The sequence below is a fragment of the Leptospira weilii serovar Ranarum str. ICFT genome, assembly GCF_000332415.1.
In the GTDB taxonomy this organism is placed as follows: Bacteria; Spirochaetota; Leptospiria; order Leptospirales; family Leptospiraceae; genus Leptospira; species Leptospira weilii_A.
In genome coordinates this window covers 1-57671 of sequence record NZ_AOHC02000013.1, presented here as the reverse complement: position 1 = coordinate 57671, position 57671 = coordinate 1, and the positions used below count along the sequence as shown (strand labels likewise).

Annotated in this window: 50 protein-coding genes and 6 pseudogenes (1 of these 56 running past the window's edge); 25 read left to right on the top strand and 31 right to left on the bottom strand. The window is 42.4% G+C overall.

All coding sequences use genetic code 11. The features are described 5' to 3' along the window. Positions 1–927: the 5' portion of a 3-isopropylmalate dehydratase large subunit gene (gene leuC / locus LEP1GSC060_RS02945; RefSeq protein WP_002995773.1), read on the bottom strand. Its footprint begins 486 nt before the window's first position; 927 of the gene's 1413 nt are visible here — the first part of the coding sequence; its start codon is at positions 925–927; its stop codon lies off the left edge, out of view. 99 nt (positions 928–1026) lie between these two features. Between leuC and LEP1GSC060_RS02940 the strand changes: the two genes are divergently transcribed. Beyond that, a complete protein-coding gene (locus LEP1GSC060_RS02940; protein ID WP_002995816.1) occupies positions 1027–1920 on the top strand; it encodes a LysR family transcriptional regulator in 894 nt (297 codons plus the stop codon). 139 nt (positions 1921–2059) lie between these two features. Here the strand turns inward: LEP1GSC060_RS02940 and LEP1GSC060_RS02935 are convergent, their stop codons facing one another. The 3 genes from LEP1GSC060_RS02935 to LEP1GSC060_RS02925 all read right to left on the bottom strand — a co-directional run bounded on the left by LEP1GSC060_RS02935 (position 2060) and on the right by LEP1GSC060_RS02925 (position 4858). Then, a complete protein-coding gene (locus LEP1GSC060_RS02935) occupies positions 2060–2923 on the bottom strand; it encodes an LIC13305 family lipoprotein (protein ID WP_002995747.1) in 864 nt (287 codons plus the stop codon). 99 nt (positions 2924–3022) lie between these two features. Continuing rightward, complete coding sequence (locus tag LEP1GSC060_RS02930; protein WP_002995778.1) at positions 3023–4027, bottom strand: hypothetical protein; 1005 nt, start codon at positions 4025–4027, stop codon at positions 3023–3025. A gap of 141 nt (positions 4028–4168) precedes the next feature. After that, entirely contained in the window at positions 4169–4858 is a 690-nt protein-coding gene (locus LEP1GSC060_RS02925) for an HAD-IA family hydrolase (RefSeq protein ID WP_036095245.1), read from the bottom strand. A gap of 99 nt (positions 4859–4957) precedes the next feature. Between LEP1GSC060_RS02925 and LEP1GSC060_RS02920 the strand changes: the two genes are divergently transcribed. Further along, positions 4958–5650, top strand: a complete 693-nt coding sequence (locus LEP1GSC060_RS02920; protein WP_036095244.1) for a DJ-1/PfpI family protein — start codon at positions 4958–4960, stop codon at positions 5648–5650. Positions 5651–5736: 86 nt separating this feature from the next. Here LEP1GSC060_RS02920 and LEP1GSC060_RS02915 read toward each other — a convergent pair. Next, a pseudogene (locus LEP1GSC060_RS02915) lies at positions 5737–6991 on the bottom strand (serine hydrolase domain-containing protein). A 132-nt stretch (positions 6992–7123) separates the two neighbouring features. Here LEP1GSC060_RS02915 and LEP1GSC060_RS02910 point away from each other — a divergent pair. Next, positions 7124–7606 carry an LIC_10730 family protein gene (locus LEP1GSC060_RS02910; protein ID WP_002995758.1) on the top strand — a complete coding sequence of 161 codons (483 nt, stop codon included), beginning with the start codon at positions 7124–7126 and terminating at the stop codon, positions 7604–7606. A gap of 129 nt (positions 7607–7735) precedes the next feature. On the opposite strand, the gene LEP1GSC060_RS02905 is transcribed toward LEP1GSC060_RS02910, so the two are convergent. The 6 genes from LEP1GSC060_RS02905 to LEP1GSC060_RS02880 are packed head-to-tail and all read right to left on the bottom strand — an operon-like array spanning position 7736 to position 14075. After that, positions 7736–8329: a rhomboid family intramembrane serine protease gene (locus LEP1GSC060_RS02905; RefSeq protein WP_002995711.1), complete on the bottom strand. Its 594-nt coding sequence runs from the start codon at positions 8327–8329 to the stop codon at positions 7736–7738. A 17-nt stretch (positions 8330–8346) separates the two neighbouring features. Continuing rightward, positions 8347–10347: an excinuclease ABC subunit UvrB gene (gene uvrB / locus LEP1GSC060_RS02900; RefSeq protein ID WP_002995793.1), complete on the bottom strand. Its 2001-nt coding sequence runs from the start codon at positions 10345–10347 to the stop codon at positions 8347–8349. Positions 10348–10352: 5 nt separating this feature from the next. Beyond that, on the bottom strand, positions 10353–11021 hold the full coding sequence (locus tag LEP1GSC060_RS02895) for an ATP-binding protein (RefSeq protein ID WP_002995661.1): 669 nt from the start codon (positions 11019–11021) through the stop codon (positions 10353–10355). A 45-nt stretch (positions 11022–11066) separates the two neighbouring features. Continuing rightward, positions 11067–11528 (bottom strand): tRNA (cytidine(34)-2'-O)-methyltransferase, encoded by a 462-nt coding sequence (locus LEP1GSC060_RS02890; RefSeq protein WP_002995837.1) that lies wholly within the window; start codon positions 11526–11528, stop codon positions 11067–11069. Between the two features lie 4 nt (positions 11529–11532). Next, positions 11533–12681, bottom strand: a complete 1149-nt coding sequence (locus LEP1GSC060_RS02885) for a S1 RNA-binding domain-containing protein (protein ID WP_002995841.1) — start codon at positions 12679–12681, stop codon at positions 11533–11535. Then, a complete protein-coding gene (locus LEP1GSC060_RS02880; RefSeq protein ID WP_036095241.1) occupies positions 12678–14075 on the bottom strand; it encodes a hypothetical protein in 1398 nt (465 codons plus the stop codon). Before LEP1GSC060_RS02880 ends, LEP1GSC060_RS02885 begins: the two co-directional genes overlap by 4 nt. A gap of 2 nt (positions 14076–14077) precedes the next feature. Here LEP1GSC060_RS02880 and LEP1GSC060_RS02875 point away from each other — a divergent pair, with 2 nt between their 5' ends. Next, the gene (locus LEP1GSC060_RS02875; protein ID WP_002995743.1) at positions 14078–14770 is read left to right on the top strand and encodes a hypothetical protein; all 693 of its coding nucleotides are present in this window, start codon (positions 14078–14080) and stop codon (positions 14768–14770) included. Further along, positions 14771–15538: a glycosyltransferase family 2 protein gene (locus LEP1GSC060_RS02870; protein ID WP_002995679.1), complete on the top strand. Its 768-nt coding sequence runs from the start codon at positions 14771–14773 to the stop codon at positions 15536–15538. A gap of 814 nt (positions 15539–16352) precedes the next feature. Here the strand turns inward: LEP1GSC060_RS02870 and LEP1GSC060_RS02865 are convergent. Next, a complete protein-coding gene (locus tag LEP1GSC060_RS02865) occupies positions 16353–16745 on the bottom strand; it encodes a hypothetical protein (protein WP_155119612.1) in 393 nt (130 codons plus the stop codon). Continuing rightward, positions 16732–16930, bottom strand: a pseudogene (locus LEP1GSC060_RS20795) (hypothetical protein). The gene LEP1GSC060_RS02865 and the pseudogene LEP1GSC060_RS20795 overlap by 14 nt, the downstream one beginning before the upstream one ends. A 20-nt stretch (positions 16931–16950) precedes the next feature. Between LEP1GSC060_RS20795 and aroE the strand changes: the two are divergent. Next, positions 16951–17823 carry a shikimate dehydrogenase gene (gene aroE, locus LEP1GSC060_RS02860; RefSeq protein WP_002995795.1) on the top strand — a complete coding sequence of 291 codons (873 nt, stop codon included), beginning with the start codon at positions 16951–16953 and terminating at the stop codon, positions 17821–17823. Further along, positions 17820–19139, top strand: coding sequence for a folylpolyglutamate synthase/dihydrofolate synthase family protein (locus tag LEP1GSC060_RS02855; RefSeq protein ID WP_002995672.1), 1320 nt, complete (start codon positions 17820–17822; stop codon positions 19137–19139). The genes aroE and LEP1GSC060_RS02855 overlap by 4 nt, the downstream gene beginning before the upstream one ends. Before the next feature lie 313 nt (positions 19140–19452). On the opposite strand, the gene LEP1GSC060_RS02850 is transcribed toward LEP1GSC060_RS02855, so the two are convergent. The 8 genes from LEP1GSC060_RS02850 to LEP1GSC060_RS02815 all read right to left on the bottom strand — a co-directional run bounded on the left by LEP1GSC060_RS02850 (position 19453) and on the right by LEP1GSC060_RS02815 (position 27189). Further along, a complete protein-coding gene (locus tag LEP1GSC060_RS02850; RefSeq protein ID WP_002995665.1) occupies positions 19453–21036 on the bottom strand; it encodes a PEGA domain-containing protein in 1584 nt (527 codons plus the stop codon). Continuing rightward, entirely contained in the window at positions 21033–21794 is a 762-nt protein-coding gene (locus tag LEP1GSC060_RS02845; protein WP_036095239.1) for an ABC transporter permease, read from the bottom strand. The genes LEP1GSC060_RS02850 and LEP1GSC060_RS02845 overlap by 4 nt, the downstream gene beginning before the upstream one ends. Then, complete coding sequence (locus tag LEP1GSC060_RS02840; protein WP_002995754.1) at positions 21791–22684, bottom strand: ABC transporter permease subunit; 894 nt, start codon at positions 22682–22684, stop codon at positions 21791–21793. Before LEP1GSC060_RS02840 ends, LEP1GSC060_RS02845 begins: the two co-directional genes overlap by 4 nt. 2 nt (positions 22685–22686) lie before the next feature. After that, complete coding sequence (locus tag LEP1GSC060_RS02835; protein ID WP_002995715.1) at positions 22687–23148, bottom strand: PTS sugar transporter subunit IIA; 462 nt, start codon at positions 23146–23148, stop codon at positions 22687–22689. Between the two features lie 73 nt (positions 23149–23221). Then, complete coding sequence (locus tag LEP1GSC060_RS02830; RefSeq protein WP_002995733.1) at positions 23222–24127, bottom strand: hypothetical protein; 906 nt, start codon at positions 24125–24127, stop codon at positions 23222–23224. Continuing rightward, complete coding sequence (locus tag LEP1GSC060_RS02825; RefSeq protein WP_002995682.1) at positions 24120–25280, bottom strand: hypothetical protein; 1161 nt, start codon at positions 25278–25280, stop codon at positions 24120–24122. The genes LEP1GSC060_RS02830 and LEP1GSC060_RS02825 overlap by 8 nt, the downstream gene beginning before the upstream one ends. A 6-nt stretch (positions 25281–25286) precedes the next feature. Beyond that, positions 25287–25568: a hypothetical protein gene (locus LEP1GSC060_RS02820; RefSeq protein WP_004459036.1), complete on the bottom strand. Its 282-nt coding sequence runs from the start codon at positions 25566–25568 to the stop codon at positions 25287–25289. A gap of 118 nt (positions 25569–25686) precedes the next feature. After that, positions 25687–27189 (bottom strand): cellulose synthase family protein, encoded by a 1503-nt coding sequence (locus tag LEP1GSC060_RS02815; protein WP_338041942.1) that lies wholly within the window; start codon positions 27187–27189, stop codon positions 25687–25689. Between LEP1GSC060_RS02815 and LEP1GSC060_RS20475 the strand changes: the two genes are divergently transcribed. The 4 genes from LEP1GSC060_RS20475 (at position 27124) to LEP1GSC060_RS02790 (ending at position 29945) form a co-directional block, all read left to right on the top strand. Beyond that, entirely contained in the window at positions 27124–27309 is a 186-nt protein-coding gene (locus tag LEP1GSC060_RS20475; RefSeq protein ID WP_002995659.1) for a hypothetical protein, read from the top strand. The genes LEP1GSC060_RS02815 and LEP1GSC060_RS20475 overlap by 66 nt on opposite strands. 517 nt (positions 27310–27826) lie before the next feature. Next, positions 27827–28348 (top strand): ImmA/IrrE family metallo-endopeptidase, encoded by a 522-nt coding sequence (locus tag LEP1GSC060_RS02805; RefSeq protein WP_002995717.1) that lies wholly within the window; start codon positions 27827–27829, stop codon positions 28346–28348. Beyond that, on the top strand, positions 28317–29183 hold the full coding sequence (locus tag LEP1GSC060_RS02800) for a hypothetical protein (protein ID WP_002995704.1): 867 nt from the start codon (positions 28317–28319) through the stop codon (positions 29181–29183). Before LEP1GSC060_RS02805 ends, LEP1GSC060_RS02800 begins: the two co-directional genes overlap by 32 nt. Before the next feature lie 429 nt (positions 29184–29612). Continuing rightward, a complete protein-coding gene (locus tag LEP1GSC060_RS02790) occupies positions 29613–29945 on the top strand; it encodes a leucine-rich repeat domain-containing protein (protein ID WP_002995642.1) in 333 nt (110 codons plus the stop codon). A 154-nt stretch (positions 29946–30099) separates the two neighbouring features. On the opposite strand, the gene dusA is transcribed toward LEP1GSC060_RS02790, so the two are convergent. Beyond that, on the bottom strand, positions 30100–31122 hold the full coding sequence (gene dusA / locus LEP1GSC060_RS02785) for a tRNA dihydrouridine(20/20a) synthase DusA (protein WP_002995640.1): 1023 nt from the start codon (positions 31120–31122) through the stop codon (positions 30100–30102). Positions 31123–31231: 109 nt separating this feature from the next. Here dusA and LEP1GSC060_RS02780 point away from each other — a divergent pair, with 109 nt between their 5' ends. The 7 genes from LEP1GSC060_RS02780 (at position 31232) to LEP1GSC060_RS02750 (ending at position 41491) form a co-directional block, all read left to right on the top strand. Then, positions 31232–32248, top strand: a complete 1017-nt coding sequence (locus tag LEP1GSC060_RS02780) for an LIC10647 family lipoprotein (RefSeq protein ID WP_002995666.1) — start codon at positions 31232–31234, stop codon at positions 32246–32248. After that, complete coding sequence (mnmC, locus tag LEP1GSC060_RS02775; protein ID WP_002995804.1) at positions 32248–34218, top strand: bifunctional tRNA (5-methylaminomethyl-2-thiouridine)(34)-methyltransferase MnmC2/FAD-dependent 5-carboxymethylaminomethyl-2-thiouridine(34) oxidoreductase MnmC1; 1971 nt, start codon at positions 32248–32250, stop codon at positions 34216–34218. Before LEP1GSC060_RS02780 ends, mnmC begins: the two co-directional genes overlap by 1 nt. A gap of 223 nt (positions 34219–34441) precedes the next feature. Then, positions 34442–36319 carry a RecQ family ATP-dependent DNA helicase gene (locus tag LEP1GSC060_RS02770; RefSeq protein ID WP_036095237.1) on the top strand — a complete coding sequence of 626 codons (1878 nt, stop codon included), beginning with the start codon at positions 34442–34444 and terminating at the stop codon, positions 36317–36319. A gap of 368 nt (positions 36320–36687) precedes the next feature. Further along, on the top strand, positions 36688–37962 hold the full coding sequence (gene srpA / locus LEP1GSC060_RS02765; RefSeq protein ID WP_002995831.1) for a sigma factor sigX-regulated lipoprotein SrpA: 1275 nt from the start codon (positions 36688–36690) through the stop codon (positions 37960–37962). Between the two features lie 687 nt (positions 37963–38649). Further along, the gene (locus LEP1GSC060_RS02760; protein ID WP_002995688.1) at positions 38650–39174 is read left to right on the top strand and encodes an RNA polymerase sigma factor; all 525 of its coding nucleotides are present in this window, start codon (positions 38650–38652) and stop codon (positions 39172–39174) included. A 2-nt stretch (positions 39175–39176) separates the two neighbouring features. After that, on the top strand, positions 39177–40517 hold the full coding sequence (locus LEP1GSC060_RS02755; RefSeq protein WP_002995701.1) for a FecR domain-containing protein: 1341 nt from the start codon (positions 39177–39179) through the stop codon (positions 40515–40517). A 17-nt stretch (positions 40518–40534) separates the two neighbouring features. Next, complete coding sequence (locus tag LEP1GSC060_RS02750) at positions 40535–41491, top strand: hypothetical protein (protein ID WP_002995784.1); 957 nt, start codon at positions 40535–40537, stop codon at positions 41489–41491. Positions 41492–41629: 138 nt separating this feature from the next. Here LEP1GSC060_RS02750 and dinB read toward each other — a convergent pair whose 3' ends face one another. The 3 genes from dinB to ompL47 all read right to left on the bottom strand — a co-directional run bounded on the left by dinB (position 41630) and on the right by ompL47 (position 44689). After that, a complete protein-coding gene (dinB, locus tag LEP1GSC060_RS02745; RefSeq protein ID WP_002995799.1) occupies positions 41630–42718 on the bottom strand; it encodes a DNA polymerase IV in 1089 nt (362 codons plus the stop codon). A gap of 27 nt (positions 42719–42745) precedes the next feature. Further along, positions 42746–43501 carry a ComF family protein gene (locus LEP1GSC060_RS02740; protein ID WP_002995707.1) on the bottom strand — a complete coding sequence of 252 codons (756 nt, stop codon included), beginning with the start codon at positions 43499–43501 and terminating at the stop codon, positions 42746–42748. A gap of 90 nt (positions 43502–43591) precedes the next feature. After that, complete coding sequence (ompL47, locus tag LEP1GSC060_RS02735) at positions 43592–44689, bottom strand: multi-beta-barrel domain surface protein OmpL47 (protein WP_002995645.1); 1098 nt, start codon at positions 44687–44689, stop codon at positions 43592–43594. Positions 44690–44774: 85 nt separating this feature from the next. Here ompL47 and LEP1GSC060_RS02730 point away from each other — a divergent pair, with 85 nt between their 5' ends. From LEP1GSC060_RS02730 to LEP1GSC060_RS19195, 3 genes and pseudogenes are all read left to right on the top strand, one after another. Continuing rightward, the gene (locus LEP1GSC060_RS02730) at positions 44775–45452 is read left to right on the top strand and encodes a flagellar filament outer layer protein FlaA (protein ID WP_002995728.1); all 678 of its coding nucleotides are present in this window, start codon (positions 44775–44777) and stop codon (positions 45450–45452) included. Between the two features lie 248 nt (positions 45453–45700). Continuing rightward, on the top strand, positions 45701–46981 hold the full coding sequence (locus LEP1GSC060_RS02725; RefSeq protein WP_002995814.1) for a citrate/2-methylcitrate synthase: 1281 nt from the start codon (positions 45701–45703) through the stop codon (positions 46979–46981). A 3-nt stretch (positions 46982–46984) separates the two neighbouring features. Next, positions 46985–47370, top strand: a pseudogene (locus tag LEP1GSC060_RS19195) (HEPN domain-containing protein). Positions 47371–47613: 243 nt separating this feature from the next. Here LEP1GSC060_RS19195 and LEP1GSC060_RS02715 read toward each other — a convergent pair. Continuing rightward, a pseudogene (locus tag LEP1GSC060_RS02715) lies at positions 47614–47847 on the bottom strand (hypothetical protein); the annotation flags it as partial. Positions 47848–48158: 311 nt separating this feature from the next. Between LEP1GSC060_RS02715 and LEP1GSC060_RS02710 the strand changes: the two are divergent. Both LEP1GSC060_RS02710 and LEP1GSC060_RS02705 read left to right on the top strand, forming a co-directional pair. Further along, positions 48159–48779: an LBL_2463 family protein gene (locus LEP1GSC060_RS02710; RefSeq protein ID WP_036095235.1), complete on the top strand. Its 621-nt coding sequence runs from the start codon at positions 48159–48161 to the stop codon at positions 48777–48779. Between the two features lie 22 nt (positions 48780–48801). Further along, positions 48802–49701: an LIC10906 family membrane protein gene (locus LEP1GSC060_RS02705; protein WP_002995764.1), complete on the top strand. Its 900-nt coding sequence runs from the start codon at positions 48802–48804 to the stop codon at positions 49699–49701. 7 nt (positions 49702–49708) lie between these two features. Here the strand turns inward: LEP1GSC060_RS02705 and LEP1GSC060_RS02700 are convergent, their stop codons facing one another. Then, positions 49709–50107, bottom strand: coding sequence for a hypothetical protein (locus LEP1GSC060_RS02700; protein ID WP_002995726.1), 399 nt, complete (start codon positions 50105–50107; stop codon positions 49709–49711). A gap of 296 nt (positions 50108–50403) precedes the next feature. On the opposite strand from LEP1GSC060_RS02700, the gene LEP1GSC060_RS20470 reads away from it, so the two are divergent. Continuing rightward, a complete protein-coding gene (locus LEP1GSC060_RS20470; RefSeq protein ID WP_002995761.1) occupies positions 50404–50631 on the top strand; it encodes an LIMLP_19325 family protein in 228 nt (75 codons plus the stop codon). Positions 50632–50860: 229 nt separating this feature from the next. On the opposite strand, the gene LEP1GSC060_RS02690 is transcribed toward LEP1GSC060_RS20470, so the two are convergent. From LEP1GSC060_RS02690 to LEP1GSC060_RS02675, 4 genes and pseudogenes are all read right to left on the bottom strand, one after another. Continuing rightward, positions 50861–51094: a hypothetical protein gene (locus tag LEP1GSC060_RS02690; RefSeq protein WP_002995724.1), complete on the bottom strand. Its 234-nt coding sequence runs from the start codon at positions 51092–51094 to the stop codon at positions 50861–50863. Positions 51095–51344: 250 nt separating this feature from the next. Further along, positions 51345–52148 carry a hypothetical protein gene (locus LEP1GSC060_RS02685; RefSeq protein ID WP_230458295.1) on the bottom strand — a complete coding sequence of 268 codons (804 nt, stop codon included), beginning with the start codon at positions 52146–52148 and terminating at the stop codon, positions 51345–51347. A 92-nt stretch (positions 52149–52240) separates the two neighbouring features. Then, positions 52241–54889: pseudogene (locus LEP1GSC060_RS02680) on the bottom strand (polymorphic toxin-type HINT domain-containing protein); the annotation flags it as partial. A 383-nt stretch (positions 54890–55272) separates the two neighbouring features. Beyond that, a complete protein-coding gene (locus LEP1GSC060_RS02675; protein ID WP_036095234.1) occupies positions 55273–56223 on the bottom strand; it encodes an Rpn family recombination-promoting nuclease/putative transposase in 951 nt (316 codons plus the stop codon). A 315-nt stretch (positions 56224–56538) separates the two neighbouring features. Between LEP1GSC060_RS02675 and LEP1GSC060_RS20935 the strand changes: the two are divergent. Next, positions 56539–57671, top strand: a pseudogene (locus LEP1GSC060_RS20935) (hypothetical protein); the annotation flags it as partial.

Here is a 57671-nt window from a genome sequence, read left to right as displayed (position 1 = left end):
AGAATCCGGATCGGGAACCTGAGAAACAACGGGAACCACTTGACCCGGATTGGTTCCCCAGGTAACCATCGGTGAAACTTCCGCAGCGTCCAAAACGATTACCTTATCGAATAAAGCGTCTTCATCGGACTTTAAGGTTTTCCAATATTCCACTTTTTTGATAAATTCCTCCGCCTTTGGGCTGTAATCTCTTCCAGCAAGATAGTCAAAGGTAGTTCGATCGGGAGCGATCAAACCGGCTCTCGCTCCCGCCTCGACACATAGATTGCAAAGAGTCATTCTTTCTTCCATCGAGAATCTTTCGATCACCTCTCCCGAATATTCAATAACGGCTCCCTGCCCTCCGTCGGTTCCGATTTTTCCGATCAGATATAAGGCGAGGTCCTTGGCCGTTACATCCGAAGAAAGTTTTCCCGTAATTTTTACCAAAAGATTTTTCGATTTTTTAAGACGAATCGTCTGCGTTGCCAAGACGTGTTCTATCTCACTCGTCCCGATCCCCAAAGCAAAAGCGCCGAATGCTCCGTGTGTGGAGGTATGTGAATCGCCGCAAACGATTACGGTTCCGGGTAACGTGAGTCCCAACTCCGGACCGACTACATGAACGACTCCCTGATCCGGATGGTTGATATCCAAAAGATCAATTCCGAACTCCGCACAATTCAGAGAAAGTTGTTCCATTTGTTTTTTGGAAACTTCTCCCGTTCCGCCCCAATCCCTGTTTCTCGTGGAAACGTTATGATCCATGATCGCAAGAGTTTTATCTTTTCTGCGAACGGATCTTCCCCTCTCTTTCAAAGCGGTAAAAGCCTGAGGAGAAGTCACTTCGTGAAGAAGATGTCTATCCACGTATAAAATATCCTCTTCTCCGTCCGCCGCGACTACTCTGGATTCCCAAATTTTATCGTATAACGTTTTACCGGCCATATCCCCTCCCTATAAAAAGAAGGTAGCAGAAAAAACCATATAATGCAAATAAATAGGATTGATTGACACTATAACTAAAAGTTATAGATTAAGGACACGATGGAATTCAGACAGATCCGATACTTCCTCGAAATCAGGGACGCGGGAACGTTTCAGAAGGCTGCGGGAAAATTGGGACTCACACAACCCGCTCTTTCGCGTCAGATTTTTCTTTTGGAAAAAGAATTGGGAGCCACTCTTTTTGAAAGAGGTCCTAGACAAATACGGCTCACATACGAAGGGGAAATATTCTCAAGTTACGCGATCAGAATGCGGGAACTCTGGGAAGAATTAAAATCCGGAATGAAAGAACCGGGCAATGAACTTTCGGGAGAATTTTCCATCTCGGCGGGAGGAACCGTATCCGCTTGGATTCTTCCGGAAATTTTAAAGAAAATTCGAAAGGATCACTCGGATCTCGTCCTCTCCGTAAGAGAAGGAGATTCCTTGGAGACAAAGGAAGCGATTTTGTTAAACGAAGTCGACTTGGGAATTCTAACCGGACCGGTCAACGAACCGGGGCTCATTTCCAGAGAATTTCTTTCGGACAAAATCGTTCCGGTTGCGTCAAAGGCGCATAAAATTTTTCAGAAAAAAAAGCCGACCCTCAAAGTTATCCAAGAAGAACCGTTCGTATTCTTTCATTCTGCTTCTGCGATTCGAAAGGCCGTTGAAAAGAAAATCCGCTCGCTCAGAAAAACGTTTCGTCCGAAAATCGCAATGGAACTGAGAAGTGTGGAGTCCGTGATCAAAAGCATCGAAGCCGATCTGGGAATCGGATTTTTATCGGAATACAGCCTAACTTCCAAACTCAAAGTGATTCCGATTCCGGAATTGTTCGTAGAAAGAAAATTCTACCTTTGTCACAAGAAAACGATTCGTCCGAGTTTATCAAAACTCGCGGAAACCTTGGTTCGTGAGACCAAAAGCCGATTTGATTCTTATCATTCTTAAACAAACATAACCCTCAGAATGTGATACCGCAGAACCGAAAGTTGAATTCTAAGATTCATTCAATAAATGGAATATTTTCGAAATGTTTCGTATAAACCCGTTCGTTTCACTGTATTACAATTCTAAATTCAAGATAATATTATTTACAACCATTCTCAATTTCGGTGATTCTCGTTTTCCAAAACGTTCCATCCGCTCCCGGAAAAGGCCAAAATCGATTCATATTGGATATAAGTTTTATAGTCTTTGCCGCGACAATCGGATCGGCTTGGCAAAAGTTGATTACGGTGTCGGATTGAAACTGTTGTAAACCGCCAAGAATGGCCGCCGCAAAAATAGCGCGATCTTCCAACTTATTCGTCGTTCCATAATAGCTTAAAAAACCCGAAAGCGGATGGATGATATGAGTCCAAACATTCGCGGCGGCGCCTGAATTGGAAACACTTCCGTATTGAAATCCGACCGGATTCAAACCGTTCCAATCGTCCGTCGTTAGGTAATAGGAAGGACCGAATTGCGAATAATCCACATTATGCATCAACTCATGATGGATCGTTGAAGAATAATCCTCTTCGCAGCCGTTGCAGGAAGCGATCCCTACCCCGACTGAAAGATAAATTCCGTTTTCAGAACCGAGAGAAAGACCTCTGGCGCCGCCGCCATTAACGCCGTTTATATACTTGACTAAATAAATTTTTTCCGCCTTCGCCTTGATCCAATATCCTCTCGGATATTTTGCAATTTGTGCGCGTAGAAGCGTAACATAAACGTCGAGGTCCTCTTCCGAATAACTCAAATCGAACGTATACCAAGGAGAAGCGGGAGGCATCGTATGTGTAATGATCTGCACGTCCCGATCGTAATTTTCGACACGGTCCGGATCAGCGGGTTGTGCGGATTGCAACAAAAGCAAGGACAGAACGGAGTTGTCCACTTTGTCGTCTTTACGCGAACACGTAGCGACAACCGAAAAGATCATGACGGAGAGAAAAAAGTTTTTCATCATATATCTTATTATACAGATCCATACTCTTCAATTTGATTCGAATGATAATATGATTGATTAAAACCTTTCTTTTTGAGCAATGGCTCGTTTCCGATATTAAACTTCCGGTTTCATTCCGTGAGAAAAATCGTCGGTAAGAATTTCAAAAGCCGTTTTGCGGTTCGAAGTCAGTTTCAAAAATGTGAGGTCCTGTTTTCTCTTCACGAAGAGTTCCGTACTTGCGATCTTACTGTTCAGACAATGTTTCCAACCGCCGGGCGGATTCCAGTATTGAAGGCAGGCGAAGTCCCGAGGTTCCGCATAAATTCTTCCTTTCAGTTGAATCTCGCCGGAACTCGCCGAAAAATTCCAATCGAAGTAACGATACTTCGCTCTCGCAAAACTCGAAAGAGGATGATTGAGTTTATAATCCTTTCCTCGAAACCGAAATACGATCGGAGTGATCGCAGGCGTCCAAATCGGTCCGATCTTTAACTTTGCAGTGGCAAGTTCCAAAAAAGAATCCGCTTCTTCTTCGAAGCCGACGACTTGCCCCCAAGCATATTGATCGGTATGTTTGGACCCCCAGTTATGATTGTGGCTTCCGATCCAATCTCGAACTTGAATTTTTTTCGAATCGAGTTTGAGACTTCCGGAAATTTTCACTCCCGGATTTCCGACCAACACTTTCGCTTTTGGGAAATTTCCTTCATACAAATTCTCGGGAAAAAGAAAAAGCGGAGGACTACCGCCGGAAATTTTCAGATCCCAGGAAAAATTTTCGGGACCTTTTTTATTTCCGGCCTTTCCTTTGAGATGTGAATCGGTGAGTTCCGAATTTCCGATTTTTATCGATAAGGGCGTGGATTGAAATTTACATTTTTCGATCGGAAACTCGGACTTGGAAACGAAACGGGTATTTTTTTCTCCGTCGAAATAGATCGCCCAGAGTTCTCCGATCGCCCTTTCGGGATGATTTTTCGGCGAAAAGATCGTATAACGAATCCATACCGCCTGACACGCGTTAGGGTTATTGGCTCGTACAAACCAACTTTCATAGTGCCCTGTCTTATCGTTCGTTTTAAATTTTGGGTGATTGAAATTGGATAGGATCGCGCTCATAATTTTCCTTAAATCGAACTCTTCGTAAAGGATCGTCGCTCTTTCTCAAGTAAAATTCTTTCTTCGAAACGGAATTTTTCTCCTTTCTATATCTCGGAACGTTCTAGGGGTTGGTTATCGAAGCGCGCGCTTCGAGGTTTATTATAAAAATTGAATCAATTCCGAGAGGGACCGTAAATCGCCTTTTTCTTTTTTTAAGTAGGATCTCCAACCTAAGGATTTCGGAACCACGATATCCAATTCGTATTTATCTCCGCAATAAACCAAACTTTCCCCCGGAAGTCCGACCAAACGCATCGCCTCTTCGAAAATTTTCGGAGAAGGTTTTTCGTATCCGAATTCCGCGCTTACGATCAAAGGATTCAAATATTCTAATATTCCTTTCGCTTCCAAAAGATCCCTGAGCCTGTGATCCCAATTCGAAATCGCCCCGAGTCCCCAATTTTTATTCTCGCAATAATCTTTGAGTTCCCAAAAACCCGGGTCCACGTTCCAAAGTTCCGGGTCCGCAAATCTAGGATAGATGATCGGAAACGCTTTTTCAATCGGGACACGATCCGGAATCCTTTCCAAAAAATCTTCGAGCAATTCCTTCCACCAACCGGGGGTTCCTCCCGGATGGAATTGATATTTATCCCTATGTTCGGGCGGCGCGTTCTCGTGCATCTTATGCCAAGATTCCAAAAATGTTTTTCTGTAAAACTCTCCCGCGTTTGTTTCCTTTTTCAATCCCGCATCCTGGAGGATTTCAAGATAAGTTTCGCCCGCGGATTTTTTCAGATGAAGGATCGTGTCTCCCACATCCAGGAATAGGTATTTATCATAACGCACGGACTTACTTTTATTCACCCCGGCCTTTTTGCATCTCCGAATGAATTGCGATATCAAAAATGGCTTGTAAGTCGCATTAAAATTTTACTTTCTGGGTTTATGTCTGTTTCCAATTTTTCCATCGGAATTTTTATCTTTCCGGGAGTCACACAACTCGATTTTACGGGACCGTATGAAGTTTTTTCAAGAATTCCGAACGTCAAAGTATTCCTCTTTGCTCAAACGAAAAGTCCGATCACTGCCGAGTCGGGAATGAAATTGATTCCCGACTATGATTTTTCGGATTGTCCCGATCTTGATATTCTGCTCGTGCCGGGAGGTTCCGGAACAACCCCTCTTATGGAAGAATTCGAAGTCTTGAATTTTCTCAAAACAAAAGCGGAAAATTCTAAATTCATCACTTCGGTTTGCACCGGTTCTTTGGTCCTCGCTGCGGCCGGTCTTCTCGACGGTTATAAGGCGACGACTCACTGGCTTTCTTTAGATGTCTTAAAATTATTTCCGGTTCGGATTTCGGGGGAACGTTTTGTCAGAGATCGTAACCGAATCACCGGAGGCGGGGTCACCGCGGGAATCGACTTTGCCCTTTTTTTAACCGCCGAATTTTTCGGCGCCGAACTCGCCGAAGAAATCCAACTCATGATCGAATACAATCCGTCTCCACCGTTTACTTCGGGCCATCCGACCACCGCGACCTCTCATTTGGTGGAGAAAGTGAAACTAAGTCGGGAAATCACTCAAAATCGCAGAAAGGCCGCGGCCATCCGGGTTTTAACTTCCAAAAGCAGATGACGTTCGAGTTTTGAGCGACGACCCGGCGCGCGAAAAGCCGAAAATCATCTCGATTCCTGAATATTTTATTCTTAGAATATTCAGTTTCATTTATGAATAAAATGAGGTTCGTCCAGTTCCTTCCAAAGAGTCGAGTCGCCGATCGTGACCGACGCTTCGTGAATTTCGTTTAAGAACTCCGCTTCTTTTTGCGGAACTTTTCTCTTTTCCTTCGAGTCCAAAGATTCCTTTACACTTGCAAGAATTTTATCCAAAAGAAAATAGATGGGTTTATCCCAAATCGCGGAAGTGACTACGATCACCATTCTTCTGTGAGGAATCACATACACGAACTGACTTCCCTTTCCGTTCGCCATAAACGTCTTTTTACCTTCGAACTGATGCGTCCAAAGTTGATATCCGTAATTTTGCGAGGCCCCCGGTTTGACAGCTTGTTTGATCCAATCGGATTTGAGAATTTTTTTACCTCTATAACTCCCGTTGTCCAAATACAAAATTCCGAGTTTCATCATATCGATCGGCTTCAGCCTCAAACCGAAACCCGCGGTTTGTCTTCCCGAAGGAGACGTGTACCATTCGTAACCTTTAAAATCAAGCCAGGAGAATAACGTCTTTTCCGCAAATTGAAGCAACGTCATACCCGCTTTGTTTTCCAAAACCGCGGCGGCAAGTTGAGAATCTCCGTTGCTGTAATCGAACTTCGTTCCCGGTTTGTCTTTGACTTCGGGTAATAAAGCGATTACGAGAGGATCTTCCGCGGTTCTAATATCCTCCCTTTCCGGAAACGAAGACCAGCGCATTCCGGAAGCCATATGAAGAACGTCCCTGAGTCGAAGCGATTCCTTTCCTTCGAGCAAAGGGAAAGGCAAGTTTCCGAGAGAACGAAGGGAATTCATCACCGGCTCGTCCACGGTTTTTAGAACTCCTTCGAAATTTAAAATGCCAAGCAAAGTGGACGTAACCGTTTTTGTAACCGAATAAACACTCTGATTGTGGTTGCGGGTAACACCTCCCGCATAACGTTCCATAACCAACTTTCCGTCTTTTAAAATCAAAAGAGAACGAACCTCGAGTCCCTCTTCGCGAATGGATTTTGATAAACGAAGTAAAGGGGTCGAGTCCAGTCCCGCGTCTTCCGGTAAGGCGATCGAAAAACCTTCGAAAGGAGTTCTATTGAGTTGTTTTGGAGCGAAAGAACGAGAGGTACTTCTTAACGTTACTTCTCCCTCTTGTCCGGCGGAGGCGCAGGAAAGAATCAATCCGATCCAGATTGGAAAAAGCAAAATTCTCATGGTAACACTCACTCTTTTACGTAAAAGATTCAAATCGAATCTTTTTCACTTCAATTCGCGATTTTTGAAATTTATTTCCTACCGTTTTTTCGTACGAAACGGTTTTCAAATCGATTTTTCAGCCCGAGATTTCAGTGGTTTTTTTCCAAACCTTTGCTAGAATTTATCGAAAGAGTCATCTATGAATTCAAAATTCATTCTACATTCTTTTCTAATAGGTTTTTTTTGCGTTTCCGTTATGACCTTGGATTGTTTGGTTCGAGTCGATTGGGATTCTCCCAATCCGAAAAAAACGAAAAAGGCTCCGTCCCCCGACGCCTTTCCCACAGCGGAAGAAGCCAACCTAACACAAGTGGAACGAGCCCGACTCGCCAAGGAAGGAAAACGGATCGGACGTGCTCCGAACGGTTTCGAACTCGTTCACGGTCCAGAATCCAAATTCTCCTACGAAAACGTATGTATTCAGCTTCTTGCCAAGTGCCAGTCCAATTGTATGGAAGAATGGTATCCTTTCACTTCCATCTTCCTGCCGATTATAGGTTATAGAAGCGCGAGGCAACGGCAATGTATGGATCGATGCAATCAATTCTGTAAACTACCGAGTCGAATCCTTTCCGGAGAAACGAGTACGACTCCTACAAGTCCGGGGCCGCAACCTCAATGAGATTTTTCTAATGAAGAATACATCGTGAAACGGCCCTGCGCGGGAAGTGATTAAAATGGATCTAAGTTTCGGCTCTGAAAATTATCGTAAATTCATTCAATCGAAAATCGATCGGATCCGACGACTCGTTCAACCTCCGAAAATATTTCGAAAAACCCTGCCTAAAATTTCGGGTTCGAGTAAAAGAGCGAACGCGATTCCGCATAACGCACCCCAGAGATGGGCGTCGTGATTGATTCCGTCCGCCGCTCCGCTTTTCGAGGAAAAATACGTATAAACCAAATACAGAACCGCGTAAATCGCCCCCGGAATCGGGATCGGTATGAACATCATATAAAGCGAAAGGTTCGGATAAAAAAGAATCGTAGCGAACAACACTCCGCAAACTCCACCCGAAGCGCCTAACGTCGCGTAAAGGGGATTTTTCAGATTTTTTCTCCAAGAGATGACGCTCGTGATCAGGATCGTCCCGAGATAAAAGAGGACGAATTGGATCGGACCTACCGTGATTTCCAAATTCTTTCCGAAAGAATAAAACGAAACCATGTTGAAGATCAAGTGCATCCAATCCGCGTGGATAAAACCGGAAGTGAGAAGAGTGTAATAATTTTTATCCCTTTCCAAACGAAACGGATTCAGAATGAACTTGCCGAGTTGTTGCTCGGACGCGAAACACCACGCGCTCATGCCGAAGGTGACGAGACAAATCAATATTGTGATCAAAATGGATTTCCTTTTTGTTAGTTTTCAGCCGACGGATCGTTTGTTTGGATCGATAACATCTTATCCCTTAAGATGGCGGCTCTTTCAAAATCGAGTTCTTTTGCGGCTTTCATCATTTCTTCTCGAAATTTCTCCTTCAATTCCTCCTTGTTCGGAAATTTCTTGGAATTGAATTTTTTCTCCACGTCTTCCAGAATCAGATCTTCGGAAGACCGTTCCTTTTCTTCCCTTTCGATGATATCTCCGACTTCCTTTTTGATCGTAAGAGGAGTGATTCCGAATTTAAGATTGTGATCTTCCTGGATCTTTCTACGGCGTTTCGTTTCGTCGATCGCCTTCGCCATCGAGTCGGTGATCTTGTCCGCGTAAAGAATGGCGGTTCCGTTCACGTTCCTCGCGGCGCGACCGATCGTCTGTATTAGAGATTTATAATTTCTTAAAAAACCTTCCTTGTCCGCGTCCAAAATCGCGACTAAAGAAACCTCGGGAATATCCAGACCTTCCCGCAACAAATTGATTCCGATCAGAACGTCGTAAATTCCCTTTCTCAGATCGCGGATGATCGCAACCCGATCCAAGGTTTCCACTTCGGAATGAAGATACGCAACCTTCAAACCGATCTCTTCGTAATAATCGGTAAGGTCTTCCGACATTTTTTTAGTGAGAGTCGTGACAAGAACCCGTTCTCCCGCGTCGGTCCGTTTGCGGATTTCCACAAGGAGGTCTTCGATCTGATTTTTAGTGGAACGAACTTCCACGATCGGATCCAAAAGTCCGGTCGGTCGGATGATCTGTTCCACGATCACGGGACTTTTTTTCATTTCGTAATCCGCCGGAGTCGCGGAAACGTAAAGAGTTCTCGGAGTCAAAATCTCGAACTCTTCGAAATTGAGAGGTCTGTTATCGAGAGCGCTCGGAAGTCGGAAACCGAAGTCGACTAACGTTTGTTTGCGGGCCTTGTCTCCCGCAAACATTCCTCCGATCTGAGGAATCGTTACGTGAGACTCGTCCACGATCAAAAGAAATTCTCCCTGAAAATAATCGATCAAACAAGCGGGACGTTCTCCCGCCTTTCTTCCGGTGAGATGTCTGGAATAGTTTTCGATGCCGTTGCAATATCCCATTTCCTGGAGCATTTCCAGATCGTAATTCGTACGGGATACGATTCTTTCCGCTTCCAAAAGTTTACCGTTCTTTCTGAAAAAATCCGCCTGAGCGTCCAGTTCCGCTTTGATGTTCTCCACCGCTTCTTTTACCTTGGGACCGGAAGTGATGAAGTGTTTTGCCGGATAAATATAAGCTTTTTCTAATTTAACAATCGTTTGTGCGGTGATCGGATTGATCCTGCCGATCGAATCGATCTCGTCCCCGAAAAATTCGATCCGAATCGCGTCGGTATGATACGCCGGATAAATTTCGATCGAATCCCCCCGCACCCTGAAATTTCCCCTGGAAAAGTCTATGTCGTTTCGATTGTATTGAATGTGCAGAAGTTTGCGGATCACGGCGTCCCTTTCGATCGTGTCCCCTACTTTGAGAGAGACGACCGAGTTCGTATATTCTTCCGGAGAACCCAAACCGTAGATGCAGGAAACGGAACTGACGATGACGACGTCCGACCTTTCCAAAAGCGACGACGTAGCTCTGAGTCGAAGTTTATCGATCTCTTCGTTGATGGAACTGTCCTTTTCGATAAACGTATCGGAAGTGGGAACGTACGCTTCGGGTTGATAGTAGTCGTAATAAGAAACGAAATATTCCACCGCATTCTCTGGAAAAAATTCCTTAAACTCCCGAAAAAGCTGCGCCGCCAAAGTCTTGTTATGCGACAAGACCAAAGTAGGAAGCCCTAGATCCCGGATGACTTGCGCCATCGTGAAGGTTTTACCCGAACCGGTCACACCGACCAACGTGACTTTCTTTCCCCCCTTTTGAAAAGAATCCGCGATGTTTTCGATCGCCTTGATCTGATCCCCGGCGGGCTCGTATGAGGAATGAATTTTAAAAACGGATGCCATAAGAACTAAGGCAGTTTTTTCTTTGCGTTGAACTGAGCTTGTTTTTTATCCTCTAGAATTTCAAGATCCAGTTCGTCAAAAAGTTTCTGCATGACCATCATACCGCGCATCAACGTCGCGGTGGAGGAAAATTTTCCTCTTGCGATATCCTGTTCCAAATTCAGTTCTTTAACATTGTTGATGATTTGGATAAAAAGAGTCTGAGAACGATCGATGGAATATTCAACTTCGACTTCCGTGCCGTCTCCGTATTTCACCGCGTTTTCCACGGCTTCCAAAACTCCGATACAAAGATCGATCACGATGTCGTCCGGAGTTCCCTGGTTTTTGAGAAAAAACTCGAAACGACTTCGAACGTATTGCATCGGTTGATACGCGATTTTGCCGAGTAGAACATAACGGTCCTTAGGCGGATTTTTTTTTCCTTGGATCGAATCGGGATGAATGTGAAATTCTTTCGAGTTGAATTTGTTGCGTTTCGCATAACCCGATTCTACGAAACCTTCCAAAATTTTTCCTACGATGAAATTTTCAATGTCGGGTTCGTCTTTGAATTTGCGGAGAGTATCCATCCGAATCCAAGCGAAAAAATCGTTCACGGTGCCGGTCAGCCCTTGAGAAAGCATCGACCGAATCTGTTTTTCGATTTCTTCTCTAGAGAGATGGAAACTCATACTTTATCCATTGAGATGCGGAATTATGAAAGTGTAAATCCGTTTTTACCAGGACTTAATTTGACGCATCGCTTCGTATGAAATGACGGCGACTGAATTGCTTAAGTTCAAACAACGGGAAGAATCTTCCATCGGAATTTTTAAGATCCGTTCCTCACTCCAGGAATTTTTAATCTCTGCGGGAACTCCCGAAGTTTCGTTTCCGAACAAAAAAGCGTCTCCGTCTTTATATCGTACGGCGGTGTAAGAATGTGTACCGTAAACCGAAATCAAATACGGATCGATTCCGGAAGGAAGCGCCGCTTTATATTCTTCTAAAGAAGAATGGAGGGAAATTTTCACTTTATCCCAGTAATCCAGTCCGGCTCTGCGCGCCGCCTTTTCGGAAAGATCGAACGACGCTTGTCCGATGATGTGAAGCTCCGCTCCCAAAGCCACACAAAGTCTCGCTATGTTTCCGGTGTTGGGAGGAATTTCGGGTCTATAAAGACCTATATGCAAAGACATAGGATCATTTTTTATTTTTGTTCAAGGAGTTTTGAAGAATCGCTCCGAAAGAACTCGTGGAAGCGACCGTGTCCGAACTCAAATAACCGCTGTAGTCCATTCTTTCCTGAATCTCTTTCGCCTTTTGAATCGAAAGAGAAATCTGTTTTCTTTCCGGATTTACTTCCATTACAAAAACGTCAACTACGTCCCCGGATTTAAAACTTTGACTTAAAGGAACCCGATTTGAAATTCCGGTTTCTCTTCCCGGAACGAGACCGTTAAAATGATCGTCCAACTTAACGAACAAACCGAAGGGTTTGAGAGAATCGATCGTTCCCTTTACGATGTCCCCTTCCTTAAACGGAACGGTTTGCGCCCAAGGGTCCTTTAGAAAATCCTTAACCGTTAATGCGAACTTCCGATTTTCCCAATCGATTCGTAGAACTCTGGCTCTCAGAGTCTGACCGACTTGAAATTCCTTATCGAGTTCCGGATTTTTTTTATAAGTAGCTTCGCTGATCGGAATGAGCGCCGTAAGGCCGTCCATCTCCACGATCAAACCGAAATTCTGAATCGTTTTGACTTTGCAGGTGACGAACATTCCCTCTTTCAGTTCTTGTTTCAAAACTCCTAATTTAACTTCTTTGGCTCGATCGGAAATTTTCTTTTGAGAAACGACGAGTTTACCTCTGGCTCCTAAGTCTTGGATTAAAAACTTCTGACGTTTTCCGATAAGACCCGATTTTTTTAACTCCGGATCGATTTGGGAAAACGGACAAAACGCGGTAAATTCTCCGATCTTAACTTCGGCGCCGCCTTCACCTTCGCCGATAAATTGTCCGAGTACGGGGATCTCGGCTCTTTTAGCGATTTCTAATATATCCTTGTTCAACGAATCGCCGCTCAAACAAGTCGTAAAATGAATGTCTCCGTGATCTTCCTTTAAGAAGTAGGTCTCGATCTCTTCTCCCGGATTCGGAAGTCCGGATTCCATAAACTCTTCCGAAGAAATGATTCCCGGAAGTTTTCCTTCTTTTGCGGTTACAAAAACGAAATCTTTTTTTGCGGAGTTCACGATCGCAGTGACCCTGGTCCCCGCTTCCATCGCTTTTTTCTTTTTAAAGGACGCGTCCAACATTTTCTCGAAGAGTTCTTTTTCGGATTCTTTCATTTATTTTTTCCTCTCTTTTTTTGACTGGAAACCGGTTCTCTTTTTTCCGGCGGATAAAAAATTTCTCCTGCGATCGTTTTGCGAAGAGATTTCAAATTCTTTAAATCGACGAGCGGATCTTCCGTAAAAATATTTATGAATGCGGGTTTGCCTTCCCGGATTTTTCCTTCGTGAGGCGCTTCTATAAAACCGCAGGTGGATTCCGTGGCGATTCGAATCGTCTCTTCGTTTCCAAGCGCGCTCGCAAGAATTTCCATTTCTTTCCAACCTCCGATTCCGGGATGAACGTGAAGATAACCCGTTCCGGACGCGAGGAGCAGACTTAGATTTTTTTGCCCCTTTAAAAATGCAAGATAGGATTTATATTCCTTCTCCGCATTCGACCGATCTTCTTCGGAAAGACCGGAAAGTTTTCCCGCAAAATCCGGCTCGGGGGCGATGTTCTTTGCAAAGTAAGAACTCCATTCTTTCATCGCAATTAAGTCGGTTTCCCATTCGGGAGTTCCCGCAATCTTCTGATAGTAGTAAACGGAAAACATAGGACCCCAACTCATATTACGAAACACACCGGGAGAAATTCTCGCCGCAATTTCGTTCGGAACCGGATGATACAGAACGGGAATACCCGCGCCGATTCCTTCGAGAATGCTAAACTCGTCTCCAAAGGCGGATAACGCTAGTTTGATTCCTTCCGCGTCCGCGGCTTTTTTCAATTGATATAAAAACGGACCGTCGAAAGCGAACGACTCGCCCTCTTGATAACGATAAAACAAATGTACAAAAGAAGAAGGTCTTTTTTTGATCTTAGACACCGCTTCCTGCGAGGAACGGATTAAATCGTATCCCGGAAGTTTTCCTAAACTCTTCGTCTCGGAACTTTCGGCGATCCACGGGGCCTGCGACTTTTTTACCCAGGGAGAATTTTTTTCCAAACGTTGTGCGTCTTTCAAAAGCGTTTCGACCCAAGCGGGATCTCCCACGGAAAGAATTCCCGTAAAACCGTGAGCCAAAAAAGATTGTAACGAAAGATAAACTCCCGCTCTATCCTTTTGTCCTCCGAGCGAGTCCGTGGAAAGAACCGCATTCGCATCGCAAAAACCCGGAAGCGCGTAAGAAACTTTTCCCGAGAAAGAATTTATTTTTTTGATCGAAACGACTTTACCGTTTTCAATTCGGATCTCGGAAGGTTCGGAGTATTCTTTTTTTTCGGGAAGAAGATATCGAACCGCGTTTAAGGTGATCGACTTCGCCGACACGGTTATCGATAAGAATAAAATGAAAAAGAGGGAAGCCTTACAAAGAACAGCGATTCGCCGGAATCCTGAAAGATGCCTCTTTTTTCCCTTTCTTAGAATGACTCTCTTGACAAACAAAACAGACTCCGGAATGCTCATGGATGATGGGGCAGGAAATCCGAGATATATCCGACAATATCCGGCTAACGATCGAGAACGGAAAAATCCTTTCTTTGAAGACCCACAGAATGACTCATTCTGTCGAGGAACATATCCAAGAGGCAGTCGGACTGATTCTGGATAAGATAACTCATCCTACTCTGGTTCCTACGATTTATACTATAATAAAAGAGTTGGCAATCAACGCCTGCAAAGCAAACCAAAAAAGGATTTTTTTCGAAGAAAAAGGTTTGGATCTTCACGATCCTTCCGATTACGAAAAAGGAGTTCGAGAATATAAGCGCATCTTTAGTGAAACGATGTCCGAACGTTACGGAGAAAAGGCAAAAAAAGAAGGATACTATTGTCTGATCAACTTTGACTATTCGTTGAATGGAATTCGAATCGAAGTAATCAATAACGCTCCCATAACGGAGCAGGAAGAAAAATCCATCCGCGAAAAATTGGAAAAGGGAATGCGTTACAACGACATCGCGCAATTTTATTTGGACAATGCGGACAACACGGAAGGTGCCGGAATCGGTTTAGCTCTCATCTTAATCATGCTCAAAGGAGAAGGAATCGATCCTTCCTATTTTAGAATCATCATTCGAAAAGACATTACGATCGCAAGATTGGAAATCCCTCTCACTCCCGACTTTCAGAGCCTTCGAAAATCCCATCGTAAAAATTAAATGCGACTCCCACTCTCCGTTTGTATCATCACACTCAACGAACAAGACAATCTAGAACGTTGTCTGAAACCTCTGGACTTCGTTGCTGAAATCATCGTCGTCGATTCCGGTTCCAAGGACCAAACCGTCGAGATCGCAAAAAAGTACAAGGCGAAGGTTCATAAAAGAAAATTCGACGACTACGTTAGTCAGAAGAACTTCGCTCTTTCCCTAGTGAAAAACGAATGGGTTTTGACTTTAGACGCGGATGAGGAAGTTTCTCCGGGGTTAAAAGACGAGATTTTGACCCTTTTTCAAAACGGACTTCCTACCGCGGACGGATATTCCACTCCGAGACTGACTTGGTATTTGGGAAAATGGATCCGTCACGGGGGTTGGTATCCCAATCGACGCATCCGTCTTTTTCATCGTTCCAAAGGCAAGTTCGGAGGCGGTTTGGTGCACGAAACGATTCAGCTCCAAGGTATATGCAAAAAACTGAATTTTCCGGTGTTTCATTTTTCGTATAAAAATATCGGAGATCATATCCGTTATATCAACGCCTATTCCGAATTAGGCGCTCAAGAAAAATTCAGAGCGGGGAAAACGAGCGGACTTTTCCTCGCGTTCCTGGAAGGATTTTACAAAGCGTTTTGGATGTATTTTATCCGATTCGGATTTTTAGACGGCAAACAGGGTTTTGTTCTGGCGCTTTTCGGATTTTATTATAATTTTCTAAAGTATATCAAGTTGTACGAGTTGAATCTGAAGGATAAAAAAGGAAAATAGAAGTTTCCGTTCCGAGTCGCAAAAACAGCGGACATGAACTATCAATCGCTCCTTTCAAACTCGCTGTGCGGGAAATTCAATCTATAAAATCCAATGCGTAAAAATAGGATGCGGGTTTGCAGCGTAGTTTGAGAGTCCCCCGGTTTTCGAGCAGGTCGACGTGGAGAATAGAACCGTACGACCTGTGGGAACTCCCGCACTCATCGTGCAAACGAAAGAAAATCGTGAAATAGACGCGCCTTAAAAACTTCGTCCTGATGTTCTTCATTTGCAAAATTTATTTTTTATTATTTTGCTGCGGAGGAGGAGGTGTATTCGGTTTTGGCTCGGTAGTATTGTTTTTAATATTCCCTTTCATAAAACCTTCCGTAATCGGTTTTTATTTGACCGTCCTGTCTAACCCGAGCGTTGCCTTTTTTCTCACCTGCCATAAAACCACTCAATAAAATCAGATTTCTTCTTTTACTCGGAACTCTACATAACAAAGCGCCTAAGATGATTCCGCCTCAAACCGGGACTCGTATCAAAATTCAGAGTATTCCATTATATAGGGATTCGTAGTCGATCTAAAAAAAACCAAAAGAAGGATTCATTAGAATAACAAACTTTTCTTATAGAATCAAATCTCAATGATTTTATTCCATCGAATAGTAAACTCGAACGCTTTTTTATCCTTTAGAACGCGGGAAACTCAATTCAACTCGTCCCTGAAACGAAATCCGTAGAAAGCGTTTCACTTACTTCCGGGAACGATTGATTGAAATAGGCGCCTCATTCTCTACGGATCATTCGGCGGAAAGCAGTGTCACGGAGTTTAGTCCCTTCTTTCTTTGTTGTGGTTGATACGGTTCATGATATAAAGAGCGAGAAGCCCGCCCAACAAAACCGCGAGTAAGTTTACATTCGAGATTTGATAGATTCCGAACTTAGGTGAAACCAACCAAAGAACCACCGAACGAATAAAATCCTGAAGTAAGGAAAGGATAATGAGAGATCCGAGAAGAGCAACGATCAGGGCTCCCCAAAATCCTCCGAGAAGATCCTTGCGTTTATAATAGTAATAATACCAGGAAAGACCGCCGGAAATTCCGACTACGAATAAAACATCAAGAATGGTCGTCCACCATGGCGAGCCTGAAAAAGAAGCAATAGGCGTCAAAAAGAGTTGTCCACCCAGTCCGTGTAAAAAAGAATCAGGTAAATTCAGTAGGCTCATTCCAATACAGCATTCTCGGGAATTGTTTTTTTAGTCGACTCATTTTACTACTCGCTCTAAAACTTGCTTCTTTTGGAGCAAAAAAGTCAAAAGTCTTAAATCGATTCCTTTCATTTAACAAGAAACGAATCGAAGAAATCGAAACTCCCGAAATCTTGTTTGTAAAACCGAACCAAGAAAAAAGAGAAAATCAAATTTGAAAAACGAAACAAATCGAACCGCTAAAACTTTCGGTATAGTCGGATTTCCGCTTTCACACACTCTTTCCCCGCTCATTCACAATTCTATTTATAAAGATAGAAAAATCGACGCCTCTTACCTCGTTTTTGAAAGTCCGGAATTGAACTCTGAAAAAATTCAGGAACTCCGAAACTCGGGAGTGCTCGGTCTTTCGGTGACGATTCCTCACAAGGAAACGGCCTTCTCTCTCGCCGACAAAACCGACGAAACATCCCGAATTATGAAAGCGTCCAATACCTTATTGATCGGTCCCGATTCGATTCATGCTTACAATACGGATGGAGAAGGAGCCTATCTTTCCATATTGGAAAAATCTCCCGAATCCTTGAGCGCCGGAACAACTCTCATCCTTGGAAGCGGAGGAAGCGCGAGAGGAATCGCATACAACCTTTCTGTCTCCGGCAAAATTCAAAATCTACTTCTTTGTTCGAGAAACGAAACGACCGCAAAAGAAATCTGTACTTTGGTTTCCGAAAATTCGAACGTGAAAGCGGCACCCGTCTCACAGGAATCCGTTGATACTCGAAAGAAAGAAATTTCCTTAGTGATACATACGACTCCACTCGGAATGAAAGGCCAGGCTCCGGGACCTTTTCTTTCGGAGGATTTTTTCAATCCGAGTATGACCCTTTTTGATATCGTTTACAATCCTTTGGAAACACCGCTGGTAAAGGTCGCTCAAAAAGCCGGAGCGAAAATCATCCCCGGATCGGAGATGCTTTTGTACCAAGCGATGAAACAGTTCGAACTATTCACTGGTATTTCGCCTAACGCGGAAGATATTCATAAAACCAGGGAACGTCTTTATCAAACATTAACAAATCGATGAATACACATTCGGACTTTTTCGAATTTATCAACCGACTTTCCAACTTGGAGAAAACCAGAAACTTCAACGTTTTTACCGGATATTCCTTGGAACCTTTTACAAAAGTTCTAAATCGATTCGGATTGAATCGAAAAAAAGAATCCGCTCTTTGCAGAATTTCCGTGGTCGGAACAAACGCAAAGGGTTCCGTCACACATTTTTTAGGGGAATACTTTCGGCTTTCCGGATTTAAAACGGGACTTTATACTTCGCCGCATTTGATTTCCCCTTTGGAAAGGATTCGAGTCGGAAACAAGACGCAAAACTTTCGAGAAATTCAAACGGAAGAATTGGACCGATTGTTAAACGAATGGAAATTTCTCGGAGCGGAAGAGGAATTAAAGTCCTTTTCCTTTTTCGAACTATTTACCTGCGCGGCATTCTCTTTTTTTGAAAACCAATCGATCGAAATTCAAATTTACGAGGCGGGCCTCGGCGGAAGATTGGACGCGACCAAACTTAACAATCCGGACGTAGTTGTCGTAGGAGTTATAGGATTGGATCATAAGGAAATATTAGGAAATACGAAAGAACAGATCCTGGAGGAAAAACTCGGAATCTGCACCGCCGATACGAAAGCCCTTTTTGCGATCGAACAGGAAGAGTCGAACTTAAACGAAAAAATAGAATCCTGGTGTTCTCAAAATAAGATTCCTTGTGTGATTCTGCCGCAAACACCGCGCGACGCGACTTATCTCGTCAGGAATCAACATTTTTCTTATCAAGTATTTCATAATATTTTAAATTTTGAATGGTTTCCAAAATCAAGGCGCCCAACCTTCGATCCGATCGATCAAAGAATCGATCCGGGACTTTCTAAATCCGAAAACGTTTCTTTGACTTCGAATGTGTTTAGTTTCCAAACTTTTGAAAAGCACATTACCCTTCCTCCGGGAAGATTAACGGTCCTACAAAATTCTCCCCTACTTGTTTTCGATCCGGCGCACAATCCGGACGCCTTTAGGGAAACGCTGAAAAGTTTATCCGTATTGTATCCTTCGCGCAAGTTTCGGGTTTACGCGGGTTTGCTGAAGGATAAGGACGGAGACTCCATTTTAGAATTTTTGCGGAAGTCGCTTAACAAAACCGATATTCTCGAATTTCGATTTTTAAAGGAGGAAGGGTTCGCTCTTCCTAAAAACTGCGGCGCGACGGAAACGATCGACGGCGCCGGATTCAGGACCGTCTTACGGAGATTAGACGATTCGCAGGACCCGATTTTGGTTCTCGGAAGTTTTCGTCTGTATCCGATCGTCTCCGGTTCGATTGAAGTTTAGCGGACTTTTCGATCGGCGCTTAACAACCGATCCTTGTAAAATCCTAACCACTAACTACTCGCCACTAACCACTTGAAACGTGCGCATGGTCGGGTTGCTTTTTTCGAACCGAAAGAAAATCTTTTTCAAACAACCCGACCACCAGGCTCTCCGCTCCGGTCAATAAATTTCAAATCCTCTTTCGATACAAAAAGGAACCGAATCACAAATTTATTGACCCCGCATCGATCCTTTGCGCCGTACTTTTCCGAAAGACAGGAATTCGTTTTAGATATCCCCATGAACCAATTCACCGATATCTAGAACGAACTTCTCAAAACTTAAAATTGAACTTCGCGTAAGAATCGATCTCGACGAGTTGGCCCGGGATCGGAAAAGGATGATTGACTCGTTTCGGTGCGACTCCCACGTCTAAAGTTTCCTCGTCCAAACCGAGCCAATAAAAAGTCGCGGCCAAGATCAACATCGCCGCCATTCCGTAAACCATCACACCGCCGGTCAAACCTTCGTGTCTTCCGAAGTTTCCCGAGAGCTTTTGATATTTACCCGCGTCCGAGTTCGTTTCGCGGATGATTCTTTCCTCATAGAGGTACCAACCGATAAACTCGTTTTGTGGAATCACGTTGGCCGCATAAAAAAGATTCGTAAGATTGACCCGACTACGAGCGCGATCGTACAAATCGTTCGCCTTTAAATTGAAATAATAATAACCGACGTAAAATAAAAGAGTCCCGTATAAGGAATAAATCGAAAAATCGTTATACGAATGATCCAGAAAAACGTTCTGTTTATTTTTATAATAGTCGATAGTGTCTCCCGGTTTTAAAACGAGATTCAATTTCGTTTCCTCGTCCTTTTTGATCTCCACACCTTTCAAAAGATCCACGTGGCCTTCCATCGAAAGTCGAAGACGATTGTATCCCGTTTTGACTCGAACGTCGGTCAAAGGAGTTTTGCCTAAAAATTCGGAACCGAGATAAACGTTGGCGCCTTCCGGATTGGAAACGACGGAGATGGATCCGTCTTTGGGAGTTTTGGAAAGAGTCGTTTCAAAACTACCGCCGTCCTGAATCGAAACCCTTTTTTCTTCGCTCTGAAATCCGTCCATATAGTATTTGATCTTGTGTTTTCCGGGAAGAAGATCCGATCTTTGCAAAGGGGTTTTACCGAGAAAACGTCCGTCCAAAAACACGAGAACCCCGTCCATGTTTCCGGATTTAAAGGAAAACGAAACCGTGTTCTTTCCGATCAGTTCCCTTTTGATTTCACCGATCAATCCGTCCAACTCCTGATAAGAGCGTCTAACGCTAGTTCTCGCGCGGAATTCTTTTCGAGAAGCGTCTTTGGAGGATCTCAAAACGAGTTTGAGTTCCATCTGAGATTCGTTTTTTTTCTCGTATGTCCCGGCGAGATGATAAAAACATCCCGCCTTTATCCCGGATAAAAACAAAGTGTTGTCTTCGGGCGGAGTTTCCTCCGAAATATATTCCGTTTTTAAGGTCAGAAAACGCGGATCTTTTTCCGGAGAGGTTTCTTTCAAGTTCTTCACTTGTTCCAGAATGTCTCCGTCCCATTCTCCCTTTTTTAATCTTTCTCTTTCCGTCGGTTTTCCAAAAGCGTGTTCCACACTTTTCGGAATCACGTCCGGATCAAAAATTTGAAAAAGTCCTTTTAAACCCGAAAATAAAACACCTCCGTAACCCTTGCTCAAATAATCCAGGTTCGGGTCCGCGTTTTGATTTTTGAGGGGAAATACGCAGAGTTTTCTTTCTTTTTCAAACGTGATTCTTTCCCTCATCCCCGATTCGGGAAAACGATAATAATCCTCGATTCCCTGCGCCGAAATCCCTATACTCAAAATCGCTAATATTAAAATAAATGCAGATACTCTAATCATCGTTTTTCCACGTTCAAAGCGGCGACCAAACCTACGATCCCCAAGATAGGCATCGCCAAAGCCAAAGGAGCGGAATAAACGTAGTCTCTGGCAAAGGAAATTTGTTCTCCAAGGCCCGGACCGAACCAATCGGAGCCCGCGCTCACTCCGAGGTAACTAAAAAGCGCCAGCGTCATTACAACCCCGGGTAATCCTGTGGTAAATAGAACTTTCAATACGGGAAGAGCCGCGGGGAATATATGATTTCGAAACACGTTCGATCTCGAAGCTCCGAAAAAAGAGGAAGCAAGTACAAACCCGCTTCCGTCCGTTTCCCTGATTTTACTCTGGAGAGTTTCGTACGAAAAAGCCCAGTCGCCTAATAAAATCGCGACGACCAAAACGGAAGGCCCTTGTCCCAAAGCATGAATCGTAAGAAGTGCGATCAACAAAGAAGGAACGGAAACGAACACGGATGAGATCGGATTAAAAAACCATTTTCCCGTAAACGGGACGGAGTATTGAAACAGACAAATCAAAGAACTGAAAGCCAAAGTGAAAATCCGAGCAGGAAGCGAAAACAGAAGGGTCGAAACGGTTCCGTACGAAAAAAGACTATAAACATCCCTTCCCAAACGATCGCAGCCGAAAGGATGATCCACGGTCACGGAACAAAAACTGTCCTCCAGAAAAACGTCCGTGGGCGGACTTTTCCAAAGAATTCCACCCATTGCGAGGGCGATAAACAAAACTCTCAGAAAATTGTTAAACGACATCAAGAAAAACTCTCCTTACCCGTGAGGTTTTCCTGAAAACGAAGTGAAATTCTGCCGAACACATAAAACGTAAGGCCGCTATAAAACAGAAGAGCGCTCAAAAGTTCGGAGTCCATCGTCTGAATCGCGTAATACATGGACTTACCGATTCCGGGAAAGAAAAATATCTCCTCCACGATCATCGCTCCGGAAAGCAGAGAACTGAAATCGAGCAGGATCAAAACCGCGAGTAGAGGAAGGATTTTTAATAAAATATGATTCCATAATATTCTATTCTTAGAATATCCCCTCGCCCTCAGAATCTTCGTATAAGGGGATTTCAATTCGATTTCGGCGAAACTCAAAGCGAACTGATAAATCCTCGCCCAAACCCTGGAACCCAAAGCGACTCCCGGAAGAATCACATACGTAGTGTTCCAAGACTCGTAACCCCCCGGAGGAAACCATTCCAGTTCTACGAAAAAAACCAGAAGTAAAACAACTCCGACCACAAAAACGGGAGTGGAAAGGATCCAATGGCTCAAAAAAAGGAAAACCTTCTTAAAAATACTTTCTTCTTTTTTGGAACCGATCAGAGCGAAAGCGATCGCTAAACAACTTCCCCAGCCTACGGAAAAAACCGCGAGGTGCAAGGTCGGAAGAACCCTAGAAGAGATATGTTTCCAAACGGATTCTCCCGAAGCGGTTTTACCGGATCGAAACGTTATGACACCTTTTACAAAGGAGAATAACCGGGACGCAAAAGATTTCCGTTCCAAAAAGGATTCTTCCTTGGAAAAAGAAGAATCGGCGTAGAGATATTCCTTGTTAAACGAACGGAGATGCCCGAAAAGAACGGAGAAAAAAATCAACGCGACCAGAAATAAAAAGAACCTGGAGATTTCCTCCCTCACGGTTATACGTTCCGAGAAAAGGCTTTTTGGATTTCCTCGAAGGATCCGGAACGAATGAGTTTTTCCCTATCTTCTTTTACATTTAAGGCTTTTGCGATCTGAGCAAGAGTTTTGATGTGTTCTTGAAATTTGGTTTTTGGAACGATAAGAAGAATGAAAATATGAACCGGTTGATGATCGATCGAATCGAAATCGATTCCGGTCGGATTGAGTCCCATCACACATTTGAGTTCGTCGACTAGATTGACCGAACAGTGAGGAATCGCGACTCCACTTCCGATTCCCGTGGACATAGACTTTTCGCGGGCGAGAAGCGATTCCAAAATTTCTTCCTTATTTTCGGACTCGATCTGATGTGTATCGACTGCCTTCTGCAAAAGTTTGGAAATAACTTCTTCTTTGGTTCCGGATTCTAAATTAAAAATGACGGTTTCGGGATGAAGAAGAGTCAATAGTTGGTTCATAGGAGCGCCTCTGACTCTTTGCGGTTTTGATTTTCCGGTTTTCGTTTGTTACAATACGCGATCATCATTCTAACTACAATTCGAGTCGGTCCGATTGTCCGAAATTATCGACTCTGCTTCCCAGAAATATACGGATCAAACTGGCTTCAATGAAAAAATAGAAAACGGAAAATGTGAAAAGCGGTAAGGAAAAAACGACTAAAACCTGGATGACATAGAATAGGACTACGGTCCCCAATACGCCGATCCAAGAGTAAATCGACGCGGTATATAAATTTCTTCCCGGCGCGGCAAAAAGAATCGCAAACGAGACCCAAGCGGACAAAATAACGGGAAAATATTCCAAAAAAAGATTTCCGATTCCTAAAACCAATCCCGCTGCGAAGATCAAAGGGATTTGAAACGAATTCGGTCTTTTTAAAAAAACCGGAATCAGAAAAAGAATCGAATACGCTCCCATCTTTTCCAAAGCGGAAAATCGCCAAGGGGAATAACCGTCCTGTGAAAAAGAGAGAACGCTGTATAAATCCGAGATGAATTCGTTTCGAAAAGACAAACTACCCGCAGTCCCCGAAAAGATATCGACCGTGGGCAGTAAAAGATAAAAGAACAAAAAGATCAGAAGTTGAATCAGGGAAAGAGGAACCTGGACTCTCAGGCGATTTTCCAAAGGAGAATATAAAAAAACTCCGACGATTCCGGCGAGGATCGCCCAGACGACCGTTCCGGGATGAATCGGCAAAAGAAGAACATAGATCCCGGTATGAACGATCCACTTCAAAGGATAAACCGAACGTTTTACGATCGTAAATTGATATACAAAACAAGTTGCAAGAACCATTCCATAACAAATCCATAATGGAACGGTTCCGAACAAAACGATTCCTCCGAACGAAAAAAGTCCGAGCAAAATATCCGGAAAAAACGGATCGGCCTTACGCAAAAAACCGGCCTTTGTGACGAGGAGATAATCAGACATCAAGATTCTCCCTCGCTCCGTTTTTTACGTCTCGAATTTTATCTCTGATAGGAATTCCGGAAGGACAAAGGAAAGTACAAATCCCGCATTCGATACAAGCGTTTGCAAAAAATCGTCCTTGTCCCGTGACTAAAGAAATCGGATTACATTCGAGAGGACAGTTGTAAGTGCATTCCCCGCATTCGGTACACGGAAGTTCTTTCCATTCCCTGATTTTACCGGCAACGAATATGATGGAATGATGTTTGTAGATATCCAAAAAATATTCCTCGGAGGAAGAATGAAATTCTCCTCCGTCGAAAAAGGAATTGAAAGTGAAGTTCGGATATTCCTTCTTTTTTTCGAGGAGTAGAAAACTGAGACTCTGTCCGTCCCTGAACTTGATCGGAGATTCCTCTTTTTTGAGCCCGCCGTTTTTTTCCACGTAATAGATGCTGATATGTCTTTCTATGTAAGGAATTTTTTTGAATAAGGCCCTGTAAAGATGATAGAGGGTTTCCGGTCCTAGATAAAGAATATTCTCTTTTTGGAATGTCTTTTCGGAGAGGGCTTTTTTTACGAAATATTGCGGAAAACCGGCGGGATATTCGTATTTCCGAAACGGAACGGAGGATATGATATAATCCTTAATTACGGACTCCGGGAACCAAGCTTTTATATATTCTAAAAACTGAATATGCAATTCTTTGCATTCTTCCAAAATAATTCCCCGAAAATCGAAGGGTTGAGTTTTTGTATACGGAGCAAAAACGATCAAAGAGGATCGAAATACCTTAAAAAGAGAGGATAACGTTGTATCGGGAAAATCGAGGGAAACAAGTCCCGATTCGTCCATTTTTTCCAAGGCTTGTTCCAGTTTCAAAGAAGGATCGACTTGAATCTCGCCGGACAATTGAAAACTTCCGTCTTGTACGATTCTAATTTTTGTGGAATGTTCCCCTTGAATGAGACTGGCGATTCCGTCCACCGGAGATAAAAGGGTTCCGACAGATTGCCTTACAAGCGCCTCGCCTGCATACACGCGGGTGGGAAATTCTTTTAAATAAACGGCTCCCGGTTCGGGAAATAATGTGAAGGGTTCTTCCAGGACGGTCTTACGGGAAAATTTTCCGTGGACCAATCCTGGTTTGAGAGTAAAAGCGGAGGGCTTCAAAACTCTTTAGGTGAGAGTTTTCACCATGTAGATTTCGTCTTTGATCGGAAGTTCTTTCTTAAGATTTTTGATATAAGGAAGAATTTCACCCATCGGCTCATAAAATTCACAGTTTACCTGCATACGGCGAGCAACGGTAAAATATTTATAGAGCTTTTCTTCTCCGGATCTTTTGGACCATTTTTTCTTGGTACATTTTACGCGGAGAATATATTTGTCCGCTTCGGATTCATACTGCCTTACGGTCACGCAGTGCAGGCAATTAGCGCAGTAAACTTTCTCACTCATTCGGGTTCCTATTACTTGTAACGGTTTTTTGTCAATTTCTCAGAAAAAAGCGCGAAGTCAAGCACAAGCGCCCGAACTTCCCGGCAGGGATTTTATCCCTGCTATAGTTAGACCGAGTTTATGCCTGCGCGGGAAGCTCGTCCGTCGATCCTTGTTTGGAAGCCCCGAATTTCCAGGCGGCTTCCTTCAAAGACAAGTATCCTACGTAAAAGAATCCGAGCGCGTAGATTGCTAAAAATCCTACGATCTGAGGTTTTCCAAGTGCGAAAGAAAGAAACACGGTTCCGAGACAGTAAAATCCCATCAGGAACTCGAGCACCACGTGGAAATCCAAGGGAACCGTATATTTCAGTCTGTCCTTTAACACATCCGTATTCTTTTCGATTTTGAGTTTCGGCGTACGTTTGAAAGAGGATTGAATTCCAAGGATCGCTTCGAGCCAGGCTCTCGTGTTTACGATCGCAATTCCGGTCCCGATCATGATGAGAACGGGAAGATAAACCATTCTTCTTTTCCAATCTTTGTGGAGAGTTTTCTGTGAATACGCGTAAAAAATCATCGGACCCACGGATCCTACGGAAAGAATCGCGGCGGTACCCATCAGAATCTCGATCGGAAGGTCGTAAAAACTGAATCCGGACCAATAATCCATCAAAAGTAAAGGCGCGCTGAAGAGAATATTGATCACCATCAACGGATGTACGGAATAGTTGATCAAGTGAACGATCGCCTCGGATTTGATTCTCCAGGGCAGATCCGCACGAAGAATTCTTGGAAGCAATTTAACCGCGGTTTGGATCGATCCCTTACACCAACGAAACTGCTGAGATTTATACGCCGAAATCATGGCTGGAATTTCAGCCTTACATACGATATCTTTAAAATAACGGAATTTCCAACCTCTCATTTCGGCGCGGTAAGAAAGATCGAAGTCTTCCGTGAGAGTGTCGTGCTCCCATCCGCCGGAATCCAGAATGCATTCCTTTTTCCAGATTCCCGCCGTTCCGTTGAAGTTCATCCAAAGGTGAGAACCGTTTCTCGCCACTTGCTCGATCATAAAGTGACCGTCGATTCCGAAGGACTGCGCCTTGGTGAGAACGTTATAGTCCGCGTTGATATGTCCCCAACGAACCTGCACCATTCCGATCTGTGGATCTTCAAAATAAGATACGGTTTTGATTAAAAAGTCCGGGTCGGGCATAAAATCCGCGTCGAAGATGGCAATGTATTCTCCACGAGCCACTTTCATTCCCGCTTCGAGGGCTCCGGCCTTGTGTCCCGTGCGCGCCGCCCCGGCTCTGTGAAGGTGGTGGATATCAAATCCAAGAGCTTTATAATGATTGATGAGATTTCTGGACTTTTCGACCGTCTCGTCCGTGGAATCGTCCAAAAGTTGAATTTCGAGCTTATCTTTCGGATATTTGAGCGCGACCGTGGTTTCGATCAATCGATCCACAACATAGAATTCGTTGAAGATCGGGAGCTGCACAGTAACAACGGGCAGGTTCGGATCGTTGACATCGAGGATCTTGTCCGGTTCGGATTCGCAATAGGCATGGTTCTTTTTGTAGAGATATACCATGATGTAGGTATGAATCCCAAAGAAAAAGAGAGCGACGATGTCGATCCCATAGATGGCCAGAAACAGTACGGTTACGATGGTCAACATAATGATAGCAAGAAAAAATTTTACGGTTTAAAAGTCAAAGGTTTTGCACTGCATAAAATTTTTAGTTTTTAAAATCGGCCGTTTATTTTTTAATCCGAAGCCTAATGTGGGAGGTCCCACAGCCGATACTTTTCAATGGATGGACAACAACCTCCCTGGTTGTGTTCTTCCACTGCGAATTTTCATTTTGAAACGGACGGGGGGACGAAAGTTACACCGTCCCCTTTTTTTGTACACGCCGAACGATCCTAAGGAGACTTAGAGAGCGTTTCCCTTACTTCTAGATTGAAATAGGCGCTTCATTCTCCTCGAATCATTCGGCAGGAAGTGAAGTATGAGTTTTACGAAAGCGTCGTTTCTCAACGTAGCTACGATGAGCGATCCGAAACTCAAACGTCGTTTTAAATATAACCGGTGTTAGCGTATAAACGGTACACTTTCCGTGGATATCCGGCTCCATGTACTAGTCACTCAAAAGCGTAAAGTCCTAACTCCCCCAATTCTTATCCCCTGACATCTAAAACTGATCTTCTTTGAAAGAAGGTCAGTTTTTTCTTGATTTTTTTAAAACCAAAAAAATACTAATCGTATGATAAGTTCAAACAATATTCCTCAAGCCGAAGCTTGTCATCTTTCGAAGCAGGCCATTTTTGCAAAGGCTGAATCGATTGCACAAAAATTAAAATACCACGCGGGCACGGATTTAGAACCTGTAATTCAAGATTTAGGAGGTAAGATCTATTACGTATCTTTAGAAGAATGGTATGATACTCAGGATGCTTCCATTCGTGTGTACGATAAAAATAATTTCGAAATTTATATTTCGAACTTCACAGGCCCGTTACGAAATCGTTTCTCTTTAACGCATGAGTTAGGTCACTATTTTCTGCATTCTTCGGAAGGCCAAAAGCAAATCGTTGCCGCCAGAAGCGGTTCCAATCTTTGCGAATGGGAAGCAAACTGGTTCGCTGCCGCCTTCTTGATGCCGGAACAAGAATTTAGGGATGTAGTGGAAAAGTTTTCGCATCATAAGATGGATTACGTAGCTGCACATTTTTTAGTCTCACGGAAGGCGGCCGATGTCCGTTACGATTCCATTTTCAAGTCGTAAAGTTATCTTGTTTTTATCGGTGGATATCGTTGGTTCTACCGAATACAAAAATAAAGCCCAATCACAAAATCATTGGTTGCGTTTTTTTACCACCTTTTACAAAGAATTTCCTATTACATTCTTAAATCAAATGGAAACAAATTCCTCTTTGTTTCAAAATCTAAACTTACCACCCATACCGAAGTTATGGAAATCCCTCGGAGACGAATTGATCTTTGAGTGTGAAATCAAACAGCACAAAGAGGTTCAATATCTCGTAAAAACATTTTCCCAAGCGGTTTTCAATTATTCTTATCATATAAAGGATAAGAATTTATCGTTAAAAGGTTGTGCCTGGATCGCGGGCTTCCCCGTTATCAATGCGATCATCACTTCCGATAGTAATGGAAATGAAACTAAAGATTATATAGGCCCTCAAATCGATATCGGTTTCAGAATCAGTAAATTTGCGACCGAATTAAAATTCGTCATTTCCGTTGAAGTATTGATTCTATTAGCTAGAACAACTAATACTCATTTTAAGTTCTATCTAGAAGAACCGCGACCGCTCAAGGGAGTTTTGGGTAATAAACCTTACCCTATTATATGGATTAAAAACGAAAAATCCAAAGAGGAGCCATTGAATCAACTTCTGAATAAACATGAAAATCCTACTCGGAGTGACGAATTAAACGCATATTGTTTATCTTTTCTCGACGAGTCTGGAAAACCGTTTATGCATCCTTTTTTAGAAAACGATCCTTCATTCAATGAAAAACCAGATTGGTATGAGGAAGAATTCAAGAAAGTGGAACAAATTCTGTCTTCTTCAGAGGATAACTTCGGCAATCCTTGAGGACCGTCTCAAAAACGCGAGGATGTGGGAACTCTTACGGAGATTTTCTATGAAAAAACGGTTCAAAACCGCAAAAATAATATAAAACAACGATCTCTGTGGGAACTCCTTCGTTTCAAGTAGTTAACGTGACCCGCCGGCTGGGGAAAAACTATCGAAGCCTCGTGGAAATTTGATTCAATCTTACCAAATCATCCGACGGTCGTCGGAAAATCGTAATGTTTTCAATAGAGTTGTTGAAAAATTCAATAGTCATGATTAACAAAACCGCTTCAATCGTCCATTTCCATGAAACAGAAACAAATGGAGAATTAATTTTCAACAACTCTAATAGACCGACTTTTAAGTCCGTAGAATTTAAAAAGAAGTTGTTTCCGAAAAACGGATTTTCATCCTTTCCAGTAAGGAAATCAAGTCCGGTAATCTTTCATGAAATCTAAGATAACGTTTGTATATGTTCAAAAAATCGTAATATTCCTTTTCGTTCTAATTTGTTTTCTTTCCCAAGCGGAAGCGGAAAACAAACAAAAACCGTTTAAAAATTTAAAGAAGGGACTCCAACATCCTCGGAGCGTTGATGAATTGGATTTAAGTTTTCAAAAACTTACGACTCTCCCCAAAGAAATCGGACAGCTTAAAAATTTACAAAGATTGGAATTGGATTCGAATCCGATTTCCTCCCAGGAAAAAGAACGAATCCGAAAGTTACTTCCGAATGTGGGATTGATTTTGAAGGCGGAGGAGATTGATAGAACTTTATGAATATCTTATAAACCCGACCCGACGTCTCAAAATGTTACTCATAGCTATATAATAAAGTACCCGATATTTTGCGTTGAAACAGTGTTTTGCGATAAAAATTAACGGTGCTTAATTTTATAATGAAAGAGATGTATGATTCGATTACGGGAAGGGATCAGTAATCGACCGAAATCAAATCCAACGTGTCGTTCGAAATTTCCCGAACGGCTTGCAACAAAAGATCGCTCGAATAATCGGAATACATTCTTTCCGTGAGAATTCTTCTAAAACTACGAGCGCCTTTCTCTCCATGAAATAAACCCAACATGTGCCTAAGCGCGTGATGCGGTTTTACGTTTTTCTCTTTCAAAACCGTTTCTTCGATATAATCCCGCATCCTAAACAGAACTTCTCTTCTGCTTAAAGCAGGAGAATCGTCCTTAAAAAACAAGGAATCCACTTCCGAAAAAAGATAAGGAGTTTCATACGCGGCCCTTCCGATCATCACTCCGTCGTTTTTTTTAAGTTTTTCCCGTATCGACGTAAGAGTTTTAATTCCTCCGTTGATCTCGATCAAAAGATCTGGAAATTTTTCCTTTAAGGTTTCGACGTCCGCATAACGTAAGGGAGGAATTTGACGGTTCTGTGCCGGAGAAAGCCCGCCTAAGATCGCGATCCTTGCGTGAACGATAAGCCGCCTAACACCCGCTTGGCGAACACATTCGACAAACCTACACAGGTCTTCGAATGTTTCCTTACCGGGAATTCCGATTCTACATTTTACGGTTACGGGAATCGAAACCGAAACGTCCATTGCAAAAACCAGTTCGGCGACCTTCTCCGGAGTTTCCATCAAACACGCTCCGAAGTTTCCTTCTCTCACTCGATCGCTCGGACAACCCACGTTCAGATTGATCTCTGTGTATCCGTAGTCTTCCGCGATTTTTGAAGATTCTGCAAGAGCTTTCGGATCGTCTCCTCCCAGCTGAATCGCAAGAGGTAATTCCTCGGGACTGTAAGATAAAAATCGACGACGATCCCCGTGAAGGACGGCCCCGGTATGAATCATCTCCGTATATAAAAAAGTATGTTTGGAAATGAGTCTTAAAAAATATCGAAAATGTCGATCGGTCCAATCCATCATCGGAGCGAGCGAAACCGGATATCGTTTTGGAATTTTGGCGCCTTTCTCTGACATAATCGGATTCGATTACCAGAATTTTGTTACAAAGTCCTTCGGTCAAGGATCCTCTTTTAGAATTAGGACTTGGAATCCGCAGTGAATCGTAAAAGAATGTCAGTAGAAAATGCGCAGTTCCGAAAATCAAAAACCCAGAACGTCCGCATTGAAAAGAATCGCCGTTCTATCGTTATGGATTTGTTGTATGACTTCCTGTAGAACTCTCGAATCCTTTTTTGAAACGGTGATCCTTACGGGAGGAGTCGATTCCACACGCTTGAATTTTTTTACTAGATACAATGCGATGGAAGACTTCGTCCGTACGAACGGCGGGTTAAAAGTTCCGGAAAGAAATGATCGTCCGGTCAACGACGATCCGGCAAAATCGGTTGCCTTTTATACGATCGGTTCCATTCCGAGAAGATTGCCCGGTTTTCCTTTTACGGGTTATTTGAAATTTCTAAACTACGTCGCTTACGGTTTTACGATCACCTCCCCTAGAACCTTTCGAGGAAATCTTCTCAACTTCCCGGACGACGGAAGAAACTATTCCAATCTGATAGAACAAACCTTATACGGAGTATATCCTCTTCCCGAACCTTTTGCCAGAAAAGCGGAATATTTGTACATCGACTATCAAGCCTACGCGACTCTCTACTTGGGTTTTTGGGAACTTCAAAATTGGAACTTAGGAGTCGGAATCAACCTCGGCTACAGTATCTACGACTTTGACATTTTGGAAAGTGGCCTCAGGGTTTCCACCACACGGAACCAGACAAGGGCAATCGCCGGATTTAAAGCATTATATGAATATAATATAGGTAGATTTTTTGAGGATACGATTTTCTATAACCTGTATTTATACGTGGAATTATCAAGTATCGGAAATAACGAAAGCAATCAACGGGGAGACGTACTCAGTATCGGTAATTTCGGCAAAACTCCGATCACCCAAACGGCGCCGACCGCCAACGGAGAAGGTTATCACGATCTTTATCTGACGATGAACACGTTCCGAATCGGAGTTCGAAAAGAAATTCAATTGTCCAGACCGACATCGGAAGATTTACTCCGTAAAGACAGCGGTCCCGGAATCGAATCCGCTCCTCCGAAACCGACGGAACCCGTACCGCCGAAAATCTAATGCTTTCCTGGAAAAACAATTCCACTCCCGTATCCGATCGATTCGACGACATATACTTTTCTCCCGAAAACGGTCTCAAAGAAACCGAACACGTTTTTTTAGAAGGAAACGATCTTCTCAATAGATGGAAAAATTCGAATATTCAAAATTCATTTTGTATCCTGGAATTGGGTTTCGGCACGGGACTCAACTTCCTTACTACCTGGAGAAAATACGCGGAACACAAGGATCGGTTTCGACTCCATTTTATCTCCGTTGAAAAATTTCCGCTAAATCGGGAGGAAATTTCAAAAGCGCTTTCCGTATTTTCGGAACTGGAAGAAATCAAAAAGGAATTCTTATCCTCCTATCAAGACCTGATTCCCGGAATGAACTATTTTCGATTTTTAGAAGGAAGGATTCATCTCGCTCTTTTTTTGGGAGACGTCGGAGACGCGTTATGCGAAATTTCAGGAAAAGCGGACGCGATTTTTTTGGACGGTTTTGCTCCTTCTAAAAATCCGGAGATGTGGGAAGAATCGATTCTCAAAAATCTAAAAAACGTTTCGAAAGTCGGAACTACGTTTTCCACTTTTACGGTCGCAAGGACGGTCAGAGATTCCTTATCTTCCGCGGGTTTTACGTTGGAAAAACGTCCGGGTTTCGGAAGAAAAAGAGAAATGTTGGCTGGTAGTTATTGCGGTCCCGTTTTGGAAACGAAAGAATCGATTCCGAAAGAAAAACCTTGGTGCAAACGTTCTTATCCGGAATCAAATATCAAAACCGCGACGATCGTCGGCGCGGGGATCGCGGGTTCGACCCTTGCGTATTCCTTGTCAAAACGAGGAGTTCAAGTTTTACTGATCGATCCTTCCGGAATCGCAAATCAAACCTCGGGAATTCCGATCGCGATATCCCATCCTCACCTCGCGAAAGTTCCGGGACCGATCAGCTTGTTCACATTACGCGCCTTTCGATACGCGGTTTCCTTTCTTTCCTCGTTTGCGGACGAAAATCAATTCGGAAAAACCGGATTGTTTCACAGTGTAACGGAAGAGATGAGTTCGGAACGACTGCAAAAGAGTATGGAAAACCATAAACTCTCCGAAGAGATCGTATCTTGGAAGTCGATCGACTCCGATTTTCGGAAAAAAAACTTTTGCGGAAACGAACCGGGAGTTTTTTTCCCGAAAGGTTTTTGGACCCGACCCGGATCGATCGCCAAACGATGCGCCGATCGACCCGGAATCGAATTTATCCAAGGAACGGTAAACTCGGTCGAAAGAATCGAAACGTCCTTTCCGGAAAACCGGACCGATTGGAAAGTCGGTCTCAAGGAATCCGATCGCAAAGTACTTGCAAATTCTATTATATTCTGTAATTCTCATGCGATGGGAGAACTTCTATTTTCCCTATTGGGAGAAGAACCGTTTCCGATCAAAAAAGTTCGGGGACAACTTTTATCCTTAAAGGAAACCGAAAATTCCTCCCGTATTACGAACATTCTTTGCGCGGAACACTATCTGACCCCTTCCATTCGAGGAGAACACGTTTTAGGTTCCACGTTCGACGAGTTCGATCCGGATCCAACTCCTCAAAAAAAAGATACGGACCGACTTTTACAATACGCTCAAACCAAATACCCTACTTTAAACTTCGACCTCCGTTCCGTTCTTTTCGAAACGGTGGGATTTAGAGCGCAAACTCCGGATCGGTTTCCGATCATCGGTCCGGTCTTCGATCCGAAAAAATTTCGAGAAAGCTACAAAGAAATCGATTTGCCTCGAAATCGAAACCGATCGTTTCCAAACCTCAAAACGATCCCGGGCCTTTACGTTTTCGGAGGTTTGGGTTCGAGGGGAATTTTGAGTTCTTTTTTAGGTGCGGAGATTCTTGCGTCTTTGATACTGGGCGAACCCGCTCCCGTCGAATCCTCCGTCTTGGAATTTTTGCATCCGGCAAGATTCCTCTATCGAAAGATTCGGAAGTAACACAAGTCGACGTACAAAAAGGGAAAGCGTGTTAAGGGTTATTAGAATCGTTTGATGGGCGCCTCCTTTCGATCTACGATCGAAAGGACCGAGCTCTTTCGCGACTACGCTTCCGCTCCGGCCGCTTTGCGGCCGCGTTCCGCGTCGCTTCGATCTCTGGCGCGGGAAAGCCCCGCAAAAGGGAGACTTTTTACTTGCAAAAAGTATAATTTATTAAAATCAAATGAACTCGAAACAAAACGATCACATTCAAAATTTAGAATTTTCTCTTAAGGAAATTTGGGGAATGTCCCGATTTCGAACCGGCCAAAAAGAGGCGATCGAATCCGTCCTGAACGGAAAAGACACGTTAGTCATCCTTCCCACCGGAGGAGGAAAATCCCTCATTTATCAACTTCCCGCGGTTTTGGACGAATCTTCTTTGACTCTTGTCATTTCTCCCTTGATCGCCTTGATGAAAGACCAAGTGGATTCTCTTAAGGCGAAAGGAATCGCCGCGGAATACTGCAATTCCACACAAGACGATCTGGAACAACTCAGAATTCTCAGCAGAGCCGTTACGGGCAAGATCCGAATTTTATACCTATCGCCGGAAAAAGCGTTGAGCAGACAGGTGTTCGAAATTCTACCGAAACTTCCCTTAGCAAGAATTTCCGTCGACGAAGCGCACTGCGTATCCCAATGGGGACACGACTTCAGACCGGAATATCGAAAACTCCACGAACTTAGGGACCGATATCCGAGTCCGATACCGATCATCGCGTTAACCGCCACAGCAACGTCCAGAGTTATAAAGGACATTTCGGATGCTCTCGGACTCAAAAATCCGGCGTTGATCCAAGGAAGTTTTTACAGGAAAAATCTCAACTTTTCCGTACGTTTTCCTCAAAACGAAACTTCGAGGGAAAACGAACTCTTAAAACTTTTGATCCGAGGAAACTTTCAAAAAACCGCAAACGGAAGAGCGATTATTTATTGTGCGACCCGGCAAAAAGTGGAATCGGTTTACGATTTTCTAAAGAAGAACGGTTTTAAAGTCGGCAAATATCACGCAGGCAGAACGGATTCAAGTCGGGAAAAAACCCAAGACGGATATAACACCGGTAAAACGAACGTGCTTGTGGCGACTAACGCGTTCGGTATGGGTTTGGATAACCCGGACGTTCGTTTGGTCGTTCACTATCAAATGCCCGCGTCCTTGGAAAGTTATTATCAGGAAGCGGGAAGAGCCGGTAGGGACGGAAAACCTTCGGACTGTGTTCTTTTTTTTCATCCTTCCGATCTTGTGACTCAGAGTTTTATCATCGGTAAAGAAAACAATCGGAAAGGAGGAGAAACGTTACTCTCCTTTGTCAAGGAATACTCGGTCTCCAACCGATGCAGACAACAAATGCTTTGTTCTTATTTCGGCGAAGAGGTTACGTCTTGCAAAACCTGCGACATCTGTTTGGAAAAAGAATCTCCGCATTCTTCCGTTGCGGGGGACGGAAGGGATCAATTCCTCAAAAGGGAAGAGGATAAAAAACAAAAGAGAGAAGAAAAAGAAAAATACGATTTTTCCGAAGAGGAATTGGGAACGATCGATCGAGTTTTAGAACAGATTCCGGGTAAATTCGGTAAAAGAATGATCGCGGGTGTTTTGCGAGGTTCCAGATCGAATGAAATTTTGAGAAAAAAATTGGATCGTTTGGTCGGCTACGGTTCCTTACGTTCGATTCCGGAAGAAGCGATTTTAAAAACTTTGGACGATTGGATCGCGAACAAAAAAGTGAAAATCGTCGGAGACAAATATCCGAAACTCATCCTCGCATCGACCGTTATCGTTAAAACCCCGAGAAAGAAAAAAGATCCCGATACACAAGGCGAAAAGAAAGTGATTCCCGCCAAGAACGTGATCCAAGAATTGAAAAACTTTCGAGACAGGGAAGCCAGAAGAAGAAAGTGGAAGAAGTTTATGGTGCTTCAAAATCCGGTCATCGTTCAAATCGCAAATGTAATGCCGGAAACTCCGGAAGAACTTTCTTTGATCAAAGGGATGGGCTCCGCAAAGGTCGAAAAGTTCGGGAATGATATCTTAAGAATATTAGAAAAATGGAAATAATTCCCGAGTCTCTTCCGCTTAAACTTAGATTTTACAATCCCTCTAACACCTAACGAACTATAACTTAGCCACTCGAAGCGGGAGTTCCCGCGTTTTTGGGAAACTAAACGCAGAGCTTTCCTAAACTCAATCTCACTCTCTGGTGCTGCGACCCTTAGGGAGCAGTGCCACTTGAGTTACCTGGGTCCTGATTTTCCCAACTTCGTTGGGAGCAAAAGATGACGCTCCGCTATCTTTTTGCTATCTCACTCCCTACGGGTCGTTCGATAGGGCGCTCTGCGGAGTTTAGACAAAATCTTTAATTTTTTGCTCGGTAGCCTGGCACATTCCACAGTTTCTTTCGTTAGCCTTATGAGAGGTTCAAAACGATGAAAAAAAATCACCACCTTCCGTATAAAATAAAAGATAAAGTCATCGCGCTCGTCTCGTTGACTGTATCTTTATTCGTCAGTTGCAAGAAAGATAAAGACGACAAGAACAATCTGTTGTTGGCGGCGCTTTTACTCAGCTCCGGTCAAAACGCCGAATTTCGTATTTCCAATACGAGCGCACTTGCAGCGGCCCGTACGCAAGCAGGCTCGTCCCGATTCAAAGTAGGTTCCGATTCTTCCGGATTTTTAATCGATCTCGGCGGAGACGATCCTCAAAACTACGGGGACGGAGCCGCGGACGGATTCAACGATCATTTCATCACACCGGCTGCGGTTTCCATCGGCATCTGTCAAGTTCTCGCCTACAAATCGGTCGCAAAGGGCGGACCGGCAAAGGGAAACGAAACATTAGAAAATGCAAATTTTGTAATGTTCAAAGCGCCCGGAACTCCCGTTCCCGGTTCTAAAGTATGCGAAACCGGTTTTATGCCGATCGGATTACAAACCGGAGACGCTTCTTCAAGTTCGGCTTTTCTACCGATCACTGCCATACCGGACGAAGAGAAACAGGACTACGATCGAGTGGGAATCATCGCCAGGGATTTTACGTATTACTTTGATCCGAAAGACGTTCCTGAAAACTCATATCGTTACGTGGATTTGGTGTTAAACAACCCGACTTCCAATTCTAGCAGCATAATCAATAATGGCGTTGGTAGAGGCGACGTAAGTCCGAAACTTTTTAGTAAGGATTGTCCCGCTTCCTTTGTCAACTCTCCAAGTTTTATCTTTTCCAACTTGTTAAAACCTGAGGAAATGGGCGGTGCAACGGCCGGCGCTTGCAATATGGGTGAATTGGCGATAGACTCAAGTTCAGGCGGTATACTTAAGGTTGCGGTTTCGGATGACTATAATCCTTTCACAAATCCGGAACGTACCCTCAACCCACCTTCGATTGCGGGAGTTGCCTACAATTCCGCCGCGCAAAAACTTAAATTTAAGGCTCCGGCCGCCATCAACAATTTGGATGTGAAAGATCCTTACATATTGATCGTGGATTTTAATTCTTCCAAAAAAAACGGAGATCTGTTGTTTAACGTTTCCATAGACAACGCGCTTTTTTGGGATTCGACTGCGGCCGATAACGTATTTTCTCCTCAACTCAACGCGGCCGATAGACCGAACGCTACGAGCGGAGACGACAATATGACCACAACCGCCAGAAGAAACCTGATCTTTCATTTACCTACGATCCTTAGCGAGACAAAATGAAGGACTTTGTAGATTTCGATAAATACGAGGTGATTCCATAGAATTTGAAGGAAGTTAATTCTTTCCATTCAAACTGAACCATCATAAGGAGCTTGTCGGCTCCTTATGATGGTTGTATTTTCTCACAAAGGCAATCCGAAAGAACTTTCAAAAAACTAAAAAATTTTGAGATCGAATCAACAATCCGTTGATCGCAAAAACTCCCCTCTTTTTTTCAAAAACCTGTCTCACTCTTTCCTTTTTTTCCGTATATTTCTCCCGAGATTTCACGGGAGATTCAATACGATGAAACAATATAAAAACCGATCGCTGTAGATAAACCGAACGCCACGAACGGAACGGACAATTTGACAAACACGGCCAGGAAAAACCTAGTCTTTCACTTACCGACCATCATTGGCTCGTTAAAACGATGTAGGATCGGCCGTCACATAGGCGATCGAGAAAGAATCCGTTTGGATTCTTTCTCAAACAAATCTAATATTGAAAGGAGAACTTAAGACGCTATTTCATGTTTTATCAAATTCAAAAAAAGGATTCTTACGGAGTTATAGTTTGATTTCTTATGTCTTGAAAATTTTCTATTCGGAGAATCGTTTCCGGTTTCAATAGACAAAATCGAACCGAATTTTTTAAAGAGAGAAATTTCCCGAGTATGTTTGAATTCTTATATATAGAGTATAGATTATGAAGTTAAGCCAAGATCACGATTTTTCTCTATTTTATCGGAACTACAAGGATTCGATTTATAAGGTAATTCGATATCTTTCCACCGATCCGGAAGAAGTGGAAGATATAGCCCAGGAAGTTTTTTTGAATCTCTACAAATCCTTTTCGAATTTTTCGGCGGAAAAAGGGAGTTTCTACACTTGGGCCGCGGCGATTGCAAAGAATACATACTATTCGTATCGAAAAAAGCGAAAGAAGGATTTGTTGGTAGAAGAAGGCGGTACTTTTATAGAATCGCTCCGAGTGGAAGACGATTTTATTCAGACCATTGAAACGCGGATCGTGGAGCAAGAGTTGAGGGAGATTATTTCTTCTTTGCCGGAACCGGAAAAGAGCATCATTTTGTTAAAAGAAATGAACCATTATACTTTGGAAAAAACGTCACAAACGTTAAACATATCCTCAAGAACCGTCAGTAGAAAATTGTTAAAGGCGTTGGATCTGCTTAGAGAAGAATTAGAAAGAAGAAAAGTGGTTTTATAATCATGGAAAAAAAAGATCTGCACGAAGAATTCGAAGAATTGATGTCTTTGTTCCTTTTCGGGGAAACCGGATCGGAAGAAAACAAACGATTGAACGAAATCATAACACTCCATCCGGAACTTAAAAAAAGATACGAAAACTACGTGAAGACGCAGGCGGGTCTGAAACAACACAGGATAGGACTTGAACAAATTCTTATCGAAGCGTCAAAACCCGTTCCTAAAATAAGTTTTTTCCAAGGAAACTTTAGGAATCAATTTCTGGCTATGGCCGCAGTCATTTCCTTAATCGTTTCCTTATCCGTGATCTTCAAATCGGAAACGTTCCGCAAAGCCGAACCGATCCCGATGGAAGTTACGGGACATTGTAATCCGGAAAGTTTACGTTCGGATTGGATTCGGTTGGATCAAAATTCTTTTTGCGACGTTAAGATAAACGGCAAATTGCATTTTAGAGTTTTTCCGAATTCGGAAATCCGAGTTTTGAATTTGGCGCAATCGGTTCAAGACGCCGAATCGCAGGGTTATCAACTTTCCATCTTTCTACAAAAAGGAAACCTTTTGTTAAACGAAACTCCGACGAATACGGAGGGAAAAACCAAAATCTATCTGAGCGGAACCGAGATTCGATTGACCGGAACCAAGGTATGGATCGAAAATTCGGAGGATCGTTACAAGGTAAACGTTTGGGACGGCTCTGCGGAAGTTCGATCGGGAGTTCGTTATTTGCTTCCGTTCTTATTGGACAAACAAAGGGAAGAATTCGTAAAACATTCTCTGGACGTACAAACCGCAAATGATCCCGAACAAAAAGCGAAGTATGAAAGAATCTGGAACGATATTTCTTCGGAAAAACTTTCCAATTCCTCCTTGGAAACAAAATCCTTATTCTTTCAAAAATTCGTTCAAAAAGACGGATCACAGAATCCGCTTCTCGTTTTGAACGAAAAACAAACGAATCCGAAGGAAACTTTCCTTCTTTTGGAAGAAATACAAAAAACGATCGTGGATACCGTTTCGCAAAAAAAAGCCGTTCCTTTGGAAAAACAAAACCTAGAAGAACTGGAGAACTTTGCGAACCGCATTGAATCCCTCGAACCTCCTAAAGAAGAAACCGAACACATCGAAAGTATATCACCAAATCCTAAAGTAGATAAAAAAATCGTTCCGAAAACCGAACCGAAAAAGGAGGAACCCGTACGTTTGGGAAACAAAACGATCAAACTGAAAGACGGCTCCGAATTAAAGGGAAATCTGATTCAGTACGAAGACAAATATATCATCGAAGTCGAAGGTAAAAAAAGAGTCATTCCATCCGGGGACGTAGAGTCGATTTCATTTTGAATCGTTTTCGGCAAATTATGTTTTGCAACGGAACGAGAAGGTTTCTTCAGGGAATTTTTTACTTTTATCTTTTGTCGAATTCGGGAAAAATTTTTGCGGACACGATCCTCTTAAGAGACGGTAAAACGATCGAAAACGTCAAAACTTCTCTACGTGCCGATCACGTTTTGGTCGTGGACGAAACGGGCAAAACCGAAAAAATCGACCTAACTCTGATTGAAAAAATTCTCGTTTCGGAAATTAAAAAGTCGGAAGTGAAAGAGGAAAAAAAAGTAGATACGAATATTAAAAAATTCTACTTTTCTTTGAATGGATCCGTGTGGAGTTCCGGAGTTACGGAAAAGCCGAGTTTCAATCGCGGATACAATTTGACGGATATTTTTACGATGGTAGTCAACATCGATCCCTATCTCGAAAAAAAATATTCCGTAAACGTTAGAACCGTCTCCTTTAACGGCGAATATCGTCGCAGTGCAAATTTCGGTTTTTCACTCGGACTCGAACAAAACTCTTATTTTTTTCCGAACCGGAATATTTCCCCCTGGGTCGGACTTCTCACAAATGTCAATCTGAACTCGACGCCCGAATATCAGACGTTAAGCGCCGCTTCCGTCAATTCGTTCCTGTTCAATCAGCTTAGCGGAAATTTTAAAAATGATAAACAAGGCAACGGCAAATTCACGTTAGGAACTCTTTCGCTTTTGCCGAGTGTCAAATATTACGTTCCTCTTTCGGACTCGATTCTTTGGTTTGTTCAGGGCGGATTCGGGTTCGGAAAAAGTTATGAAAACGGAATTTATTCCAAACCGCTCACCCAAACGGTTTTTTTTGTGGGAACGGGCATTCAATGGGAATCGGAATCCTACTTTTTCAATGTCGCTCTACAATATCGAAAAACCGATTTAAAAGGTTCCGTATATTCCTATCATTTTAACGAGCCGATTTTTATGATCGGCGGCGGGTTTAAGTTGTAATAAAAAGAGGGTTTGTCGAAAAACCCGAAGGAAATTTGCGGGAGTTCCCACATTTTTGTGAAAGTCGGCGTCTCAACTTCTACGGATCGTTCGATAGTTTTTGAAATAAATCCTTAAGAAAATTCCACTTTTTGAATATTATAAATCCGGAAACAAACTCGGTTCCTCATCCGTCGAATTCGGATGCGAAAGGCTGATTCCCAAAAGCCGAATCGCCTTGATCGCCGTTCGTTTACCGTCGTTGGTCTCGAAAAATTCCTCAAAAAGTTCGGCTGCGACGGAATAAAGTTCCTCCGAACCGAAAATCGGTTCCGACAAGGTTGTCGATCTTGTTTTGAGACTGAAATTGTAAAATTTGATTTTAAGAGTGAGAGTTTTTCCGGCAAAGTCCCTTTTTTTCAACCTTCTTTCCACTTCGACCGCAACGTTCCTCAGTTGCCGAAGTAAATCTTCCCGATCCGTTTTGTCCTGATCGAACGTATTTTCCGCGCCGAGCGACTTTCGCTTTCGGAAAGGTTCGACCTCTCGTTCGTCTTCCCCTCTGGAAATTTTGTAATAGTAAATTCCCATCTTTCCAAAATGTGAAACGAGTTCGTCTATGTTTTTCGTTCTCAGATCTTTTCCGGTGCGGATTCCAAGTTCCTCCATCCTCCGAGCCGTAACCTTACCCACTCCGTGAAAACTGCTCACCGGCAAAGGGTCGATAAAAGAAATCACGTCGTCGGGCAGAACAACGGTAAGCCCGTTCGGTTTGTTTTTTTCGGAGGCGAGTTTGGCGATGAATTTGGAATTACCGACTCCCGCCGAGGCGGTCAGGCCGGTACGTTTCAAAATTTCGGCGCGGATTTCTTTGGCAATCGTTACGGCAAATGGAATATTCTTTTTATTGAATGTAACATCCAGATACCCTTCGTCTAAGGACAACATCTCGACTCGATCCGTATATTCCAAAAAGATTTCACGAATCTGTTTGGAAACTTCCTTATACGCCTCAAAACGGGGAAGTACGAAAATCGCCTGAGGTGCGAGTTGCGCCGCCCTGGAACAGGGCATCGCGGAACGAACCCCGAATTTACGAGCTTCGTACGAGGCGGCCGAAACGACGGATCTGCTATTGGGCGGACCGCCCACAACCAAGGGTTTCCCTTTGTATTCCGGGAAATCCCTTTGTTCGACGGACGCATAAAACGCATCCATATCCACATGAATGATTTTGCGCGGTTCCATATTCGATTTCAGTCAGGTTACAAACCGCTAAACATCCGTAACGTCTTTTTCCATTGCCAACCCCTTCCCTTCCGTTCGAATCAAAGTCAAAATTCGAACCGATTCGGCCCCGTTTTGAATGAGAATTCTCGCCAATTCGTTTGCCGAAGCGCCGGTGGTAAACACGTCGTCGACTACGAGATAATTTCCTCTTAACTTTCCCTTATATTCCTTTTTGATTCGAAATGCAAACCTTGCATGGATAAAACGATCCGTTAAACTTTTACCGGCCTGTTTTTCGTCGCTTACCTTTTCGATCGGGCGTATCAACGGAAAAGGTAAAATACTCCGCAATCGTTTTAGTGCGAAATCGCAGGACTCAAACGGCCTCCTTTGATTTTTGGAATTCCATTTTGTTTTTGTGGAAGGCATGAGAATCACTCCGGAAAAACTCAAGTTCTTCCAGGATCGTAATTCTCTCTTGATACCCAAACAAAGATAAATCGAAAGCGGATATACGGAACGCATCTTGACGCAGTTGATCACCTTCGCTAAAAAGGGGGTTCTGTTTCGTAAAAATTTCAGTTCTTCGAAAAATACGTTTCTCGAATTACAATAGTAACATTCCTCCGTCGTTCGCACTTCTTTACAAATTTTGCATATACTTTGCGTACGATTCGGAGAAATGTAATTTTCCGAATGACAGAGTTTACAAACGCCGATTTTGGAGGAAAAATAATCGTATCTTCCGCAAAACTCGCAACCGACCGGTAGAAAATAATCCAATAATTTTCGGAATTTCATTACCCTTTACGGTTCTCCGAAACGTTTCAACGGCATAAAAAAACCCGGAAAATTCCGGGTTTTTTCAATCCTGACGATTTTTTTTAACTCTTACTTTTTAGGCGGAGTTGTAGGTTGAGTCGGCTTTGTATTTGTAGGAGCAGGGGCCGGTGCAGGCGACTCGGACGTTGTAGGTTTGTTTCCGTTAGAACCGGCTTCTATTTTACGAATTTGTGTTGTAGGAGGGTTCACATCCACAGAGAAGCTGACTTTTTTGGTTTCACTTTCGTTTCCTACGTTATCGATCGCTTTCGCTTCGATCGTATGTTCGCCCTGAGCGTCGATCGTTATCGGCTCCGCATAAGGAACGAAATCGGGAGCGTTATCCGTTTTGATCAGAATTCTTTTGATTCCGGATTGTCCGTCCAGCGCTTTGATCGCAAAAGAGTTTCCTTTTCTGGAATACGTTTTTCCGTCGATGATTACCAGAGGAGTGTTTCCTTGGATTTCAATTTCCGGTTTTACATCGTCCAAGGTCACTACAAGGATCGCTTCGGAAGAAGAGTTTCCGGAATTGTCAACAGCGGAATACTTAATCAGATTCACTCCCGCCTTCTCCAATTTGATCGGCTGGTTGTCGTAAGGTCTCATGTCCCCGCCGTTGATGGAATACTTTACTTCTTTGACTCCCGAAAGAGCGTCGGTCGAGGAGATGGTATACGTTACGTTCTTGGATCCGTAGTTGTATCCGTCCAGGTTGTAAAGAATTTCACTCGGTGCGATTTTTACGGTCGGAGCGGTGTTGTCCACCACGACTACGAGCGCTTTAGCAGGTTCCTTGTTTCCGGCTTTATCCACAGCTCTGTAAGTAAGGCGATTTACACCTTCTTTGAGAATCGCGATCGGAGACGTATATTTTGCGTAATCCATTTCGCCGATTTTATATTCGATGTAGTCGACCGTACTGGAATCATCCTGTGCGGAAATTTCAAAAGAACTTTTGGAATTCACATAAAGATCGGCCTTTTTGACTTCTTCCCCCGGCGTAACGTTGTTCGGGGCGGTTTTTTCAGGCGTAGGACTTCCGGATTGTTCTTGAGTATTTGCCTGAGGCGTAGAGCCTTCATCCAGATCTTCCTGGGCAACGAGCGTTACGTTAACGGACATTAAAAAAGCGATTGTGAGTCTTACGAGAGTAGAACCCTTCATTTTGCACTCCTGTATATTAGAGATTTAGTTTTTTGACGATATTCGGATAGTGGAAACATTTGGAAGAAGCCTGTCAACCGATTCTATGAAAAAAAAGTCCTTCTCAATCGTTCCTTTTACCGGGAAACTCGATCGCCTTTCCCTTGTAATACTATTTTTATTCCTATTGTCTTTCTCGTTGAGTGCGCAGGAAAAACCTTCGGCGGAAATTTGGAAACAAATCATCGTAGAAGACTTCGAAACGAAAGAATGGAGTTCTAAAAATCTCAAAACACGTTTACCCAAGGAATATTTTCCGGATATTAGAACCTCTTCCCTTTTACTGAGCCCGGAAAGAAATTCTTCCGGAAGTCTTCTCTTGGAAGTTCCCGCCGATAAAAATCAATCCTTCGAAATTCTCTGGGAACAACCTTGGAAAACGAAAGGGTTCGTGCAAGAATTTCAGTTTCACATCTATTCTTCAGGATCGGGGGCCTCGCTCTTCGTTTTGCTCCGAGATTCCACTTTAGAAGTTAAGAAAATTCTAATTGTCCATCTCAGTTTCGAAGGTTGGAAAAAAATCAGACTCAACGTGGTCCGCAAAATCAGACAAGACGATATCGTTTTCTCCAAACAAATTCCCGTCGAATTTTTAGGTCTTCTCTACGTAGCTCCTTTTACGATGAAAAGAGGTTCCAGAGATCTATTCGCAATCGACGATATTCTCGCGATCGTTCGGGATAAAAATAGAATGTTCTCAAACGATAAAACCTTGGTGAGATAGGTTTCAAGGTTTTAGGGGTTAGGTTTTAGGGGTTAGGGTGATTTTTGTAATAGAGAGATCAGACTTTAGCAAAGGCTGATTTTCCAATTCTGTAAAATCTTTGAAATCTGATTTCTGAATTTTATCCACTAGAATATTGCGATTTTCTTTTGTTTAAGTTGGGTTCGAGACAGGAAGAAACGAACAAAATCGGCTCCCTCGAAATTAGAAGAATTGACGCATAACATTCTCTAAGGTTCCCTATCGGTATGAGTGAATTCATTGAAATCAAAGTTGGGGAAAAGTCCTATCAATTGCCGTTGATTTCCGGAACCGACGGTAAAAAAGGAATCGATATTCGCGAGCTTCATCAAAAAACCGGGCTTATTTCTTACGATCCCGGCTTTTTTAACACCGCGTACGCCGTTAGCCGAATTTCCAGAAGAGATCCGGATTCGGGTGAACTTCATTATCGGGGTTACGACGTCGCGGACCTCGTTCAGCATTCCACCTTTGTCGAAACCAGTTACCTTTTGATCTACGGGAAACTTCCCACGGAACAACAACTCAAAGACTTCTCTCTAAAACTTTCCAAACATTCCCTGATCCACGAAGACATGATCAATCTATTCGACGGTTTTCCCGGTAAAGGACATCCTCTCGCGGTTCTTTCGGTGATGGTAACCTCCCTTTCCAGTTATTATCCGGAAGAATACGAAGAATCTTTGGACAAAGGAATCGATCATTCCGCACGTCTTCTCGCTAAAATCAGAACGATCGCGGCCTTCTCTTACAAAAAAATCGTCGGTCAACCTTTCGTGTATCCCCTGGATAAACATCCTTATTGTACGAACTTTCTTTACATGTTGTTTTCGATTCCTTCCAAGGATTTCGTTCCGTCGGAAGATATCGATCGGATTTTAAATCAACTCTGGATTCTTTACGCGGATCACGAACAAAACGTTTCCAACACCACGGTTCAGGTGATCGGTTCCACTCAAGCCAACTTGTTCGCTTCCATCTCTTCCGCGATCAACGCGCTTTGGGGTTCGAGAGAAGGCGGTCGTCAGGTTGCGGCGGTGGGCCTTATCGACGACATCATTCAATCCAGAAAAACGGTCGCGGAATACTTCGAGAAATTCAAAGGGGATTCGGAAAGATTGTTCTCCAACGGTTTCGGCCACAAAGCCTACGACTCGAAAAGCAGAAGAGCGATCATCGCGAGCGAACTGTTCCACGATTTTTACAAAAAAAATCCGGTGGGTCCGATCGCGGAAGTGGCTCTCAAAATCGAAGAGTATATGCAAAATGATGAATATTATATCAATCAAAAGTTGTATCCGAACCTCGAGTTCTACAGCGCGGTGATTTTTCATTCTCTCGGGATTCCGAAAGAACTGTTCACGGCGATGCAGGTGATCGGTAAACTTCCGGGTTGGCTGGCCCACTGGAGAGAACAAAGAGTTTCCGGTAACTACAGTAAGGCTCGTCCTAAACAAATCTATGCGGGTGAAATGGGCAGAAAATACGTTCCCCTTTCGGAAAGATAATCGATGCAAAATCCGAGATGGAAAGATTGGCTCGCTCAGGCTGAAAGAGATTTTGAATGGGCGGGCGCTTTTCTTTACGATCGGGTTTTTTCGCTCAGACTTGTTTCGTTTGCCAACAAGTGGGAAAAACATCTCTCAAAGCGCTCGCTTATTTTCGCGGAGCCGATTTAGTAAAATCCCATTCCGTTAAAACCATCGCAAAGGATTTGAATGAAAACGGAGAAATCGAATCCATCGGACAAAAATTAGATTTATATTATATACCAACTCGTGATCCGGATGCGTTTGCGGACGGCGCACCTTTCGAATACTTCGAGGAATCTCAAGCTAAAGAGGCGATCGTTTTTGCGGAAAGATTGATTCAAATCGTAAAGGAAAAACTGAAATAGAAACGGATAGCGAGTTAATTTTCAATAAGAACTCGTCCCAAAACATACGAAAATTGCGGAAATGAATGCGATGCCGAAAAAACTCGAGACGTTTTGGGACAAACTCTAACTTTAATATTCTAAATTCATGGAATGTTTTATTTTTGACGAATATTAAAAGCGGGAAAAGGTTTCAATCCGCCCGTTCTATCGCAGGACTTTTCTTTGAGAGTCTCTTAATTGCAACGCTCAAGGTTTTTGAGCCGGTGCAAATTCTTTCAGTTTCCAAGAAACCGCTAAGTAAGCCGCGGGAATTACTCGTTCAATTTTTTTACTTCGTAAACCCGTTTCTACCAAGGGAAAATACTTAGGTTCCGGTTTGTCTTGGATATATTTCAGATATCCTATATCAAGTCCTTCGCCACCCGATTCCAACAAAACGTCAAGTTGTTCCCTGATCGCTTCCGGTATTTCATCCTGTCCTTTGGATCGTATCATTTCTTTTACTCTCTTTTGTATATTCTATATTTTTAATGTGTTTTTTGAATCGGCGGTTAACAAAATCTAATTACTTTTCTTTAAATTCATTTTCACGAAATGCCTTGAAATGGCAATTTGGGCTATTTTAAAGTGAGATACTGTCTATTTTATTTTGTATTTTCTCAAATCCCCCTAAAGATAACCTAACCGTTGTTAGATTTTGGATTAGGCAACATTAGCGAATTCTAAAATATCCGAATTTATAATTAAAAGAATAGATAGGTGATTTAAGCATTGAAATTTGGTACCAAAGAGACATAATTAACATTATGTCTATCACACTCCAAAAGTCAAATCTCGTCAAGAATTTACATGTGATTCGGTTATCCGGCTTAGAAAATCCACAAGAACTTCAAAATGTTAAAAAATTTGCTAGTAAAGTTTTTGAACAATTTGGTTACACTAAATCATTATATACGACAGTCGATATGGATCCTTGGTCTACTTGGTTTTATGTGAGAGAAGGAACGGAAATCTTAGCCGCCATGCGTATTGTAGAAAAAAAACCGATGAACTTGATTCCTTTGGAACTCGGAATTATTAAAGAAAGCGATCCGATCCAAAGATACGCAGTCGTTGGTGAAAACATTGCAGACTGGAATTCAGTAAGTTTTGAGCATTCTAAAAAAGGCGCGCGCGCCGCTGTCTCTACGTTCCATGCGGCTGCCAATTTTTGTCTGAAAAAAAAATTCGATATAGTCTATGGATTTTATCACAAAAAAGTAAATTCAATCGTAAAACTCTACAGCACAATTGGAGCCATGCCATCTGAAAAGTATCAAAAAGAAGTTTATTTTCCGGAATGTTATTACCAGGGAGAATTAGTTTACCTCACTCCGATTGAAATTAACAAAGAGGCTTTACAAAAAATTAGGACAAAATTATGGTGATCCGGGTTGGTTCGTGTCACCTATGTCAGTTTTATTTAACCTTTTTACCGCTACCTCGATTTTTCTATTAGGATTTTATATCAAAAAAAATCGTGACCAGCTTATATCTGTTAGGATAACTTTTTTCTATCTGACACTTTCTGTTGGGTTATGGACTTTATTTTCAAGTTGTAGGCAATATATACCTTACAGTATTCGTCTCTACGCTCCGAACCTGATTCTAATTTCTGTAATATTCGTTCCCTTTTTGTTAAGTAGAATCGTGAACAAACTTGTGGATGAAAACTACAATGCGTCCAGATTGAGAAAACTCATCGAAACAAGCCTTATTGCCTATCTAGGCATTTCAGGGCTTAGTTTTAATTTGATAAAAATAACAGATATTCAAACACTTACACACGAACCCTTATTAGCCTATCATATATTAATAATTTATTCTATTCTTTGGATGTGTGAAAGTATATTCAAACTTACAAAATGTTTAATTGTTTCCGATGGAATGGTTCGCGTTAGACTTTCATTGATGCTTTTTGGAATTTCTTCTGCATTCTTAATCATAATTCCTTTAGTTTGGATTTTACCATTCTTTGGAATATATCAAGGATCTTATGCTTCTATCGGTACTATGATTTGTATAATTTTCTGGGGTGTAGCAATCCTTCACTACGACGCTTTTCAAACAAGAGAAGAAATCTTTTCTGGAAAACATGTTCCATTACTAAATAGAATCACACTCAATCCCATTTTGAAATTATATTCCATTTTAGACCCTGAGGAATTTGAGATGCGTAGATTAGATTCTAATTCGATCCTAGCAAGAGAGGTTATTAACACGGCTTTCGAATGGATCTTTAGAGCCAACATACCATTCAGGGCAACCGCTCGAAAAGTCGCAATCAAGTATGATCGATATTTAAAGTGATTTAGATTTATCCCGGATTGTTTTTTAAGGTCTCGGATAATTTATAAAATCGATCGATTAAACCGATTACAAATTTCTGATCTTCTTGGGGTAACTTCACAAGTTTTTCCAACTCTTTCATCAAACCGGGAACTTTTAAAATGATTCGAAGATTTAAAATTTCGTAATCTGTATATTTCTTACCATCCGATTCTTCTAACCAAAACTCTCCTTGGCCTTCCATTACCCAAATTGCCGAAATGTTCGTTTTCAACTGAAACAATTCGGCATAAGTCCATGTGAATTCAGTTTCTCCGGTTAGTAATCTGGAAGCGTTTGACGGATGAATTCTCAAAAGTTCAGCCAAACCTTTCCGATTGATTTCCAACTCGTCACATGCCATTTGCAGTCTTTCGAACTTTTCCATATTTTTATGTGCGGTTTGCTTTTTTTTAATTGACATATGTGCAAATTGCTCTACTTATAACCTGCATTTCGCATTTTATCTTTTCAATGTAACCTTCTGCGTTGAAAAGAATCTATGCAATCCGCACAATTGCAAGCTAAATATATTACGAATATCCTTGTAGTAACAGCTCCATCGATTTTGTTTTGTGCGATTTACTGTATGAAATTTCGGATAACTAAATGTTGAACATCAAAAATATTCATCTATTCCCAAAGTATAGTTTGCGTTTCTTCAATTCAAAATAGGTATAAATCATGTTAATCAATTACTTTCAAACACCGCCCTTGGACATCACCGAATTAGAGTTAGACGAATATGAAAAATACCTTGGGAAAAAGTTATGCAATGAGGATAAGGAAGCAATTTTGAAATCCACGGGCTTTCGTAAGGTTTTAACGATCAGAAGAAAATTAAAAGTTAAGTCTATCAATAATTTCTTTCTAAACGATTTAGAAAGTTATGAAGAAAATCAAATAAGATAAAACAACGCCGAGCTTCTTCCCATGTTTGATATGAATACTTTACGGTTTTTATTACGGAGTTTTTCTTTATGGAAGTGGAGCGGCCTTAGTCTATTTGTCTTTTATTCTCGGAAATTTAGACAATCCGGATTCATTGTAAACGCCTCATTCGAATTTCTAAATCTATTTTATTTGTAACCGCCTAACAAAGTGCAGGTTTTCTTTTGGTTCTATTTAGTATCGAAAACAATCAATTCTTCTTGGATTTTTTACGGCGACTGCTTTTAACTAATGATAAAGGTGGTCGATCCAACCCAACTGCAAGAGCAAACTCATCCATAAAAGATTCAAATTTTGCATTGAGAATGGAATCTACAACCGCCTCTACTTCACTTAGTTCGGTTTCGTTAAAGTTCCCCATTTTTTGCAATATTCTTTTGAACAAAGATTTTGGATTCAAGGATTTTGGAGGCAAAGGTTCCATTTTCATATTCCTTTAAGCATTATCAATCAATAATGTTTTCTATATCTTCGGCTACCATTGAATCATTATTTACTTCTAAAATTCTTTATATTCCTATTTTTTTAAGTAATTTCTTTTTTTGTTTTGGGCTTTGTTTCTCGAAACTCTCCCGATTTTGAGGTTGGCGTTCGGGAGGGTCAGGGTTCTGCACAGGAGGGAAATTCTATGCCGGTAACCAACTTGTCCAGTTTTCACTTGAAATATGCTAAACTCATCTTGTAATTGAATCTAATAAAGTGTATACCATACTACCAAATACTTCTGAATTGGATATCATCTTACTATACTTTACTTTAACTGGAATATCTAATGTATTAATTATATATATATAACCCGGATCAATTTTAATTTCTTTTTTTTCAAGAATTTCCTTTCCAGTAAATTTACGAAATGTCTTAAATTTAATTGGAATAGCGTTATATTTCTTTTCAAATATTTGATTCAGATTTTTTATTTTTTTAATTTTCCCATTATTAATTGAATATAACGCCACCTTGCCCTCTATTTTATCTAATGCAATTTTAAGTCCGTACGAAATTAGATATTCATTAACTACTGTAAATGGGCAATTTTCAAATTCATAATTTTTATATCGATTCAATGAATATACAAATTCAACTTCATTCGAATCATTGATATAATATTTAGAAGAACAGATAGCTTTACTTTTTTTTATTATTTCAATTGATGGAAAATTTATCCCGGTAAATCCATAATTATCTGCACGACCGTAAAATCTCCCTTTTATTGTCTTTCCTATTTGATTCTTGATATCCTCTGTAAAATTAATCTCTTCCCCACTATCATTCAATTCGAATGCGGAAATTGTTGCCATATTTCGATTTAATTCCGCAGCAAACTCCTTTTCGCCACCAGAAGAGTTGATAAAACTATTATTTAAATAAATAACGGATGGTCGTAATTTTTTAATTTTATCGACCATTTTTATCAGACTATCTCTAAACTTCTTACGCTCCCCCATATATTCATCGCTTTCTGCATCAATATCGACCAAAATAATCTTCTCCTTTTGATTCGATATCTCTTCCAATTTAGGATCAATATAATAATTGCATGATATTATGCTAATACATAATAGAATGTATTTCACCATGCTCTTGTCCCAGTAGAAGAAGGCAAACTACCTGTATTATTTTCAGATTTACCAAAATTAAATAACCGATTCCAAAGATTTGGCTTAGTAGCCGCATATTCAGCAGATGCCCTAACGGCTTCCGTGCCATTCATGGCTTCTTTATAAGAATACTCTTCGCCATTCGGACCATAAATAAACTGCCTATGACCTAATCCATCTATTATAGCGTTTCCAGTCTTCGGATCTGTCCAAGTAATAGGTGCGTTTTTTGAATCCAAGACCCGAACGGTCAGTTCACCATATTGGGTTTGAATCTTATCGCCATCCTTTAATACTCTAACATTAGGTCTGCCATCTACACCCCCATTAGTAATTTCATCAGAAGTCGAACGAGTTTTCATTTCTCCGATCTGAGTCCATACCCATTCTCCCTTTTCATTTTGATGTCGTGCATAAACACCGGCTCCCATTGCTCCTTCTAAGCGATCTAACTGGTCCGATTCTTGCTTCGTTAATTTTACTCCACGACTTAACTTATCATAGTAATTATTCAATTTCTGTTTCATAATTTCTATAGGATTCTCTGGAACACTCGTATTATGCACAAGAATATTAGAATTCGATACAAAGTATGTATGGAAATCTTCTACATGAAAGTTATAAGTATCAATGCCATCAACTTCAACGCGATTGATTTCTTTAATTGTTATCTCTTTTAAATTGGAATTAACAACTCTATCTTTCTTAGTTAGATCCTTTGCTAAAACAAAACCTTTTTCTTTAATATAGAAAGGGTGTCCTTCAGTTGTTTCAATAATTGTATTATCTTCCAAACTTATTTTAATAAGTATGTCCGTTTTGTTTCTAAACACTTCTAAGACTTTTTTATAACCCAACTCAAGAGTTACCTCATTGAATGCAAAGACAATATCTCCAACCTCAATATTCTCGATCGTTTTCGTATTATCCTGCGTTAAAATTTTTGTTCCTTTTACAAAACATGCTACTTCATCCATCGCAGCATTATAAAGAGAAATTGCATCCAATCCTCTCGCTGTAGTCCTGTTACCACCATTGTTCGCAGTCGCACCCTCACCCCCGCCAAACAAACCGTTCTTGATCGCATTCCAGCCATTCGAGAGGTTCTCTCTGCTAAAACCCCCCACAGCAGCCCCAACACCGTTCAAGATATCGTCAAACAAGTTCCGATTGGCAGCCGCGTGTTCCGGGTTGTTCGTCTTGTCAAAAAGGTTACGATCAAAACCGTATTGAACGTCGCTACTTAGGCCACCGTATTCAGAAACCGTCCAAGAAGGAGTAACGCTCATAGGACCAAACTTAGACGAAACACCAACCGTTGCGCCGTAACCCGCTTTCGTATCGTAACTCAAGCCTATGCTACCGTACAAATCTCCCTTTTCGTTGTATTTGCCTCTCACATTCGCACTCACACCGGAAGATTGATTGTCTCTCCCGATGTTGTTCCGGTTGTAACTCAGCTCCGCACTGTTTGTAAAACCTTTATTCGACTGCGCACCAAAACCTACTTTTAAACCGACACTCGCTCCCCAAGCTCCACTCTTCGAGTTGTAGTTTAAACCGATACTACCACCCACCTTCATCTTGTTAGGCGTCCCTACGCTCACACCCGCTCCAAAACCGTTGGCGTAACTGTAACTCAAGTTCACACTGAGCATTCCACCCGTATTCTCCTCCAAGTAGGAGTTGATCGCTCCACTTACAAATCCGGCTGCCATACCGGCGGCACCACCTTCATACGCACCTCGAAACGTTTTCCAACCCATCGTTCCCAATGCCGATATCGACATCAGAGCCACTCCGATTGGAGCGAACGGTGTAAACGAAAGAACTCCGCCAATAATACCCGCAGCCGCGAGCGTAGTCGTCACTACTTTGTCCAGGGCCGCGTCGTTCGCATACATCTCCGCTCCCGTTCGCATACCCAGTTCATTGATATGTCGTTGGGCTTTGTTGGATTCTCTGAACTTCGCTAACTCGTAGTTCCCTTCCGCAAAAACACCGTTCATCGCCTGGTTCCCCAGGCCCAAGGTAGCCAAGGCTACAAACGGTTCCGCCACCGTCTCCACTGCAAACATTACAAAGTCAACCATTCCCGTGACTGCATACAACGCACCTTGCACCGCTCTTTCGCCTTGGCGGCCCGCTTCCTTCATATCTTTTTTAGCGCCGCTAAAATTACCCATCGATGCTTTCAGAATCGCTTGGGCTTGACTGAGTATCATATTCCCAACGCCCTTCCCTGCCTCTACCGCACCCTCAGCCACCACTCCCAGTTGATTGTAAAATCGTCCCATGCCTCCGCTCTTTCTCTTGCGGGCCGCATCCATCTTCCCCTTTCTCTTGTCCATCTCCTTCTTGGTCTTGAGAATCGAATACGATTGCACAAACTGTTGTTCCCCAAACGTGCCTTCGGGAACTTCTCCGACAAGAAACCCTGAGTTCATCGCTGACTTCGCACATTGTTCTGCGGACTTGTTCAGACAAGATACGCTTTCACCGCTCTTCACTGCATCCAAGTATTCGTTATAGGCGCTTCGAGGCGTTAGGGAGTAGGCGTTAGGCGTTAGGGAAGAAGGGGAAAGTCTTCCCCTCGCTTCATCCCGAGCTTGCTGTTTCTCTAATTTAGCAATGTCTAATGGTGTTTTCAAGCTCCGGATTCCGCTACCCCTTCGCCGGGGGATTTTTTTGTAAGAAAGCCCGGACCCGGTTTTGTTGAAGTTCAGATCGACGCTGTATGTAGTCGGGCATTGGGCTTTGGAAAGCTAAAGTTAAGTTTTGTGCACAGAAAAGGTAAACGAATCGTGGTGCACCCAGGTGCACCGCTACGATTTTCAAGTTAGGAAAGATTGAGGTTGGCTTTTTACTTTTTGTTACTTTCCTAATTTGAATCACTTAAGTTGCATTCTATATTTTTAAAATAGTTACCTTTCTAAACAAACAGACTTTGATTTCGACATTTTAGTTTTTGGGTAGTGTCAAGAAACAAAGCATTCAAATAACGTTACTTCTCACGAGGAAAAACGATACCATGATCTCTTAGATCGTCCTCACTCAGACCGATCACTTCCAAGACCGTTTCCAAATCGATCCCTTTACCAAGCATCTTGCGGGCTGCTTCCAGTTTACCCTTCTCAATGCCCTTCTCAATACCCTTCTCAATACCCTTCTCAATACCCTTCTCAATACCCTTCTCAATACCCTTCTCAATACCCTTCTCAAGGCCTTGTCGTTCACCGGCTTCGAAGCGAGCCGCTAAATCATATACATAGTCACGATCCGTTTTGAGTTTCTCTTCTATCTCTTTGCGTTTCTGAGGATCATTCGAATACTGTTCTAAAATCGTAAAAGCCTTACTCAAATCAGGCGTCTTGTCTACCAATATGGCCATCTCTTCCTCCTGCAATTCCGACGTATGTTTCAACACATACAACCAACTCTCTAAATCATTTCGTAAATCTTTTACATCTTCAGTAACAAACTTACCCAGTTCTAAAAAATGAACTTCCAAGTCGTCCGTTAACGTGATCTCCGGATTACTCTCTTCTCGAAATTTAAACTTACTGTGATAATTCTCGATGGGAATCAGATTAAAGTCAACTATGTTTATCTGATAGACAGGCTTCAAATCGCTATATCCGTCTCCGGGTTGTAACTGATCCCGGATCAATCCAGAAAGATAATACAAACCCCTCTTCACAAACGAACTCTCATGCGCTACTTGTATTTCTACGTGAAAAATTCGACCTCGCTCATCCGTTGCACGTACGTCCAGATACGAACGTTTTTCGTCCGGAGACGTCCTAGTCAACTCAGGGTTTAAGATCCTGATCGCTGCAATCTTATGTTCATGATTCGGAAAGATTACGCTGTTTAAGATCGAAATCAGCAACACGGGCTCTTGAACAAACAATGCCTTAAACATCCAGTCTGACGTTAATGGGAAAAAATGCATGACAAAGCGTACGGCTTACACCAACAGGATGTCAAAACTATTTTCTTGGTTTGAAGTTCCATTCAATCCAGAACTACCGGCTCTGATTTCAAGAACAAAAGGATTAGATAGTCTTAGGACTTTTCTTTGAGAGTCTCTTAATTGCAACGCTCAAGGTTTTTGAGCCGGTGCAAATTCTTTCAGTTTCCAAGAAACCGCTAACTAAGCCGCGGGAATTACTCGTTCAATTTTTTTACTTCGTAAACCCGTTTCTACCAAGGAATAATACTTAGAGCTGTCGATAGAATCATTGTATATCCAAGAAGGACCTAACGTTTGTTTTACGAGATTTCTCTCTTTTTCAATTTCATCTTTCTTTTCCATTTTCTTTGTAATATTCGAAAAAAATCCCAAAGCACGGCTCGGATTTTGTTTCTCAAAAGTCAGCTTGTCGCCTACAAACGAAAGAGAAAGAAATTCCAAACAAAACCGTTTGAGAGATTGAAGCTTGTTTTCCTTTCGTATCTGGATCAGGATTGGAGAGAACATTTGATTTTGGTTTCTCCCGAAACTCTTCTCGAATGGAGAAACAACAAACTCAAGATCTTTTGGGCTCTGCTTTCGAAACGAAAAAAACCGGGAAGACCTTCCGCTCCCTGGGATATCATCAAACTGATTCGAAGAGTAGCGAAGGAAAACAACGTTTGGGGAGCGACTAAACTTCACGGTTTGCTTTTGAAATTGGGTCATACTATTTGCGAAAGAACCGTTTCGAAATATCTTCCCAAGCGACCTTCCAATCCTAAAAAACGTCTTTCTTGGAAAGAGTTCTACTCTTTACATGCGGATGCGATGATTGTCTCCGATACGTTCTAGTGAATATGACTTTACATTGTTATAAAGTTCTAATTCCTAACCAACTCCTATGTTTGAGAACGCTCTGTCGTTATTGTGGAAAATCCCCGATTTGCAGAAAAATTTCCTAACTCCTATCCACTATTTCCTAACGAACTAAAATGTTTTGAAGTTTGCGATTCGCAAACAAGTTCAAGCGGGTAAGAAAACACGTTATTTTCTTTCGGACAATGATTCCCTTTTTGGGAAACGTTTTACGAAGTATTTGGTTCGGATTGGCATCAAACACAAAAAGACTTCGTTTCATTCTCCTTGGCAGAACTGTTACGCCGAACGGAAAACTCAATGCCTCACTCTCTACGGATCGTTCGGCAGGGTTAAGACGTGCAGAAATGAGTTTCTGGACTTTTTCATTCCGATCAACCAATATCACTTGGAAAAGAAATTGGAAGAGTTCATTCATTTTTACAATCATCATCGTACTCATCTGGCTCTGAACAAAGACAGTCCCGTTCCTTCTCCTATTTTGATACGTCCGTCGGTTGGTAGTGGAAAACTCATTTCCACTCCTGTTCTCGGCGGCTTGTATCATACATACTCTTACAAAAGCGTAG

What these genes read in the sequence shown, in the direction of transcription:
- LEP1GSC060_RS02940 (WP_002995816.1), top strand. Translation starts at nt 1,027, where the DNA reads ATGGAATTCAGACAGATCCGATACTTCCTCGAAATCAGGGACGCGGGA.
- LEP1GSC060_RS02935 (WP_002995747.1), bottom strand. Translation starts at nt 2,923, where the DNA reads ATGAAAAACTTTTTTCTCTCCGTCATGATCTTTTCGGTTGTCGCTACG.
- LEP1GSC060_RS02930 (WP_002995778.1), bottom strand. Translation starts at nt 4,027, where the DNA reads ATGAGCGCGATCCTATCCAATTTCAATCACCCAAAATTTAAAACGAAC.
- LEP1GSC060_RS02920 (WP_036095244.1), top strand. Translation starts at nt 4,958, where the DNA reads ATGTCTGTTTCCAATTTTTCCATCGGAATTTTTATCTTTCCGGGAGTC.
- LEP1GSC060_RS02910 (WP_002995758.1), top strand. Translation starts at nt 7,124, where the DNA reads ATGAATTCAAAATTCATTCTACATTCTTTTCTAATAGGTTTTTTTTGC.
- uvrB (WP_002995793.1), bottom strand. Translation starts at nt 10,347, where the DNA reads ATGGCATCCGTTTTTAAAATTCATTCCTCATACGAGCCCGCCGGGGAT.
- LEP1GSC060_RS02895 (WP_002995661.1), bottom strand. Translation starts at nt 11,021, where the DNA reads ATGAGTTTCCATCTCTCTAGAGAAGAAATCGAAAAACAGATTCGGTCG.
- LEP1GSC060_RS02890 (WP_002995837.1), bottom strand. Translation starts at nt 11,528, where the DNA reads ATGTCTTTGCATATAGGTCTTTATAGACCCGAAATTCCTCCCAACACC.
- LEP1GSC060_RS02885 (WP_002995841.1), bottom strand. Translation starts at nt 12,681, where the DNA reads ATGAAAGAATCCGAAAAAGAACTCTTCGAGAAAATGTTGGACGCGTCC.
- LEP1GSC060_RS02880 (WP_036095241.1), bottom strand. Translation starts at nt 14,075, where the DNA reads ATGAGCATTCCGGAGTCTGTTTTGTTTGTCAAGAGAGTCATTCTAAGA.
- LEP1GSC060_RS02875 (WP_002995743.1), top strand. Translation starts at nt 14,078, where the DNA reads ATGATGGGGCAGGAAATCCGAGATATATCCGACAATATCCGGCTAACG.
- LEP1GSC060_RS02870 (WP_002995679.1), top strand. Translation starts at nt 14,771, where the DNA reads ATGCGACTCCCACTCTCCGTTTGTATCATCACACTCAACGAACAAGAC.
- LEP1GSC060_RS02855 (WP_002995672.1), top strand. Translation starts at nt 17,820, where the DNA reads ATGAATACACATTCGGACTTTTTCGAATTTATCAACCGACTTTCCAAC.
- LEP1GSC060_RS02850 (WP_002995665.1), bottom strand. Translation starts at nt 21,036, where the DNA reads ATGATTAGAGTATCTGCATTTATTTTAATATTAGCGATTTTGAGTATA.
- LEP1GSC060_RS02835 (WP_002995715.1), bottom strand. Translation starts at nt 23,148, where the DNA reads ATGAACCAACTATTGACTCTTCTTCATCCCGAAACCGTCATTTTTAAT.
- LEP1GSC060_RS02830 (WP_002995733.1), bottom strand. Translation starts at nt 24,127, where the DNA reads ATGTCTGATTATCTCCTCGTCACAAAGGCCGGTTTTTTGCGTAAGGCC.
- LEP1GSC060_RS02820 (WP_004459036.1), bottom strand. Translation starts at nt 25,568, where the DNA reads ATGAGTGAGAAAGTTTACTGCGCTAATTGCCTGCACTGCGTGACCGTA.
- LEP1GSC060_RS20475 (WP_002995659.1), top strand. Translation starts at nt 27,124, where the DNA reads ATGGTTCTTTTTGTAGAGATATACCATGATGTAGGTATGAATCCCAAA.
- LEP1GSC060_RS02805 (WP_002995717.1), top strand. Translation starts at nt 27,827, where the DNA reads ATGATAAGTTCAAACAATATTCCTCAAGCCGAAGCTTGTCATCTTTCG.
- LEP1GSC060_RS02800 (WP_002995704.1), top strand. Translation starts at nt 28,317, where the DNA reads ATGTCCGTTACGATTCCATTTTCAAGTCGTAAAGTTATCTTGTTTTTA.
- LEP1GSC060_RS02790 (WP_002995642.1), top strand. Translation starts at nt 29,613, where the DNA reads ATGAAATCTAAGATAACGTTTGTATATGTTCAAAAAATCGTAATATTC.
- dusA (WP_002995640.1), bottom strand. Translation starts at nt 31,122, where the DNA reads ATGTCAGAGAAAGGCGCCAAAATTCCAAAACGATATCCGGTTTCGCTC.
- LEP1GSC060_RS02780 (WP_002995666.1), top strand. Translation starts at nt 31,232, where the DNA reads ATGCGCAGTTCCGAAAATCAAAAACCCAGAACGTCCGCATTGAAAAGA.
- mnmC (WP_002995804.1), top strand. Translation starts at nt 32,248, where the DNA reads ATGCTTTCCTGGAAAAACAATTCCACTCCCGTATCCGATCGATTCGAC.
- LEP1GSC060_RS02770 (WP_036095237.1), top strand. Translation starts at nt 34,442, where the DNA reads ATGAACTCGAAACAAAACGATCACATTCAAAATTTAGAATTTTCTCTT.
- srpA (WP_002995831.1), top strand. Translation starts at nt 36,688, where the DNA reads ATGAAAAAAAATCACCACCTTCCGTATAAAATAAAAGATAAAGTCATC.
- LEP1GSC060_RS02760 (WP_002995688.1), top strand. Translation starts at nt 38,650, where the DNA reads ATGAAGTTAAGCCAAGATCACGATTTTTCTCTATTTTATCGGAACTAC.
- LEP1GSC060_RS02755 (WP_002995701.1), top strand. Translation starts at nt 39,177, where the DNA reads ATGGAAAAAAAAGATCTGCACGAAGAATTCGAAGAATTGATGTCTTTG.
- LEP1GSC060_RS02750 (WP_002995784.1), top strand. Translation starts at nt 40,535, where the DNA reads ATGTTTTGCAACGGAACGAGAAGGTTTCTTCAGGGAATTTTTTACTTT.
- dinB (WP_002995799.1), bottom strand. Translation starts at nt 42,718, where the DNA reads ATGGAACCGCGCAAAATCATTCATGTGGATATGGATGCGTTTTATGCG.
- LEP1GSC060_RS02740 (WP_002995707.1), bottom strand. Translation starts at nt 43,501, where the DNA reads ATGAAATTCCGAAAATTATTGGATTATTTTCTACCGGTCGGTTGCGAG.
- ompL47 (WP_002995645.1), bottom strand. Translation starts at nt 44,689, where the DNA reads ATGAAGGGTTCTACTCTCGTAAGACTCACAATCGCTTTTTTAATGTCC.
- LEP1GSC060_RS02730 (WP_002995728.1), top strand. Translation starts at nt 44,775, where the DNA reads ATGAAAAAAAAGTCCTTCTCAATCGTTCCTTTTACCGGGAAACTCGAT.
- LEP1GSC060_RS02725 (WP_002995814.1), top strand. Translation starts at nt 45,701, where the DNA reads ATGAGTGAATTCATTGAAATCAAAGTTGGGGAAAAGTCCTATCAATTG.
- LEP1GSC060_RS02710 (WP_036095235.1), top strand. Translation starts at nt 48,159, where the DNA reads ATGTCTATCACACTCCAAAAGTCAAATCTCGTCAAGAATTTACATGTG.
- LEP1GSC060_RS02705 (WP_002995764.1), top strand. Translation starts at nt 48,802, where the DNA reads ATGTCAGTTTTATTTAACCTTTTTACCGCTACCTCGATTTTTCTATTA.
- LEP1GSC060_RS02700 (WP_002995726.1), bottom strand. Translation starts at nt 50,107, where the DNA reads ATGGAAAAGTTCGAAAGACTGCAAATGGCATGTGACGAGTTGGAAATC.
- LEP1GSC060_RS20470 (WP_002995761.1), top strand. Translation starts at nt 50,404, where the DNA reads ATGTTAATCAATTACTTTCAAACACCGCCCTTGGACATCACCGAATTA.
- LEP1GSC060_RS02690 (WP_002995724.1), bottom strand. Translation starts at nt 51,094, where the DNA reads ATGGAACCTTTGCCTCCAAAATCCTTGAATCCAAAATCTTTGTTCAAA.
- LEP1GSC060_RS02675 (WP_036095234.1), bottom strand. Translation starts at nt 56,223, where the DNA reads ATGCATTTTTTCCCATTAACGTCAGACTGGATGTTTAAGGCATTGTTT.